Here is a 56,947-nt window from a genome sequence, read left to right on the forward strand (position 1 = left end):
TCTCAAACATCGGACGCTCACGTCGTGGTCTCGAACTTTTCGTTCGTTCCTGCGTCGTGGCAACCATTCAAACTTACTCTTTCGTGCTTCCCGCGTCAAGTCCGGCCTCGCAGCTCCCGTTGGGAACGTGCTTCGTCCTGACTGTCTGCGCCAAGCAACCCGACGAGGGTACTCGTTCGTGGCCACCTCGTCAACTCCGCGTGATCCGCATCCCCCGGGGGGGGTGAGTCCCGCTTCGCGCTCCGTGGCCGGGGCACGAGCGGAAACATTACACAGGCGTCCGGGTGGTGCCAAATCGGGCGTTCGAGCCCCTGAGTACGATCACGTCGACGGGGCGTTGCCTCCCCCGGGTGCGTGGTTCGAGGGTCATGCGCGTCCCCCTCGTCCGGCATCGCCGACCACTTCCCGGGAGGGACGGACCATGGCACGGATGGCACGGGACGCGGGCACCTGGCCCGACGAGCAGCAGGAGCCGGCGGGGGCTGGGCGATCCCGGGCGGTGCCGTGGGTAGCGACGGCGACGGGGGTCGTGCTCCTGATCCTGGCGCCCCGCTACGGCCCCCATCGCGACGAGCTCTACTTCGTCGTGGCGGGCCACCACCCGCAGTGGAGCTGCCCCGACCAGCCGCCGCTGACCCCGCTGCTGGCCACCGTGGGTGGTGGTGGTGGTCGGGCCGGGGGCGCCCTCCGTCGGGCACCTGCTCTCGACGTCCACGCTCGACCTGGCCGTGTGGGTGGGGGTGACCCGCCTCGCGGTCACGGCGTTGGACTCGGGGGACCGACGGTGGTGGCTGACCGCGGGCCTGCTGCTCGGGGTGGGGTCGTGGAACACGACGCTACCGGCCTTCCTCACCGTCGGCCTGGGCGTCGGCTCGCTGGGTCACCGCGGTTCCGGGGGCACCTCGCGAGTCCGTGGCTCTGGGCGGCCGCCCTGGTCGCCATCGCGCTGTGGGCCCGAACCCCCATTGGCAGGCCACCCACGGCTGGCCCCGGCTCGAGCGCGGTGCCGGCATCCGGGCCGAGGACGCCGGCCGGCTTCCAGCTCCTGCTGCTCGGGCCGATCGGCGGCTACCTGACGGCGCACGGCATCGGCGCCGGGCTGGCAACCGGACGGCCCTGGTCGGCCCCGTCGCGACGGCATACGTCGTGGTGCTCGCGGTGCTGCTCGCCACCGGCGGGAAGCATGACTGCACCCGCGGCCTGCTGGTGACCCTGGCCGCAGCAGGCGCAGCACGCTGGAGCCCGGCGCTCCCGACGCCGGCGCCCGGGCGGCCCCGGTCCTCACGGTTCGTCTGGATCGCGGCGATCGCCGGACTGGTGCCGTTGCCGTCCGCCCTGCCCGTGCTACCGGCACCCGTCTATGCCGCGACCCCGTGGGCCGCGATCAACGACGACCAGCTCAGCACCATCGGCTGGCCCACCGTGGTCGCCCAGGTGCAAGACGTCGTCGACCAGCAGCCGGCCGGTGTCGTCGTGCTGAGCCAGAACTACGGGGAGGCGGGTGCGTCGAGCTGGTTCACGGGGAAGCCCGCGTGGAGCGGGCACAACGGCTACGCCGACTGGAACCCCCACCCGAGAGCTCCGGCCCCGTCGTGCTCCTCGGCGACAGGGAGCCCGACCCCGACCTGTGGGACGGGTGCCGGCTCGCGGCCACCCTGGACCCCGGCGTGGACAACGAGGACTCCGGTGCGCGGGTGTGGGTCTGCGCCGGCCCGGTCGGCTCCTGGTCGCGAGTCTGGCCCAGGCAGCGGCACCTGTCCGCGTGAGGAGAGGGCTCGGAACCCGACGCGGGTGCCCTCGTCGTTCGCACGTCCATGACGTGGTGAGGCCGCGGACCTGGCGAGCCTGAGTGCCTGCCGGCGGGAGAGCCGCGGAGCGATGACCGCCCAGACATGCTTCTGGCCCGGGATTCGGATCGAATCCCGGGCCAGCTTGGTAGCGGGGGCAGGATTTGAACCTGCGACCTCCGGGTTATGAGCCCGGCGAGCTACCGAGCTGCTCCACCCCGCGTCGGTGACTTCAGGTTACGCGACGGTGGACGGGAGGTGCAAATCGGCGACCAGCCGCGCTTCCGTCACCCTTCCTGACCCGGTCAGGGACTCGTCGGGGTCGGCGTCGAGGTGGGCGTCGCCGACGGGGTGGCGGACGGCGACGCCGGCACCACGGTGGTCTGTCCCGGACGCTGGGCCTTGAGAGCCGCGTCCACCGCCGCCCGCACCCGCTTCTGTGCCTCGCCGTACGCCGTGAAGTCGCCCTTGGCCAGCGCCTCGTCGGCCGCCTTCATCGCCTCCTGCGCTGCGGTGAGCTGCTTGGCCACCTCCGCGTTGCCCTGGTTGCCTTGAGGGGTGCCTGGGCTCTGGCCCGGGGTCGGGGTGCTCGGAGCGGTCGGGGCCGCCGGGCCCGACGTGCCCTGGTCGCCGGCCGTGGCTCCCGAGTTGCCGCCGAAGAGTCCGTCGAGCGCGCCGTCCAGCGTGTCCGACCAGGCGAGCTTGTCGCCGAACGAGGCGACGATCGCCTTGGACTGGGGGTACGCGGACGTGCCGGACGAGGCCTGCACGTAGATCGGCTGGACGTAGAGCACTCCCCCGCCCACGGGCAGGGTCAGCAGGTTGCCCATCGAGACCTTGGACCCACCCTGCGAGTTGTTGTTGAGGAACTGGCTCAGCGTCAGCGCGAACCGAGGCGACGAGTCGTTGGAGGAGAAGATGTTGTTGGCGACCTGCCCCGGCCCCTGCACCTGGGTGTCCCGTGGCAGCTCGAGCAGCCTCAACGTGCCATAGCCATCCTTGCGCTGACCGTCCTTGCCCCCGGCATCGGCGTCGGCCGAGAGGAAGGCGGACAGCACCGAGCGCTTCTCCGGGGTGTAGGTGGTGGTCAGCGAGAAGGTCGGGGCCGCCTGGCCTGGCACGGCCAGCGAGAGGTAGTACGGAGGCTGGCTGGGCGCCCCGGTCGTCCGGTCGCTCGGGTCGGTCGGGACCTTCCAGAAGTCCTGCCCGCCGAAGAAGCTGTTGGCGTCGGTCACGTGGTACTTGCCGAGCATCGATCGCTGGACCTTGAACATGTCTTCGGGGTAGCGCAGGTGCTGCATCAGCTCCCCCTTGATCGCCGACATGGGCTCGACGGTCCCGGGGAAGGCCTTGGTCCAGGCCTTCAGCAGCGGGTCCTGGTCGTCCCACGCATAGAGGTGCACGGTGCCGTCGTAGGCGTCGACCGTGGCCTTGACCGAGTTGCGCATGTAGTTGACGCGCGCCGGCGCCAGGGCGGCAACGTTCGCGGACCGGGCCGTGAGGGCGTCGGAGGTCGCGTCCTCGATCTCGGTCAGCTGCGAGTAGGGGTAGTTGGCGCTCGTCGTGTAGCCGTCGACGATCCACTGGACCCGTCCGTCGACCACCGCGGGGTAGGGATCACCGTCCAGCGTCAGCCACGGGGCGACCCTGCCGATCCGCTCGCGCGGCTTGCGGATGTCGAGCAGGCGCGACTCCGGGTTGACGGCGCTGGACAGCAGGATGTTGGGCTCGCGATAGGCGATGGCATAGGCGAGGCGACGGGGGAAGGACCCGATCTGGACGCCACCCGCCCCCCGGTAGGTCGTGTTGCGCTGGCCGCCGGCGCTGCCGTCGGGGTGGTCGAGCTCCGCGTCGCCGCTGCCCTCCGGGGCACCGACGATGGAGTAGGTCGGGGACTCCTCCCCGAAGTAGATGCGGGGCTCGTAGGTGCCGAGCTTGCCGGTCGAGGGGATGTTCTGCTCGAAGAAGACCGGCTGACCGTCCGGTCCGCGCCGGTTGCCGTAGGCCGCGACGAGGCCGTAGCCGTGCGTGTAGACCGTGTGGTCGTTGACCCAGTTGCGCCACGAGCGGTCGAGGTCGTCGAGCCGCAGCTCGCGGGCGCCCACCACGGCGTCCACCAACTTGCCCTCGAGGCGGTAGCGGTCGACGTCGAGGCTGGCGGGGAAGGAGTAGAAGGCCTTGACCGCCTGGATGGCCTCGAAGGTCTGCCCCACGATCGCGGGGTCGACGATCCGGATGCCCGGGATGGTGTCGGCGTCGCCGCGCAGCTGACCGCTCGAGACCGTGGTCTCCGCCTTGTAGGGCGTCTTGACCACCTTGTCGAGCCCGAAGGCCGACCTGGTGGCCTCGATGTTGCGCTGGATGTAGGGCTGCTCCAGGGTGCGCTCGCTCGGCTTGACCTTGAGGCTCTGCACGAGCATGGGATAGATGGTCCCGATCACCAGCGCGCACACGGCGAGCAGGCTCACGCCCACCACCGGCAGCCGCCACGACCCGGTCCAGATCGAAGCCAGGAAGAAGAGCGCGCACAGGACGGCCGCGACCGCGAGGATCGAACGACCGGGGAGGACCGCGTGGGCGCCGGTGTAGGTGATGCCGGTGATGCGCCCGGAGTCGGCCACCGCCAGGTCGTAGCGCCCGAACCAGTAGCTGAGCCCCTGCACCAGCGCCACCGCCGCGAACAGGCAGGAGAGGTGGACGACCGCCGCCTTGGTGGAGCGCCCGCTCATGCCCGGTGGGCGCAGTCCGCCATACAGGTAGTGGGTCAGGGCGGCCACGATGGCGGCGAGGACCAGGCCCATGAGGGCGAAGTCAAGCAGGAAGCTCACCCATGGGAGGGTGAAGACGAAGAACCCGATGTCCATCCCGAACTCGGGGTCCTGCTTGCCGAAGGGGACCCGGTGCAGCCACAGCAGGAAGGTCTGCCACTGGCTGGCCAGCGCGGTGCCGCTGAAGACCCCGAGCACGCCCGGCACGACCCAGACGGCCAGCCGGCGCAGGGGGTCCAGCATCGCGCGGTAGCGGTCGAGGGCGACCTGCTCGTCCGTGACGGGGGCGTAGACGGGGCGCAGCCGGTGGCCGATGAGGATGCTCGAGCAGGCCAGGGCGCCGACGACCAGCGCGCCGGTCACGAACAGCCCGGCCTTGGTGAGCAGCTCGGTGGTGAAGACGCGGCTGAAGCGGACGCTGTCGAACCACAGCACCTGCGTCCACACGCTCGCCAGCGCACCCAGCGCCAGCGCGGCCACCGCGACGATCGTCAGCAGCGGGCCGAGCCACCCACGCCCGGCTCTCCCCCGGCCCGGTCGGCGACGGGCACGTGCCGCGCCACCTGCGCCTCCGGGATCGGCCGGACCCGACGCGGGGCGCCCCTCGTCACTCACTGCGTCGTCCTCCTGCACGTTCGGGCCGCCGGGCCGCGACTGCCGCCCGTGGTGCTCGCGGCCCAACCTACCCCGGCTCGCTGGACGTCGGCGGGAGACGTCACCCTGATGTGGCTCCGGACGCTCGCCGATGTCTCGCGGGCCCCGTCAAGGCCTCGGCAGGCGGCTATAGGCTGACCGGCTGTCTGGAGTCCCCGGCTAGGGGTTCCTGCCGCCCTCAGGCAGCATGGACCCGTGACCTCGACTCCTCAGCTCGTCCCCACGCCCCTCATCACGTGCGCCGTCGACACCGAGCAGCACGTGGCCCGCTCCGGCTGGGACCAGCCCACGCGGCTGTTCGCCCTCGTCCGCACCGCCGAGCTGCTGGCTGCCGAGCCCCAGCTCGGCGCCAGGCTCGAGGGCGAGGACCCCGCGGGCCTGACGGCCATCGAGCAGGAGGAGCTGCCCGACGCGTCAGGTCTGGAGGACCTGCTGGCCGGCATCGTGTGGCCCGCCGAGGTCGCGGGCACCGCCATCAGCGTCGAGCGGATCGTCGTGCCTCCGGAGGCCGAGGCGGACCTGCCCGAGGACCCGGAGGCCGCCCTCGAGCGCCTCGCGTCCCACCCGGCGCGCCAGGACGTGCGGCTGCTCGTGGCCGTGGACCGCTCCGGCCAGCAGGTGACGCTCCTGCGTCAGCGCGCCCACGACAGCGACGACGCCGTCGCGATGGGTCCGGACATCGCCCCGGGCCTCGTCGAGGCGTTGCGGGCCACCCTTAGCGAGGCCTGACGGTCGACCGGGTCTGACACGAGCGCATCGGGTCAGCCGCAACCCTGCAGGCCCGCGCCCTTGCCGGCCGCGATGGCCCGCACGTCCGCCAGCGCGTCGTCGAAGTCGTCGACGCGCACGACCCGCAGCCCGTCCGGCACGTGGCCGACGACCTCGCCGCAGTTGCCGGCCGGCGCGAGGAACCACTGGATCCCGGCCGCGCGGGCACCGGCGAGCTTCTGCTGGATCCCCCCGATCGGCCCGACCCGCCCGTCGGGCGACAGGGTGCCCGTGCCAGCGATGCGCTGGCCCGCCGTCAGCTCGCCGGGCGTCAGGCGGTCGTGGATGCCGAGGGCGAACATCATCCCGGCGGAGGGTCCACCCACGTCGCCGGCGTCGATGGTGACCTTGACGGGAAAGGTGTAGTCGACCTTGAGCCCGACCCCGATCACCTTGCGTCCCTGCTGCTCACGCACGGGCAGGGACACCTGACGGCGGGCTCCGTCGCGCACGACGGTGACCGGCACGGACTGACCGGCGGCGTAGGACTGGATCGCCGACCGCAGCCCCGCGCTGCCGGTCACCGGGGTGGACCCGACCTGCACGAAGCGGTCTCCGGGCTCGAGCCGCCCGATGGCCGGGGACCCGGTCGGGAGCACCCCCACCGAGACGGTCTCGGGCACCGTGAGCCCCAGCGCGCGCTCGGCCACGACCACCGCGTCCTCCTGGGAGTGGGTCATCTCGGCGGCGTTCTCGCGCTTGATCTCCTCGTTGGTCGCGCCCTGGGGGAACACCTGCTCCTCGGGCACGACCGAGCGAGCCTGCGAGACGGACGCGGCCAGCAGGTCGTATGCCGTGACCGTGGCACCCGGGCCACCCCGCACCGAGACGGTGGTGAAGCTGAGGACGCCCGACGCGGGGTGGTCCTGGGCCTTGGGCACCGAGATGAGCGGTCGGCCGTCGCGGGTCGCGCCCAGGGTGTTGGTGACGGGGCCGGGACCCATCACGACATACGGCAGCGGGATGAAGGCGAGGGCGACCAGCACCAGGCACAGGAGGCCCAGGACTGCGGCGAGGACGCGACGGCGCCGCCGGCGGGGAGCGGGGATCCCCGGGGCGGGGAAGGCCCCCGTCACGGCAGCCCCACCCACTCCTCGGTCCCGTCGGAGAAGGCCTGGTGCTTCCAGATCGGGACGGTCGACTTGAGCGTGTCGATGAGGTGCCGGCAGGCGTCGAAGGCCTCCCCCCGGTGCGAGGCGCTCACCGCGCAGACGACGGCCAGGTCGCCGATCTCGAGGTGGCCGACACGGTGCACCGCCGCGGCGGCGAGGACGCCCGGGAGCTGTTGGGTGCCGGCCACGACCTCGGCCAGGCGGTCGAGGGCGGTGGGGTGGCCCGAGTAGTCGAGGCTGGTGACGCCCTTGTCGCTGTCGTGGTCCCGGACGATGCCGATGAACGGCACGATCGCCCCGGCCCGCGGATCGCTCACCGCCGCCAGGACCTCGTCGACGGACAGCGGCGCGTCACGCACGGCGACGAGCCGGGCGCTGGGGACTGGCTGGCTCACGGGGGCCCTTCCGTCGAGGGGGACGTCTGCGGGAGAGGCTAGTCTCCATCACCGACAGGGTGGTGCACCTCGACGCCGTCGTCCCTGGACGCACGTGACGGAACGCCCCGCTCCCTCCTAGCGTTGAGGCTGCAGTACCACCCGATCCGTCGACCGGAGGAGCACGTCGTGACCGTCCCACCCACCAACGGACCCGGGTCCGGACCGCACGACCCCGACGATGCCGCCGCCCTGGCCCGCATGCTCGGCGAGATGATGGGTGACCCCTCGCTCGCGGACAACCCTCAGGTGCGCGACGCCCTCCGTCAGCTCGGCATGGAGCAGCTCGACCCCACCCAGCTGGCGATGGTGCGCCAGCAGGTCCAGGCGATGTTCTCCGGTCCGGCCCCCGAGGGTGCCGTCGACGGGGCGGTCGCGCTCGACCTCGCGCGCAAGCGCGTCGCCCAGGGCGGCGACGCCGTCGTGGGGGACGCCGACCGTCGCTCCCACGCCGACGCCATCCGCGTGGCCCAGCTGTGGCTCGACCAGGCCACGGCCTTCGAGGCGGCCAACGCGCCGGACGCCGTGTGGAGCCGGGCCGAGTGGGTCCAGGCGACGATGCCCACCTGGATCGAGCTGGTCACCCCGGTCGCGGACGGCGTCACGGCCGCGATGACGGGGGCGATGCGGGGGCAGCTCGAGGAGCTCGCCGAGCACGGCGGGCTGGAGCAGCTCTCGGGCATGCCGGGCATGCCACAGCTCCCCCAGGGGATGGACACCACGGCGATGATGGCGCAGATGGGCCCGATGATGCACCGCATGGGTGCGGCGATGTTCGCCGCCCAGACGGCCGAGGCGGTCGGTGGCCTCAGCGAGGACGTGGTGTCCGGCACCGAGGTGGGACTCCCCCTCGTGCCGGGTCACGCCGTGGCCCTGCTCCCCTCCGGGGTTCGCGCCCTCTCCGAGGGCCTCGAGGTCGACCCCGCCGAGGTGCGCCTCTACCTCGCGGCCCGCGAGGCGGCCCGGTCCCGGTTGTTCACCGCCGCCCCGTGGCTGACCGCGTCCCTGACCTCTGCCGTGCAGGCCTACGCCCGTGACATCTCGATCGACGTCGAGGGCATCTCCGCCCGCATGTCCACGGTCGACCCGAGCGACCCCGCCGCCCTGCAGGAGGCACTGGGCTCGACGCTGTTCACCCCGGAACCCTCAGACGCCCAGCGTCGCGCCCTGGCCTCGCTCGAGACGCTGCTCGCCCTCGTCGAGGGATGGGTCGACGTCGTCGCCGACCGAGCCACGCGACCGCACCTGCCGGAGGCGGCCGCCCTCGGCGAGACCGTGCGGCGACGCCGGGCGACCGGCGGCCCTGCGGAGAAGGCCTTCGCCCAGCTCGTGGGGCTCGAGCTGCGTCCCCGCCGGCTGCGCGACGCCGCCAACCTGTTCGCAGCCCTCGAGGACGCCGGCGGGCAGGAGCTGCGCGACAGCGTCTGGGCGCACCCCGACGTGGCGCCGACCGGCGACGACCTGGACGACGTCCTCGGCTACGTCCAGCGCGTGCGCTCCGGGCAGGGCGACGACCTGGACGCCGAGCTCGACCGACTGCTGTCGGAGGGGCGCGAGGACCGTCCCGGAGGCGGCCCCACCGACGGCCCGGCGTGACGGACCCCGCGCGACCGGGCAACCTCGCGAGCCTCCGGGCGGACGCCATACGACTGCTGGCAGAGCTGGCTCCGGTCGACGCGAGGGAGGAGTCGCTGCGCGAGGACTTCCTGGTGCACCTCGACCGTCACCCCGACGCGTGGTGGAAGCACGGGCCAGCCGCCCACCTCACGGCGAGCGTCCTGGTGCTGTCCGAGGACCGGCGCCAGGTGCTGCTCACGCACCATCGCAAGGCCCGCACGTGGTTCCAGCTCGGTGGTCATGCCGAGCCCGGCGACGCGGACGTGGCGGCGGCCGCCCAGCGCGAGGGCCGCGAGGAGTCGGGCATCCCGGACCTGCAGGTGACGCCGGTCCTGGTCGACCTGGACCGGCACGCGCTGGGTGAGGGGTTCACGGTGTGCCGCGAGCACCTGGACCTGAGGTTCGTCGCCGTCGTCCGCGAGGTCGAGCCCGTCGTCAGCGCGGAGTCCCTCGACGTCGCCTGGTGGCCCGTGGACGCGCTGCCGCACCCGCACGGCGAGGAGCTGCCCCGTCTGATCGAGCGGGCCGGCCTCCGCGCGCCCTGAGACGGGTCATCCGTCGACGCAGTCCCCCGTGTCCCCCGGATCCCCGGGCGGGGTGTCATCGCGTGCGCCGTGCGCAACTCCCTCGAGGAAGCCCTTGGCGCGCTCCAGCTTGGGATAGCTCCGCAGCAGGCGCCAGAACTCCGGCCCGTGCCCGGGCTGCAGCAGGTGCGCCAGCTCGTGCAGGACGACGTAGTCCTGGACCCACCGGGGCAGCGCGGCCACCCGGTCGGAGATCCGGATGGTGCCGTCCGCGGGGGTGCACGACCCCCACCGCCGGTGCTGGTTGGACACCCAGGAGATGCTCGCGGGCCTGGCCAGGCCACCGAGGTAGGACTGGGACAGCTCCCACGCCCGCTCGGCCAGCCGGCCGTCGCTCGGGCGCACCCGGTGCTCGCGCGCCTCGATGCGGCCGACCATCTGGTCGATCCACTCCTGCTCCTGGCTGCGGGAGTGCCCGGCGGGGATGAGCACGACGATGCGATCGCCCTCGCGGTAGGCGCTGACGGTGCGGCGTCGACGGGTGCTCCGGCGCACCTCGACCTCACTCATGGCGGCACCCTAGCGGCGCTCGGGCGTGGCCCGGGGCAAGCGCGCCGTGCTCAGCGGCCGGTGAAGGTGGGCGGTCGCCGCTCGGTCGCCGCCCGGACGCCCTCCTGCAGGTCCGCCGTCGCCATCGTGGTGGCCTGTGCGAGGGCCTCCCACTCCAGCGCCGCGGCCGGACCGTCGTGGCCGCCGTCCCGCAGCGCGGCCAGGGTCAGCCTCGTGGCCACCGGCGCCGCGGCGGCGACGCGGTCGGCGGCGTCCAGGGCCAGCCGGAGCACCTCGTCCGCCGGGGCGGCCGCGGACGCCAGTCCCAGGCCCACCGCCTCGTGGCCCAGGACCACCCGCCCCGTCAGGAGCATGTCGGCCGCGAGCGCCGGCCCCGCGACCGATGGCAGCGACCACGTGGTCGCCATACCGGGGTGCAGGCCGAGCCCGGTGAAGGGCACGGCGAGCCTGGCCTCCTCGGCGACGTAGCGCACGTCGCAGGCCAGGGCGAGAGCCAGTCCGGCGCCGATCGCGTGGCCGTTGACGGCCGCCACGACCGGCACCTCCAGCCTCGTCATCGACAGCCAACGACGGTAGAAGGTGCGCATCCTGGCCCGGAGGTCGCTGACCGACGCGTCCGGCTCGGCCATCAGCCAGGACAGGTTGCCCCCCGAGGTGAACGCCGTGCCCGCACCCGTCACCACGACACACGCCAGCTGCGTGTCGTCCCCGAGCAACGAGGCGAGACGCGCCCACGAGGTCGTCATCTCCTCGCTCATGGCGTTGCGCTGCTCCGGCAGGTCCAGGGTGACCACGGCCGTATGACGCTCGCCCTGCACCCGGCGGGTCACCGCCAGGTGCTCGAAATCCTGCTCCCACCAAAGGCTTTCACGATCCATGGCCATCCTCGTCGACGTCGCTGCGCTGGCGCCGGGCCGTCCCGGCCGCACGCGTGGCTCGAGCCTAGCCACGGATCGCGACCGGCGGCGCGGGCGGCAGGGGCAGCCTGGGCGCCCTGAGCACGACTGCGTGCTCGCGAGGTGACGCGGCGTAATCCCCGGAACCAGCTCTCGTGTGCTCTATGGTGACCGAAGTCCGATTGCCGCACCCGCGGCACGAACGACAAGGAGAGACGACATGGCCGACACCTACAAGGGTGAGTTCTACTGCGTCAAGTGCAAGGCCAAGCGTGAGGCCGAGGGCAACATCGTGGAGACCAACGGTCGCCGCATGGCCAAGGGCAAGTGCCCCGAGTGCGGCACCAACCTCAACCGCATCCTCGGCAAGGCCTGAGCACCACCTGCCGTCCGAGAGGCGGTGTCGGCACCTGTGCCGGCACCGCCTCTCGGCATCTCCGAGCGGGACAGTCCCGCTCATGGTTATCCACAGAAGTACTTTTGCTGTCGTTTGCCTGAGTTTGCGTGTGGCACGCTCGATCCATCACGCATCCCGTAGGAGACGACCCATGACCCGTTGCGAACGCCCCACCCTCCGCCCCGGCCTCCGCCTGCTCGACCGTGGCGGTGACGAGCTCCAGCTCGGGGCGCACCACCCCACCGCGATGGTGCTGGCCGGTCTCAGCGCCGCCGATCGTGAGGTCGTCATGGCGCTCGACGGCACCCGCTCCCGGGCAGACCTGCAGCTCGTCTACGTCCGCCACGGGGAGGACGACAGCCGCCTCGGCGACCTGCTGGACCTGCTGACCGCCCACGGCCTGCTCGACCCCCGGTCACCCGGCGGCGGCCGCCCCCGGGACGTGCTGCGACTGCCGGCACCGGGAGTGGACTCGTCCTCGGACGCGTCGGACCTGGCTCGCGTCCCGGTGCTCGTCGCCGGGATCGGCGACCTCGCGGAGCAGGTCGCGAGCGCCCTGCGACGACAGCACCCTCGCCTCCACGTGCAGGACGAGCTCGCCCCGACCCACCTGCCGTCTCCCTCTGCCGGCACCGCCGCCAGGGACTCGCGCCGGCCGCCCGCCCTGGCGGTGCTGGTGGCGGACGGTGCGATCGACCCCGTCGTCGCTCGGCAGTGGGCACCGTGGGCGATGGTCCTGCCGGTCGTCGTGGCGGACGGCTCGGTGACCGTCGGGCCGCTGTGGGGCGGGCTCGCCGACCCCTGCCCCCTGTGCCTGGACCGCTACCGCACCGACCGGGATCCCGCCTGGCCACGCCTGCTGGCCCAGCTCACGACGCGGCGTCTGGACGGCCTCCCCCGGCCCGCGCGCACCGACCCCACCACCACGGCGCTGGCCGTGGGCGCGGCGGCCGCCCATGCTCGGGACGCGGTCACCAGGCGTCGCCTCCCGGTGGGGTTCACCACCGAGGTCCACGACGCAGACCCCGTCCCGCGCCAGCGCACCTGGTCGGTCCACCCGCGATGCCTCACCCACCTACCCGCCCAGGTCTCCCTCGCGGGGTGACAATCAAGGGGTGAACGACATCCCTCGACGGTCTGCCCACCGCACGGCCCGCCTGGCCGCCCTCCCGCTGACCTACGCCGGCCGCACCGCGGTGGGACTCGGCCGCCGTCTCGGCGGGGCGCCGGCCGAGGCCGTCGCGGCCCAGGTCGCCGCCCGCACCGCTGACCAGCTCTTCTCGGTCCTCGGCCAGCTCAAGGGCGGGGCGATGAAGGTCGGGCAGGCGATGTCCATCTTCGAGGCGGCGCTGCCCGAGGAGGTCGCGGCGCACTACCGAGGCGCCCTGACGGCGCTCCAGGACGCCGCCCCCTCGATGCCTGCGGAGACCGTCCACCGCGTCCTGGCGAGCGAGCTGGGCGACGACTGGCGGTCCCGCTTCCACGAGCTCGACGACGTCCCCGTGGCGTCCGCCTCCATCGGGCAGGTGCACCGCGGCCGGTGGGCCGACGGCCGCACGGTGGCGGTCAAGGTGCAGTACCCCGGGGCGGGCGACGCCCTGCTGTCGGACCTGCGTCAGCTCGCCCGCGTCGCGCGCGTGACCGGCGCGCTGCGGACCGGCATCGACATGAAGGCCGTGACCGACGAGCTGCAGGCCCGGATGAGCGAGGAGCTGGACTACACGCTGGAGGCGGCCGCGCAGCGCCAGTTCGCGGATGCCTTCGCCGGGAGCGAGTTCTTCGCCATACCAAGGGTGCTCGAGGCGACGCCTCGGGTCGTCGTGATGGACTGGCTGGAGGGGACACCCCTGTCCGCCGTGATCCGCGAGGGGTCTGCCGAGCAGCGGGACCAGGCCGCCACGCTCTACCTGGACTTCCTGCTGGCCGGGCCGGACCACGTGGGCCTGCTCCACGCCGACCCGCACCCGGGGAACTTCCGCATCACCGAGGACGGCCGTCTCGGGGTCCTCGACTTCGGGGCCGTCAACCGCCTTCCCGGTGGGATGCCCAGCGCCGTCGGACGTCTCCTCGGTCTCGCGCTGAGTGGCGACGACACCGGCCCCGCCGTGCTGGACGGGCTTCGCGAGGAGGGGTGGGTCCACCCCGGTGCCGACCTCGCCCCGGACCTGCTGCTGGAGTTCCTCGACCCCTTCCTCGAGCCGGCACGCCACGAGCGCTACACGTTCAGCCGCGCGTGGCTCCGGGGATGCTTCGCCCACGTCAGCGAGCCCCGCTGGCAGTCGGTCATCGCCGTCCTCGACCTACCTCCGGACTACCTCCTCATCCATCGTGTGTGGGCCGGAGGCATCGGCGTGCTGTGCCAGATCGGTGGCGAGGTGGAGGCGCGAGCCATCCTGACCCACTGGCTGGACGACCTGACCCTGCACCCGCCGTCGGAGTAGCCCCGCGCCTCCGGCTCGGTCTCTCTCCCCTGGCCGGGAGGGACTACGCGCGACCTACCACCACGCGGAGTCGAGCTTGCCCTCGATCGAGCGGGCGTGCTGCCGGCTGCACCGCTCGCAGGCCCACACCGTCCGACCCCGCTCGGTGCCGAACGTCCACCGCACCCTGGCCTCGGCCAGGTCCGCTCCCGCCACCTGCCACCCGCAGCTGCCGCACGTCATCGTGCCGTCGTCATCCCTGCCGCCGTCGTCCACCCCGAGATCGTATGCCGCCTCCGCCCCTCCCTCACGGGCCTGGGGCGCCAGGACAGCCCCCACGCACGACGAGGCGGGCAGGACCGTGACGATCCTGCCCGCCTCGCGGGAACCGACGACCATAGGGTCATCGCTGCTGACGGCGGCGAACCGACGTCCGTATCTCTGAGGCGCCGCGTGGTCGCGGCGCCCTCGGCAGACGCTCGACGCGCACGCGCGCCAGCTCCTGGCTGAAGTGCTGGAACATGATGGATCTCCTTGGTGATCAAGCTGTGTCGGTGTCTTCGTCAGCGCCTACGCGGCGACGTCGTCCTTGCGGGGCCGCCCGCGCGGCCTCTTGCGGGGCACGACCACCCCTGCGACGAACAGCTGTCCGCCCCAGACGCCCCACGGCTCCCGGCGCTCCAGGGCGCCGGCCAGGCAGTCGTCCCTCGCCGGGCAGGTGCCGCAGAGGGACTTGGCGAACTCGACACCGTCGGGGGTGTCGGCGAACCACATCTCGGGCTCGTTCTCCTGGCAGGGGATGGTCTCGGCGGCCGCGATCGCGGCGACCTGGTTGTCGATGAGCTCCGTGAGTGTCATCGCTGCCTCCTCAAGGTGATGCCCCGGGGTGGTGGGGCGGCGGGTGCCCGGTGGGGGCGGGTGGTGGGTCCGGTGGTGCGGTCGAGGGCCATGGGGTCCTCCTCGGCGTGGTCGGTCGGTGCCCGGACACGCACGAAGGCCGCGGATCCCGGATGTCGGGTTCCGCGGCCTTGGAGAAGACCTGGGTCTAGGGACTAGACCGGTGGCCTCCCGAGGAACGGGACGACATCCGACGGGGCGAACGAGGTGGACGGGTCGATGACGTGGGCGGAGCCGGGACGCACTCCGTCCATGACGCGGGCGGTGCCGCCGGCGTAGGACAGACCGGTCCCCTGACCCTTGCCACGGGCACCCGCGGGCGCACCGAGGGTGCCGCGATCACGGGTGGTCGAGCGCAGGGGCGTGACAGCATCGACGCAGTAACGCGTCACGATCGTCATCGTCGTGTTCTCCATGCGGCCCACCCTCCTCACTGCGCTCATCGGCACCTCGGTGCCGGGACGTGCGTCACGAGCAGCGCTCGTGACAGGACACCTTGGACTGTAGCCTCCGCCCGCGAGAGGGGGCAATGCCTTTATCGACCTGATCCGCCAGGCGGGACCCGATCAGCCTTCTTTGCCCGCGGATTCCTTTGCAGCGGAAAGGATCTCGTCGACGTCGGCGCCACCGAGAATGGCCAGCACGGACTCGCCGTAGAGCCCCAGCTTGCGGGCCCCCACCCCGGAGACGGTGGCCAGGGCAGCGACGTCGGACGGCACCTGCTCGGCGATGGCCGTCAGGGTCGCGTCGGTGAACACGACATAGGCGGGCACGCCGGCAGCGGCCGCGGTGGCCTTGCGCCAGGTGCGGAGCGCCTCGAAGGTGGCCTCGTCGTAGGTGGGCGGGCAGTCCCCACAACGCCCGGTCTTGCGCTCGGCGGCCGAGCTCAGCTCCGCCCCGCACGTGCGGCAGAACGCCGGCTTGGCGATCGACGGCTTGCGCTGGCGGCCGGTGGCGCCGGCGGCCTTGCGGGGCGCGGACCTGGCGCCCTCTCCCAGGACCGACGCGGCATCGTCGAGGAACCGGCTGGGGCGACGGGAGGCCCGTCCGCCCACGTTGCGGGACGCCGCCCAGGACAGGGCGAGCTCGCGACGGGCACGGGTCAGGCCGACGTAGAGCAGACGGCGCTCCTCCTCGATGGCCTCCCACCCCTCGGCCATCGAGATCGGCAGGAGGCCGTCGCTGCAGCCCACGAGGTGCACGACGTCCCACTCCAGGCCCTTGGCGCTGTGGAAGGACGCGAGCGTGACGCCCTGCACCGTGGGGGCGTGCTGGGCCGCGGCACGCTCCGTGAGGTCGGCGACGAGCTCCGGCAGACGTGCGTCCGGCTGCGAGGCCACGAGGTCGTCGGCGAGGGCCACCAGCGCCTGGAGGGACTCCCAGCGCTCGCGGGTGGCGCCGCCCGAGGCCGGTGGTTGCTCCGACCAGCCGACACCACCGAGGACGTCCCTGGTCAGTCGCCCGAGCGGCACCGTGCCGTCGTCGGCGCGCGCCTGCCCCCGCAGCAGCAGCAGCGCGTCGCGGACCTCGCGCCGTGAGAAGAACCGCTCCCCTCCGCGGACGAGGTAGGGGACGTCGGCGTCCGCGAGCGCGGACTCCAGCGCCTCGCTCTGGGAGTTGGTGCGGAACAGGATGGCGATCTCGGCGGGTGGGGTGCCCGCGTCGATGCGACGCCTGATCTCGGCCGCGACACCGCGCGCCTCGGCCTGGTCGTCGTCGTAGGCCGTCAGCCGGGGCTGGGGACCGTCCTCGCCCTGCGCCTGGAGCTGCACGAGCGCTCGGCCCGCGCCCGTGCGGCTCGCCTGGCCCTGGGCGCGCAGCATCACGTTGGTGAGCCCGACCACCTGGGGCGTGGACCGGTAGTTGCGGACGAGCTTGACGACGGCCGCGTCCGGGTAGCGCGCCGAGAAGCCCAGCAGGTGCGCGGGCGAGGCGCCGGTGAAGGAGTAGATGGTCTGGGCCGCGTCGCCGACCACGCACACGTCCTGGCGGTCGCCGACCCACAGGTCGAGCAGCCGCTGCTGCAGGGCGTTGACGTCCTGGTACTCGTCCACGACGAAGTGGCGGTACTGCCCGCGCACCTCGCGGGCCACGGCCGGGTGCTCGTCGAGGATGCCGGCCATGATCAGCAGGACGTCCTCGAAGTCGATGACCCCGCGCTCGCCCTTGACCTCCTCGTAGGCCTGCAGCAGGCGTGCCATCGCCGTCGCGTCCAGCCCTGCGGGGTCCCGGCGGGCGTGCCGTGCCGCGGCGGGATAGGTCTCGGGCGTCAGCAGGCTGACCTTGGCCCACTCCACCTCGGCCGCGAGGTCCCGGATGGCAGGGCGGTCGAGCTGCAGGTGCAGCCTGGCCCCCGCCTCCGCGACGGCCCCCGCCTTGTGCGGCATCACCTCGGGCGCCGCACCGCCGATCGCCCGGGGCCAGAAGTAGTGGAGCTGGCGCAGCGCCGCGGCGTGGAAGGTGCGGGCCTGGACCCCTCCGGCCCCGAGGTCGCGCAGCCGGGTGCGCATCTCGCCGGCCGCGCGGGCGGTGAAGGTGACGGCGAGCACGCGCTGGGGGACGTAGACGCCGGACCGCACGCCGTAGGCGATGCGGTGCGTGATCGCGCGGGTCTTGCCGGTGCCCGCACCTGCCAGCACGCACATGGGCCCGAGGGGTCGCTCGGCGACCGCCCGCTGCTCAGGATCGAGGGCGGTCAGTATGTCGTCAGGGGTCGCAGCCATCGCCCGAAGTCTCCCAGATGCCACCGACATACCTCGACGCGGCGCCGGCCCACCCGCCGTGGCTCACCAGGGGACGGGAGGACCATCCTGGAGCGCGGCGATGGGCTCGCCCAGCCAGCGCTCGACGAGGTGGTAGGCCACCGAGATCGGGGTGCCGCCGGACAGCACGGCGCCGGCCCGGATGTCGGCCCGCAGCTCGTCGCGGGAGTACCACCGGGCCTCGGCGATCTCGTCGTCGGCGAACCGCAGCTGGCCGTCGCGGGCGCGGGCGGTGAACGCCAGCATCAAGGATGCCGGGAAGGGCCAGGGCTGGTTCCCGGCATACTCGACCGCCTCGACCTCCAGCCCGACCTCCTCCTTGACCTCGCGGGCCACCGCCACCTCGAGGGACTCCCCCGGCTCGACGAACCCGGCGAGCACGGACAGGCGCCCCTCCGGCCAGGATGCGTTGCGCGCCAGCAGCAGACGGTCCTGCCGGTCGACCACGGCCATGATCACGGCGGGCGAGGTGACGGGATAGGACTCGTGGCCCTCCGGGCAGCGCCGCACCCAGCCGGAGCTGTTGACGGCCGTGGGGAGGCCGCACCGGGAGCAGAAGCGGTGCGCGCGGTGCCAGTTCGAGATACCGGCCAGCGTCGACGCCAGGGCGACGTCGAGCGGATCGAGCGTGAGGCCGAGCGAGCGCAGCCCCAGCCAGCGAGAGGGCTCGTCGGCGGCGCCGTCCCGCGCGGGGTCGCCGGGCCCGGACGCGTCTGGCATCGGGTCCCGGGCCACGCCCAGGTACTGACCGCCACCCTCGTCGGCCCCCAGGTAGACCACCAGGTCCTCGGCGGTCACCCGGACCTCGACCGGGCGGTGGAGCACGAGGGCGGACCCGTCGGCGCGAGCCTGGAGCAGGTCCCCACGGGACACCACGACCTGGGTGCCCTCGTCGTCGAGCAGCCGTGGCACGAGTCCCGCGTCGCCGCGCAACCAGCCTGAACGGTCCAGCGCGGAGCGGGACAGGGCCAGTTCGGGCAGGATTCGCGGCGCTCCGGTCACGCCTGACAGCCTAGACGCCGGGGCTCGCCTACCGTGGGGCGCGTGACCGTCGCCATCCGCTCCCCGTTGCACCTCGCCGCCCTGGCCAGCGCCGCCGTCAAGGGCCTGGACCCGGTGTCGGTGGAGCCCGTGCACGGGGAGGACGACCGGTGCGACGTCGCCCGCGTCCACGACTCGCAGCAGCGCACCTGGACGATCCGCGTGCCGCGGTCCGCGGCCGACGCCGCCCAGATGGAGTCGGCCGCGATGCTGCTCCCCCACCTCGACAAGCGGCTGGCGTTCGAGGTCCCCCAGGAGGCCGGCAGCGTCGCCCTGCGCGACTCGGGTCGGGCGATGGTCTACGCGCAGGTGCGGGGGCGCAACCTCGACTTCTCGAGACTCCCCGCCGGGCCCGGCCTGGCGGCCGCCCTCGGTCGCGCGCTGGGCGAGATCCACAACCTGGACCCCCGTCTCTACGACGAGGCCGGCGTCCCGGTCTACGACGCCGAGACCTATCGCACGCGTCACCTGGCCGAGCTCGACCGGGCGGCGAGCACCGGGCACGTCCCGGCGAGGCTGCTGAGCAGGTGGGAGCGCGCCCTGGAGAACGTCGCTCACTGGCGCTTCGCCCCAGCGACCATCCACGGTCGGATGTCCGGCGAGCTCCTCCTGGCCGACTTCGAGGACGACGGGGACGCCGCGAGCGGCCGCATCGTGGCGATCACCGGCTGGGACCAGGCTCGGGTGGCCGATCCGGCCGACGACTTCGCCGTGCTGTGGTCCCAGGCGACCCCAGAAGCGTTCGACACCGTGCTGGAGGCGTACGCCGGCACCCGGCACGAGCGCCCGGACCGCGCGCTGGAGATGCGCGCCAGGCTGGCGGGCGAGCTGCGACTGGTGCGCGAGCTCGTCCACGCCGAGGCCGCGCAGGACGACCTGGCCCGCAGGGAGGCGCAGTCGGCGCTCCAGCGGCTGGACGACGAGGTGGCCGGGGACGACCTGGTCGCGCACGTGCCGGCCGTGACCCTGCCCGGACCCATCGGTGCCCCCGAGACGATGGACGCCGACCTCGACGACACCCCCCACCTGTCTGACGACCGTCATGACGCCGTCACCGGCCGGGCGCCGGCCGGCCGGCCCGAGCACCGACCCGCGGCTCGTCCGGCACCGTCGTTGGACGAGGAGGGCGCACCTACCCAGCCGGTGGTGCTGCGGGACGTCCGCACCGACCTGGCAGACGGAGCCGACGAGACGGTGCGAACGGGCTCTGGCGACGCACCCACCGAGGTCACGCGGATGGTCCCGGTCGCCGAGCCGGGCGAGTCGCGGCCGGGCCGCCGAACCGAGGGCGACACCTCTGCGGACGACGGTGCCACAGGGATCCGGGGTCTGCACCAGCGGCGGGACCAGCTCGAGAACCACGACGACGCGCCGGCCGCCTCGGGCGAGGGGGACCGCGACGGGGCAGCCGACGCTGTGCCGGTGGTGAAGGCGACGCCGGACGACACCGTCCAGGAGGACGAGTACGTCGTGGACACCACCCGACACACGACCACCCACCTGCGGCCCGGCGATCACTCCCGCTGACGGGCTGGGCGGTCAGCGGGGCGACTGACCAGCCGTGAGGTCGGCCACGAGCGTCGCCAGGGCCTGCTCGTCGGGGAGGTCCGGTCGCACGGTCTGGCCGGTGGCGGCGTAGTAGAAGGCGCCGTCGACGAGCGCGGGGTCGACCTGCTGCAACCGGGCGTAGGCGACCCGGTAGACAGCCAGCTGGAGCCGGCGCACCTCGGCTCGTCGACCGGTCGGCGGCGCGCCCGTCTTCCAATCCACCACCGTGAACCCCCCGTCCGGTCGGGGGAAGACGGCGTCGATGCGCCCGCGCAGCCTCGCGCCCGCCACGGTGGACTCCACCGCCAGCTCGATGGCCACCGGGGAGAGCGCCGCCCACTCGCTCTCGAGGAAGTGTGCCTTCATCAGGTCGAGGTCCCCCTCGTCGGCAGCGGACTCGTCCGCGCTGCCGGGGAGCTCGTCCAGGTCGATGATGGCCGCCTGGGCGTAGTGCTGCTCGACCCAGGCGTGGAAGGCCGTGCCCCGCCGGGCCGCTGTGGCCGGGGCAGCCGGCATCGGGCGACGCAGCCCCACGGCGAACTCGTCAGGGTCGTCGGCGAGGGCCACGAGCGACGACGTCGACAGGTGGGGCGGTAGAGACACCAGCACCTCGGAGCGCTGCTGGGCCGCATCTCGCTCAGCGACGAGGACGGCGATCTCACGGTCCAGGTGCCGCCACTCGTCCGCAGGCGTGACCGCCGCCGCAGGCGTGGGCTCCACCTCGGGCGTGGGCGCCACCTCGGACGTGGGCGCCGTGGATCCGCAAGCCGCCTGGACCGCGTCGGCGGCCCGGGTGAGAGCTGGGTCAGGGGCGTCGCGCAACGGCCACGGCAGGGTGAGCTGATCCGCCAGCCGCGGGTTGGCGAGGTCGTCGTCGCGGGAGTCCGGCATCTCGGCCCAGGCTGTCGTGCGGGCGATCCCCGCCTCGCGAACCTCGTCCAGCAGGCGGGACGTGACCCGCGGGCTGCGCTGAGTGGCCCAGACGGGGGCGGTCAGCAGCAGCTCGTGGCGGGCCCGGGTGACGGCGACGTAGGCCAGTCGTCGCTCCTCGACGACGGCGTGCTGCCCGCACGCCAGCACGAAGGTTTCGATCCGGCTCGCCAGCTCCTGACGGTCCGGGCAGGTCGCCCAGTCGAGGTGCGGCAGGCCGGACCGGTCGCCCCGCAGGCCGAAGGGGAGGCTGTCGAGCCCGCTCAACCAGGCCTTGTCCTTGGGCGGCGGCACCCGCCACCCACCGTCGTCCCGGGCGGCGACCCGGGCGTCGTGGGCCGGGAAGGTGCCCTCCTCGAGCCCGGGGACGACCACGAGGTCCCACTCCAGCCCTTTGGAGGCGTGGACCGTCAGCAGCTGCACGGCTCCCGGGGTGGGCGCGGTCTGACCGGCGGCGAGGCCTCTCTCGCGAGCCTCGGCGACGTCCAGCCAGGTCAGCAGACCGCCCAGCGTGGGCCGCTCGGACGACGAGGCGTAGGCGGCAACGACGTCGGCGAAGGCCTCGAGGTGGACCCGGGCATCGGCGACCGAACGCCCCGGTCGCGCCATGAGCTCGAGGTCCAGCCCCAGCACCCGCTCGGCCTCGCCGACGACCTCGGGCACGGTGGCGCTCAGGACCTCGCGCACCCGCCGGACCCTGCGCCGCAGGTCGACGAGCCGCGATCGGCCGGTGTCGCCCAGGGCGCGGCCGTGGGCGTCGTGCCATCCCGTCGGGGGTAGCCGGTCCAGCGCCTCGACGAGGCCCACCTGCTCCGGCTCCCCCACCTCGCCCCCTCGACCTAGCGACCGTGTCCAGGCGTGCAGGCCTGCGAGGTCGGCCGGGCCGAGGCGCACCAGCGGCCCCGTGAGGAGACGCATCAGGTGGTCACCGCGGGAGGGGTCGTCCACGACGTGCAGGAAGGACACGAGGTCGACGACCTCGGGCATGCTGAGGAGCCCGCCCAGGCCAACGACCTCGACGGGCAGGCCGGCGGCGGTGAGGGTCTCCGCGAGCAGGGTGAACTGGCTCCGCTTGCGGCACAGCACGGCGGCCGTCGGGCGCGGGTCGCCGTTCAGGCCGACGGTCGTGCCGGTCTCGCTGGGATCAGGCTGCGCCGCCAGCCGCTCGCTCAGCCAGTCGGCGATGTGCGCGGCCTCGGCCTCCAGGGTGTCGAGGCGGGCCGCCTCCACCTGACCGGGGCCGGCCCCGGGGCGCGGCTCGAGGACCGCCACCTCCACCGGGCAGGCGGCGGTGAGGGGCGCGGCGATGACGTTGGCCGCAGCGAGGATGGCGCCGTCGTTGCGCCAGGAGGTGGACAGCGGCAACGTGCGGGCGGGCCCAGCGGGTCCGGGGAACTGCTGGGGGAAGGACGTCAACGTGGTGGAGCTGGCGCCCCGCCAGCCGTAGATCGACTGGTGCGGGTCCCCCACCGCCATGACCGGAACCGTCTCGTCCGCCTCGGCGTAGAGCCGGCGCAGCAGCACCAGCTGCGCCTCGCTGGTGTCCTGGAACTCGTCGAGGAGGACGGCACGGAATCGCTGCCGCTCCCCCCGACCGACGTCGGGGAAGGCGCTCGCGATGCGGGCTGCCACGGACATCTGGTCGGCGAAGTCCAGGCTCTCCCGCGCCCGCTTGACGCGCTGGTAGTCCAGGATCAGCGGGACCAGGGCCTGCCGCTGACGCAGGACCCCGATGGCCTCCAGCACCGGCTTGAGCGGCGTCTTGCGTCCCTCTCCGTCGGGGAGAGCGTCCCAGGCCGCCAGGAGTCTGCGCAGGTGGTCGCCAAGGTCCTCGGGGGTGCCGAGGTGCTCCGCGAGCTGGCCGGAGAGCGACAGGACCGCCTCGACGACCGTGGACACGGCCGGGACCGCCCGGCCGGCGGCGCTGCTGACGGTGTCCAACGGCCCCGGATAGGCCTCGACGACCTCCTGCGCGAGCTGCCAGCAGGACGCCTCGGACAGCAGCCGGGCCCCGGGCTCGTTGCCGAGCCGTAGGCCGTGCTCGGACACGAGCCGGCCGGCGTACGCGTGGTAGGTGGAGACCGTGGGCGTGAGGTCGAGGCCGTCGTCGGGTGAGCCGTCACGCCACAGCCCGGCGGCCTCCAGCTGCCGCAGCCGGCGTCCGATGCGCTCGGCCAGCTCACCGGCAGCCTTGCGGGTGAAGGTGAGGCCGAGCACCTCCTGCGGCTGGACCAGACCGTTGGCGACGAGCCACACGACCCTGGCCGACATGGTCTCGGTCTTGCCCGAGCCTGCCCCGGCCACGACCAGCAGCGGCTCCCGAGGAGCCTCGATGACGGCCTGCTGCTCGGCCGTCGGCGGAGGCTGGCCCAGGGCCTGGGCGATGTCGAGAGCACCGATCAGCGTCACAGGGTCCTCCCCTCGGGCTGCGCCGGGCAGGACCTGCGGACCGGGCAGTAGGAGCAGTGGTCACCCGGCGTGGCGGGGAAGCTGTCGCCGGCCATCCCCTCGGCGGTCGACTCGACGAGCTCGCGCGCCCACCCCGGGTCGTCGGCCTCGACGGCCGGCGCCTGCGGTTGGACGCGGGGGGCACGTCGGTCGCCGCCGAGCTGCAGCAGGGCCGCACCCGCGGACCCGGTGCCCGAGGGGAAGGCACCGGCCTCGACGGCGGCCTGGTAGGCCGCCAGCTGCGCGTGGTCGGCGAGCTCGGCCTGCGTGGGGGCGCTCTTGCCCGTCTTGATGTCGACGACCCGGAGGCGACCGTCCGGGGCACGCTCGAGGCGGTCGACGCGGCCCGTCAGCAGGGCGCGCCCGATCTCGACGCGGGCCTCCTGCTCGACCGCGACGAGCTCCCACCCCTCGTCCCGGATGGTGCGGGCGTAGTCGGCCAGCTTGTCGACCATGCGACCCGCCCGGTCGTGGTCGTGCCGGCCCCGCCAGCTGTCGGGCAGCCCGAGCTCGGGCCAGCGCCGGTCGAGCTCGCGCCGCAGGGTGGTGGCGTCGGTCAGGTCGACGTCGGGGTCGGCGGCGATCTCGTGCACCAGGGTGCCGAGGTCGGCGGCTCCCCGATCGCCCCCCTCGCCCCCATGGCTCCGGAGCACCCACATGAGCCGGCACCTCCCGAAGCTCTCGATGCGGGACGGCGACACCGGCACCGGCAGGTCGTCGGGATAGAGCGGCCGCGCATCCGTCTCACGGCGCAGGGCCCACCAGCTGCCGGGATCGGCGCCAGGAACCCCGGCATCGGCCAGCGCCCCGAGCCGGGCTGCTGCCTGCTCCCGGTGTGCCGCGTCGTCGGAGAGGACGCGGCGGCGCAGCTCGGCCACCACGCCGGTGAGGGTCATCGGTCGGGGCACCTCGAGCACGCTGCGCCCGTCGCCCTCGGGAGGGTCGATGACGTCGAGGTAGGACGAGGGCTGCTCGTCCTCGGAGGACACCGCCGTGACCACCAGGCGACGACGGGCCCGGCTCACGGCGGTCAGCAGCAGTCGAGCCTCGTCGGAGCGGACCGCCGCGAGCGCCTCGCGCGGTCCGTGACCGCGCCCTGCCAGCAGGTCGACCAGGTGCTCGGACCCGAGCAGGGACCCGCGCAGCCGCAGGTCCGGCCAGACTCCCTCCTGCACCCCGGCGACGACCACCAGGTCCCACTCGCCCCCGGCCGCACCCTGAGGGGTGAGCACCTGGACGACGTCGGTCGTGGGGGCCTGGGCGACGAGCGAGTCCGCCGCGACCTCCTGACCGAGGACCTGCTCGAGGAAGGCCTCCGGGCCGGCACCGGGCAGTCGCTCGGCGAAGGCACCGGCTGCCCCGAACAACGCGACGACGGCGTCAAGGTGCCGGTCGAAGCGCACGGACATCGGCCCGGACGACAGGGCGGCCCCCCTCCAGTCGTCGGCGACGCCCAGCGCGGACCACAGCTGCCACAGGATGGACTCGGCGGTTGTCTCGGCCGACCACCGACCCTCAGGGGTGAGCCGGGCCGCCCCGGCAGCCCTCGCGATCGCGCGACCGAGGCGCCGGACCGGTTGGGTGTCCACGGTGGGGAGCGCGTCGTCGTCGAGCGCGGACGGGTCGGACGGGTCGGACGGGCGCAGGAGCGCGGCCACGAGGAGCTGGTCGGGGGCCCGGTGGCCGCCCGCGGCCTGCTCGCGCCGCCGCAGGGCACGGCGCAGCCGCCGCACGGCGACCGGGTCGCTGCCGCCGAGCGGTGAGAGGAGCAGGTCGACGGCGACGTCGGGCTCCAGGGGACGCTCCTGGCCCCGCGCGACGCGGACGACGACCTCGAGCAGGGTGAGCAGGGCCCGGGCTGCGGGCTCCTCCCGGACCGGCAGGTCGGTCATCGCGGTGGGGACCGGCACGCCGGCGGCCGCCAGGGATTGACGGAGCGCGGCGAGCCGGGACCGGCCTCGACACACCACGGCCATCTGGGACCACGGCACCCCGTCGACGAGGTGGGCCCGGCGGAGCACGCCGCTCACGTGCGCGGCCTCCTGCGCGGCGCTGCGGAGCAGCACCGTCTCGACGGTGCCCTCCGACCCCGCCTGCGCCGCCCCGGGGTCGGTCTGATGGGTCGTGGCTGCTGCGTGGTCCTCGACCTCACGGTCCGCCACGCCCGCGTCGTGCCCCGCGCCCGGCCCGACGACGGGGTGCCCGGCCTCGCCGACCGGCGCCTCCGTCCCCGCCTGCCTGTGAGCAGTGACTCCGACAGCGCCGACCTGACGCGAGACGCGGGCGGTGACGGCGGCGAGCACGCGCCCCTGGCGGTGGGAGCACCCGAGGACGTGCGTCTCGCCCAGGCTGAGCAGGTCGTCACCCCCGAACCACCGCTCCCAGTCGGAGGCGAAGACCCGGGGGTCTGCCCCGCGGAAGGTCTGGACCGCGGTGTCCGGGTCGCCCACGAGCACCAGCGGCGTGGAGGGCGCGCGCACGACCGAGAGCAACCGCGCCGCCGACCAGGTCAGCTCCTGGGCGTCGTCGACGACGATCAGCCCGATGCGGCTCCGCACGCGGTCCAGCGCCTCCGCCGACTCCTCGAGCCGGTCGGCAGCGGCGGACAGCACCCAGGCCGGGTCATAAGCGCCGGGGCGGGAGAAGGCGGTGACCTGGTCGTACTCCTCCAGCACCGCCGCGGCGGCGCGCCACTCGGGGCGCCCGTGCCAGTCGGCGAGGACGACGAGATCCTCCGGGACCAGCCCCCGCTCGACGGCCCGCATCAGCAGGTCACGCAGCTCGGCGCGAAAGCCCCTGGTGCCCAACGCCTCTCGCACGGACTCCGGCCACTCCGGGCCCCGCACCACGCCGAGGGCGTGGCCGTCGAGGAGCTCCTTGAGGATGGCGTCCTGCTCGGCCCCGGACAGCAGCCGCGGAGACGGGTCCCCCACCAGCGCCGCCTCGGAGCGCAGGACGCCGAACCCCAGCGACTGGTGCGTGCGCGCCAGCGGCGTCGTGGTGGTGCCGCCCAGGCGGCTGGTGATGCGGTCCCGCAGCCCGGCAGCCGCGACGCGCGAGGAGGTGAGCAGCAGGGCCCGGTCGGCCTCGACGAGGCCGCGCCGCACGCGGTCGACGACCAGCTCGACGGCCAGCGTGGACTTGCCGGAACCCGGTGCGCCGACCACCTGGAGGAGCGAGGCGGTCGAGGCGAGCACGGCCCGCTGGCGCTCGTCGAGGACGGGCGCCTCGGCGAGGAGCGGGGTCGGCGTGCGCCGGAGCTGGACCATGCCTCGATCACACCAGACACCACTGACACACCCCCGCGCGACAGCCCGGGGGGACGGGACGGATCGGCATGTCGGTGCTGGGGCGGGGGGCGGAGCCCGGGCGATCAGGCCCCAGACGTGGGCTCGTCCCCGGGGATCCACGCACCCTCGGCGTCCCACCGGGCCAGGGGCAGGTCGATGCGCGTGCCGGTGACCAGACCGCCGACGAGCGGCATCGACTCGGCTCGCCACTGCTCGCGAGCCCGGGCCGTGAGCTGCTCGGGGAGGGAACCGTCGGCCCGGACGACGCGCCACCAGGGAGAGCCCCCGGCATACCGGCTCATCACCGACCCGACCTGCCGGGGCCCGCCACGTCCGAGGAGCTGCGCGACGTCGCCGTAGGCGAGGGCGCGTCCGGGCGGGATCTGGTCGACCACCTCGAGCACGTCCTCGGCGTAGTCCCCGATCACCGCGTCCGCGGCCACGCCGTCAGTAGGTGGGGAGCGACGGGTCGACGTCGCGGACCCACGCCAGCACCCCGCCCTCGAGGTGACGGGCGTTGGTGTGGCCGCCGGCGATCAGGGCCTGCAGCGCGGTCGCGGACCGGCCGCCGACCTTGCAGTGGATGACGACCTCCTCGCCCTCCTCGAACCGCGCTGCCGCCCGGCCGGAGACGAACTCCTCGAGCGGGACGGGCTCCGCGCCGGGGATGGAGACGATCGACCGCTCGTCCTCGCCCCGGACGTCGACCAGGCGGAAGCTGTCGGGGCGCTCGCGCAGCATCTGCGCGAGCTCGGGGGCGGTCACGGTCGGGAGCATGGCGTGCACGTCGTCCTCCTGGGTGGCGGGCAGTCCGCAGAACTGCTCGTAGTCGATGAGCTCGGTGATGGTCGGGTGGTCGCCGCAGAGCGGGCAGTCGGGGTTGCGCTCGACCTGCAGCGTGTCCCACCGCTGGGACAGGGCGTCGTGCAGCAGGAGCCGGCCGACGACCGGGTCGCCCATCCCCACGACGAGCTTGATCGCCTCGGCCGCCTGCACGGCTGCGACGGCGGCGCACAGGACACCGAGCACACCGCCCTCGGCGCACGAGGGGACGGAGCCGGGCGGCGGCGGGGTGGGGAAGACGCACCGGTAGCAGGGTCCCTCCCCCGCCCACCAGACGCTCACCTGGCCCTGGAAGCGGAAGATCGAGCCCCAGACGTGCGGTATGCCGACCAGGGCGCAGGCGTCGTCGACGAGGTAGCGGGTGGCGAAGTTGTCGGCGCCGTCCACCACGAGGTCGTAGCCGCGAAGGAGCTCAAGGGCGTTGCTCGAGTCGAGGCGAAGCTCGTGCTCGATCACCTGGACGTGCGGGTTGACCTCGCGCACGCTCTCGGCCGCCGACCGGACCTTGGACCGGCCGATGTCGGACTGGCCGTGGATGATCTGGCGCTGGAGGTTGGACTCCTCGACGACGTCGGCGTCCACCACCCCCAGGGTGCCGACGCCCGCGGCCGCGAGGTAGAGGAGGGCCGGGGACCCCAGCCCCCCGGCTCCCACGACCAGGACGCGGGCGTTGGCGAGGCGCCGCTGCCCCTCGCGGCCCACCTCCGGCAGCAGCAGGTGGCGCGAGTAGCGCTCGACCTGCGAGGTGGACAGCTCGGGCCCGACGTCGACGAGCGGTGGTCGTGCCATGCGGCGACGATACCCCGCACCGGGTGCGAGGCGGCAGGCGTGGAGCCGTCCGAGTAGCATGGCCGGACCCGTGGCCAGGCGCCTCGGGCCCCGGCTGAAAGGACCCCGATGACCACCGCACCGGACCACGTCTCCACCGAAGCCGCCCGCCCCGGGCGCCTGCCACGGTCGGAGCGCCGGGCCCAGCTGCTGGAGGCCGCCCAGGACATCTTCGTCGAGTCGGGCTACCACTCCGCCGCCATGGACGCGATCGCCGAGCGGGCCGGCGTCTCCAAGCCCGTTCTCTACCAGCACTTCCCCAGCAAGAAGGACCTCTACCTCGCCCTGCTGGACCAGCACTGCACCGCGATCGTCGACCTGGTCCGCGAGGCGCTGGGGTCGACGGACGACAACCGGGCCCGCGTCGCCGCCACCATCGCGGCCTACTTCGAGTTCTTCGACCGGGACGGCGCGCCGTTCCGGCTCGTGTTCCAGTCCGACCTGACGGGCGAGCCGGCGGTCCGCGAGCGCCTGGACCGGGTCGAGACCGAGTGCGCCGAGGCGATCGCCGACGTGATCAGCGGGGACGCCGCGCTGTCCCGCGAGCACGCGCTGATCCTGGGGATGGCGCTGGCCGGCGCCGCGCAGAACTCCGCCCGCCACTGGGTCACCAGCAGCTCCGAGACGGGCGTGACCCGGACCGAGGCCAGCCGACTGGTGGACACGCTCTCGTGGCGGGGGATCGGCGGCTTCCCCAAGGCGGACGCCCCCGGCGAGGCCGCCACCGCCTGACCGGGAACACCCCGACCCGCCCGGCGGTTGGTCACGGACGAGAGCGTCCGGCCCGCCCGCCGGCACCGACCACAACGAAAGGACCCTCCGTGGAGGTCAAGATCGGCGTCCAGAACGTCGCCCGCGAGATCACCTTCGAGTCCGCACAGTCCCCCGAGCAGGTGTCCGAGGCCGTCGCCACGGCCGTCCGCGACGGCTCCCTGCTGACGCTCCAGGACGACCACGGACGGACCGTGGTCGTGCCGGGCGACCGTCTCGGCTACGTCGAGATCGGCGAGGCCGCGAAGTCCCGGGTGGGCTTCGGCTCGCTCTGAGGCAGAGCGGCGTCAGACCGCAGGACGGCGGGGATGTGGTGCAGACCACATCCCCGCCGTCTTGCGGTTGTCATTGTTTCGTGATGCTGGAGTGATTGAACAATGCATGGAGGGGTATCCCATCAGTGACACCGTGTAAGCAGCCCCCCGAGACCGCGGGGTAGCTCACGAGGCGAGGCACCCCTCGCGTCACGCACCTACCAAGGAGAGTCACATGCTGGGCACCATCATCACCGCCATCATCATCGGCGCCATCATCGGCGGTCTGGCCCGTCTGGTCATGCCGGGCAACCAGAACATCTCGATCCTCATGACCATCGTCCTGGGCATCCTGGGGTCGGCCATCGGCTCCTGGCTCGTCTCCCAGTTCGGCTACAATAACGCGTCCGGCGGCATCGCCTGGATCGCCGTCCTGGCCGGCGTCGTCGTCGCGGCCATCCTGATCGCCATCTACCTGAGCATGACCGGTCGCAAGGGTCGCGTCTGACCCGCACCGAGACCGTATGCCGGAGGGCGGCACCCCCACGAGGGGTGCCGCCCTCCGCGCGTGCCGTCACCGGACGGCATACGACCTCCGTCAGCTCGAGAGGCCGAGCCGACCCATGCGCTCGGTGTGGGCCTCGGCGAGGCGCGTGAACATCCGGGACAGCTCGGCCAGGTCACCGTCCGGCACGAGCATCGCCACCAGCTCGGGGTGCGCGGCGGCCAGCTGCTGCGCCTGGGACATCGCCTCCCCCATGAGCCTGCGCCCCCACAGGGACAACCGGCCCGCCACCGCGGGGTCGGCGTCCACCACCTTGCGGAGCTCCTGCTCGACGAACTCCGCCTTGCCCTCCGACTGCAGGACCCGCTGCATCAGCGGGCGCTCCGCCTCGCCGACGAAGTCGCTCGCCTCGCGGTAGAGATCCATCGCCAGCCCGTCGCCCACGTAGGCGTTGACGAGCCGCTCCGCCCAGGACCCGGGCGCCGTCCGCCGGTGGAAGGCGTCGATGGCCCCCACGAACGGCGCCATCGCGGCCTGCGGATCCGCGCCCAGCGCCCGCAGCCGCTCCTCGAGCGCCTCGTAGTGCCGGAACTCGCGGGCGGCCAGCCGTCCCAGCTCGGCCCGGGCGGCCGACGTGGGGGCCAGCTCGCTGTCGCCGGCGAGCCTGGCGAACCCCGTCAGCTCGCCGTAGGCGAGGGCTGCGAGGAGCTCGACGACACCGGTGTCGGACGCTGCGGGGCTCATGTGCACCCAGAGTAGTCGTCCCGCCGGTAGACTGGGTCGGACCAAGGTGCCCGGTCGGCACGAATCCAGGTGGACCACGTGGTCCCCTCCGCAGCGAGCACGCTGCCCGAAGACCTCCGATCGGCTCCGCTCATCCCGTGAGCCTCGTAAGAGGTCGCCGGCCGCCTCGCGGCTGCAGCCCCCGGCGGCTCACCACGCCCGACAGGACACCCGCATGACCAACCCCGCCCTCGACACCCCCGTCGACGAGCAGACCCGCGCCGAGGCGGCCCAGGTCGCCCCCGAGCTGACCTTCGCCGACTTCGACGTCCACCCGGACATCGTCGCGTCGCTGGCCTCGCTCGGGATCGAGCACCCCTTCCCCATCCAGGCCATGACCCTCCCGGTCGCCCTGGGCGGTCACGACATCATCGGCCAGGCCAAGACCGGCACCGGCAAGACCCTCGGCTTCGGCATCCCTATGCTCAACCGCGTGGTCTCCCCCTCCGACGAGGGCTTCGCCGAGCTGCGCCACGCGGGCAAGCCGCAGGCCCTGGCCGTGGCCCCCACCCGTGAGCTCGCGGTGCAGGTCGCCGGCGACCTCGAGCGGGCCGGACGGCAGCGCGGCGTGCGCATCGCGACGATCTACGGCGGGCGCGCGTTCGAGCCCCAGATCGAGCAGCTGCAGCGCGGCGTCGAGATCGTGGTCGGCACCCCCGGTCGCCTGCTCGACCTCGCCAAGCAGGGACACCTCGACCTCTCGCACGCCAGCATCGTGGTCCTGGACGAGGCCGACGAGATGCTCGACCTGGGCTTCCTGCCCGACGTCGAGAAGATCCTGGCCCTCACGGCCCCCAGCCGGCAGATGATGCTGTTCTCGGCCACCATGCCCGGTGCGGTCGTGGCGCTGGCCCGCCGCTACATGAGCCAGCCGACGCACATCCGCGCCATGGGCGACGAGACGGAGAACAAGCACACCGTCAAGGCGATCGAGCAGTTCGTCTACCGCGCGCACGCGCTCGACAAGGTCGAGATGCTCGCCCGGATGATGCAGGCCAAGGACCGCGGCCTGACCATCATCTTCAGCCGCACCAAGCGCACCGCCGCCAAGGTGGCCGACGAGCTCAGCGACCGCGGCTTCGCGGCCGGGGCCATCCACGGCGACCTGGGGCAGGGCGCACGCGAGCAGGCGCTCCGCGCGTTCCGCAACGGCAAGATCGACATCCTCGTCGCCACCGACGTCGCCGCCCGCGGCATCGACGTCGAGAACGTCACGCACGTCGTGAACTACCAGTGCCCCGAGGACGAGAAGACCTACGTGCACCGCATCGGCCGCACCGGCCGCGCCGGGCACACCGGCATCGCCGTGACCTTCGTCGACTGGGACGACGCACCCCGCTGGGGCATGATCAACAAGGCCCTCGACCTCGGCATCCCCGAGGCCGTCGAGACCTACTCGTCCTCCCCCCACCTCTACAGCGACCTCGACATCCCCGAGGGCACCAAGGGCCGGTTGCCCCGCACGGCCCGCGTCCGCGAGGGCCTGGACGCCGAACGTCTCGAGGACCTCGGCGAGACCGGCCAGCGCGCCGGCAAGGGTCGCCAGGGTGGCGGCCACGGCGGACGTGACGGCGGACGCGGTGGGCGCGGCAGCCGCGAGGACGGTCGCGGCAGCCGCGAGGACGGTCGCGGCAGCGGCGAGGACGGTCGTGGCGGACGTGAGGACGGTCGCGGTGGTCGTGGTGACCGCACTGACCGCGACGCCTCGCACGGCGGCACCGAGCGTGATCGTCCGTCCTCGGATGGGGGTGAGGGCGGGTCCGCCCGTCCGCGCCGCAACCGGAGCCGTCGCCGCACCCGCGGTGGCCGTCCCGTCGAGGGGCAGTCTCCCGCGCAGGGCGGTCAGGACTCCTGACGCCGGACGCCGCGAGGCGCCATACAACACCAACTGTCCAGGTCACGGGCCCTTCGACGACATCGGCGGAGGGCCCGTCGCCGGTTCGTCCGATTTGCCAGGCAGCGGTCAGACCCGCCACAGTGGTGCTTCCTGTGGACGACCAATGACGGGCCGGGATCCTCGGGGGGTCTGCCGGCCCCTGAGGAGGAACCACCGATGTCCGATCAACCGCCACACTCCGTGACCACCGAACCGCCTGAGCCTTCGCGCTCGGAGGGGCCTGGTCAGCAGCCGCTCCCGGAGGGCGACGGCCGCGACCACGCCCTGCTCGCCGGTCTCGCGACCGCGGTGCCCGAGTCCACCGCCCGCCGGCCCGGCGTCGACAAGATCACCTTCGGCATCACGGCCGTCCTGGCGATCGCCTTCGTGGTGTGGGGATTCCTCGGCACCTCGTCGCTCTCCACGGCCTCGTCCGGGGCGCTCGGCTGGGTGATGACCAACGCCGGCTGGGGCTTCGTCCTCATGGCCTCGATGTTTGTGGTGTTCGTCCTGTGGCTGGCCGCGAGCCGCTACGGCGACGTCCCGCTCGGTGGTGACCACGAGGAGCCCGAGTTCTCCACGCGGTCCTGGATCGCCATGATGTTCAGCGCCGGGATGGGCATCGGCCTGATGTTCTACGGCACGGCCGAGCCGCTCACCCACTACATCTCGCCTCCCCCGCGCAGCGGCGGCGAGGCGCAGTCGCCCGAGGCGCTCCAGACGGCGATGGCGACCACGCTGTTCCACTGGACGCTGCACCCGTGGGCGATCTACGCCGTCGTCGGCGTGGCCATCGCCTACTCGACCTTCCGCAAGGGTCGCAGCCAGCTCATCTCGTCGGTCTTCGCGCCGCTGATCGGGCGCCGCCGCGCCACCGGTCCGCTGGGGCGCGTCATCGACATCCTCGCGATCTTCGCCACGCTCTTCGGCTCCGCCGCCTCGCTGGGCCTCGGCGCGCTGCAGATCGGCGCCGGCATCGAGTTCAACGGCTGGGTCGACAGCGCGGGCGCCAACCTCCTGGTCATCATCATCGTGGTGCTGACCATCTGCTTCATCCTCTCGGCCGTGAGCGGCATCTCCCGCGGCGTCGAGATGCTGTCCAACGTCAACATGGTCCTGGCGCTCGTGCTCGCGGTCTTCGTGTTCCTCGTCGGCCCGACGCTGTTCATCCTCGACCTGCTGCCCACCGCGCTCGGGACCTATGTCGACCAGCTGGCCCGCATGGCCTCGCGGTCCGACGCCAGCGGGCTCGAGCCGATGAAGGCCTGGCTCTCCACGTGGACCGTCTTCTACTGGGCCTGGTGGATCTCGTGGACCCCCTTCGTCGGGATGTTCATCGCGCGCATCAGCCGCGGCCGCACCATCCGCCAGTTCGTCACCGGCGTGCTGCTCGTCCCGAGCCTCGTCTCGCTCGTGTGGTTCGCGATCTTCGGTGGCGCCGCCATCGACGCGCAGCGGAGCTTCGGCGACATGGCGTCCAAGGTCAAGGGCGAGCTGCTGGTGGACGCCGACGCGTCGCTGTTCCAGCTGCTCAACCACTACCCGCTCGCCGGGGTCACGACCGTGCTCGTCATGGTGCTCGTCGCGATCTTCTTCGTGTCCGGCGCCGACGCGGCCTCGATCGTCATGGGGACGCTGTCGGAGCACGGCACGATCGAGCCGAGCCGCAAGACGGTGATCTTCTGGGGCGCCGCGACGGGCGCCGTCGCCGCGGTCATGCTGCTCGCCGGGAGCCTGAACGGCGACATGAAGGAGGCCCTCAGCGGGCTGCAGAGCCTGGTGATCGTCTCGGCGCTGCCGTTCGGGATCGTGATGGGCGGCCTGTGCGTCGCGCTGGTCAAGGACCTGCAGAGCGACCCGGTCGTGCGCCGTGCCGCCCTGGCCGACCGCCTGATGCGCGAGGCCGTCGTGCGCGGCGTCTCCGAGCACGGCCACGACGACCTGCAGCTGATGGTCCAGGAGAACGGGGCGACCCGTGACGAGACCCCGCAGCCGCGTCGCTTCGACCGGTTGATCGGGCGCTACCGTAACGGCTGATCGGGTCCGCCCGAGAGGCACCGTGGAGGGGAGTCGACCGTGTCGGCTCCCCTTCGCGCTGCCCCCGCCCGCTACGTCCCTCCGACGTCGTCCGGCTCCAGCGCCGCCCAGGGCGCCCGCTCCGCCACGTGGGCGCTCCCCTCGGGGCAGTGGGCGCGGAAGTCGCACCACCCGCACAGGGCGGACACCTGCGGCGGGAACTGGTCGGACTCCACCCCTCGCTCGCGGTGGTCGGCGTCCGCCCGCCTCAGGTCCACCGCGATGGACTCGACCTCGGCGACCTTGCGGTCCAACGACTCTGGCGTATGCCGGTGGCGCGCCACCGTGCCCGTGGGCACGTGATGCAGCTCGACGTCCACGCAGGGACGCTTGAACATCCCGGCGACCGCCACGGCATACATCGCCATCGGCAGGGAGGTCCGCAGCTCGTCCACCGTCGAGGGCCGGCGCGAGGTCTTGTAGTCCACCACCACGAGCGCCCGTCCGCCGTCGGACGTCGGCCGGTCGTCGAGCCGGTCGATCCGCCCGGTCAGCGCCACCGTGCCGGTGCGCACCGAGACGGTGCGCTCGATCCCGACCGGGCGGTTGCCCGGGGCGATCCCCCGCAGGTAGTCCGTGACCTCCTGCTGCGCCGTCCGCAGCCAGCGGCGGGACATGGCGGCGTCCCGGAACCCCACGTCGACCCAGCTCGCGGCGACCAGCGCGTGCGCCCGGTCCACCGACCACTGCTCCACCGGCACGTCCCACCAGTCCCGCAGCGCGTTGTGCACCGCGATCCCGAGGCTGGTGTGCGCCCGCTGCGGGGCGGCCTTCGGCTTGGGTCGGTCGAGGTACTGCAGGCGGTAGCGCCGCGGGCAGTCGAGGTAGGCGAGCAGGCGGGACGGGCTCGCGGCATACAGCCGCTGTGGCATCCCGGCGAAGGTGCCCTGCCCGGCCGGCTGGTCCGTGGACTGCTGGGTCATGCCGTCGACCCTAGGCACGCGCGAGCCGAGGAGACCATCCACCGCGCCGCCTGTGGACGACGACGCCCGGAACGCGACAGGCTGTGGACGACGAGGCTCAGGGACGCAGCACGGGCACGCCGCTCGCCCGGTCCTCGATCTGCTCCAGCACCCCGGGCGCCGTCGTGTGCTCGCCGATGCGGTTGAGCTTGCCGTCGCCGTGGTAGTCGCTGGACCCGGTCTGGAGCAGCCGCAGGGACCGGGCCAGCGCGGCGCCGTGCGCACGTTGCCGGGGGTCGTGGTCGCGGTGGTCGATCTCCAGCCCCGCGAGGCCCGCCTCGGCCATCGCCTCGATCACCGAGTCGTCGACGACCCGCCCCCGCTTGGCGGCGAAGGGGTGCGCCATCACCGGCACTCCCCCGGCGGCCAGCACCAGCCGCACCGCCTCGACCGGGTCCGGGGCGTAGTGCGAGACGTAGTAGGGCGACCCGTCGTGCAGGTAGTCGCGGAAGACCGCGTTGCGGTCGGGCAGGGCTCCGAGGGACACCAGCGCGTCCGCGATGTGCGGCCGCCCGATCGTCGCGCCCTCCCGCACCTGCGCTAGGACGACGTCATAGGTCAGCTCGGGGAACCGCTCCTGCAGCCGCTCCACGATGCGTTGTGCGCGGCTCTCGCGCGACAGCCGGGCCCGCTCGATCTCGGCCACCAGGTCCGGGTCGGCGGGGTCGTGCAGGTAGGCCAGCAGGTGGATGCTGATGCCCTGGTGAGCGCAGGACATCTCCATGCCGCGCACCAGCGCCACCCCCGTCTCGTCCACGACGCCGGCCGCCTCGTCCCACCCGCTCGTCGTGTCGTGGTCGGTGAGCGCCACGACGTCCAGGCGTGCGTCGCGCGCCGCACGGACCACGTCCGCAGGGTCTTGCGTGCCGTCGCTGGCCAGCGAGTGCGTGTGCAGGTCGATGCGCATCCCGCCAATCTAGGCGCTGGCGATGCGCGGTCGCGTCAGCGGCGGGGCATCAGGACCGTGTAGTCCAGGTCGAGCACGACGTGCGGCAGGTACTTCCCGTCCTCGCCGCGCAGCGGGACGTCGGCGCACGGGTGGTCCTTGGTGGCCACCGTGCGGATCCGCAGTGCCCCCACGTCGTGCCGGCCCGGCAGCTCGATCCGCTCCAGCACCTCCGACCAGGCGTAGACCGTGTGTCCCGCGAACGTCGGGTTGGCGTGGCTGCCACCGTTGATCGCCGCCACGGAGAGGGCGTTGCCGAGCCCGTTGAAGGTCAGCGCTCGGGCGAGCGAGATCACGTGCCCGCCGTAGATCAGCCGCCGCCCGATCGCCGAGGACGCCTGGGCGTGCTGGTCGAAGTGCACCTTGGCGGTGTTCTGGTAGAGGCGGGTGGCCAGCATGTGGTCCGACTCCTCGATGGTGACGCCGTCGACGTGGTCGATGCGCTCGCCGACCTCGTAGTCGTCCCAGAGGAACTCGCTGCCCGCGAGCGCCGTGTCGTAGCCGCCGACGACCCGCCACGGGGCGATGAGCTCGGACGCCGGCACCGCGCCGGGGAGCTCGGGGATGGTCGTCTCCCCCAGCCGGTCGGCAGGGACGGTCTCGCGGCGGCGGACCATCACCCAGCGGACGTAGTCCAGGACGACCTCGCTGTCCTGGTTGCGGCCCTCGGTGCGGACGTAGACGTTGCCGGAGGCGCCGTTGGAGTTGGGCTTGAGGCCGATGACCGTCGAGGTGGCCGTGAGGGTGTCGCCGACGTGGACCGGGCGGTGGAAGCGGCCTCCGGCATACCCCAGGTTGGCGACCGCGTTGAGCGAGATGTCGGGCACGGACTTGCCGAACACGACGTGGAAGGCCAGCAGCTCGTCGACCGGCATGCGCTCCAGCCCGAGGCCGCGGGCGAAGGTCTCCCCCGAGGTCAGCGCGAACCGCGAGCCGTAGAGCCCGGCGTACAGCGCGACGTCGCCCTCGGTGATGGTGCGCGGCGTCGCGTGGACGAGCTCCTGCCCGAGCCGGAAGTCCTCGAAGTAGTTGCCGGCCGTCGTCTTGGACATCGTGGGTCACCTCGTCGTGGGCGGTCTGGGTCCGCCGCCCATGCTGCCGCAGCTGGTCCCCCCGGGGCACCCGGGTGAGGCGTGCCCTTGCTCACTCCGGCCGTATACCGTCCCCCTGCACGACGGGGAGCGTGCCCGTGGTCGCCGCCTCGAGCCGCTGCGTCGCGCCCTCGGCCTCGGGGCTGCCGGCGGCCACCGCCTTGTCCGCCCGGGACCCGTCGCCGCGCGGCGAGGCGTGGCGCAGGTTGCTTCGGCCGGGTCGCGCGAGGTAGGTGCCGAGGGACGCCCCGGCCGCGAGCGCCAGCCCGACGCCCGCGGCGTTGAGCAGCGTCATCGTGCCCTCGCCGAAGGAGGTGCGCGACCCCGCGTGGACCATGATCTCCAGCAGGCCGCGATAGACCATCGACCCGGGCATGAGGGGCACCAGGGCGGCGGTCGTGAGGGCCAGCGACGGGACCGCCAGGCGCCGGCCGAGGTGCACCGACACCATGGCCGCCACGAACGCTCCGACGGCGCTGGACGAGATGCTCCCGAGGCCGATCAGCGTGCCGGCGAGGTAGCCGACCCAGCCCAGCACGCCCATCCCGGCGCACAGCACCACGGTTCGCGGCCCGGCATACGTCGAGATGGCGAAGAAGGCCGAGATGAGCAGCGACCCGCCCAGCTGCTGGGCGAGGCTCCCGAGGGGCGGCGCGGCGCCGCTGAGGACGACGGGGATCCCGACGCGCTGGGCGAGCTGGAGGGTCATGAGGATGCCCACGACGATGCCGAGGGTGAGGATGACGACTTCGAAGGATCGGGCCCCGGCGGTGACGTAGTAGCCGTCGATGGCGTCCTGGGCGGCACCGACGACGGACAGACCCGAGAGCATCATCACGATGCCTCCGGCGACGATCAGCTCCGGGCGCACCCCCTCGAGCCACGTGATCCCCTGGTAGGCCCCTGCCATCAGGGCGGTGGCGGCGACGGTGGGGATGGCGGCGGCGAACACCTGCATGAAGAACGGCGGCACCTGCTTGCGGGCCAGCCAGCCGATGAGCAGGTCGATCGCTGCGGACGCCAGGAACGCGACGATCGTGATCAGGAACGACGCGTTGAGCAGCACGCACACGGCCGCGGCGACACCGGCGTTGCCGAAGGTCACGACCCACCGGCGATAGGGGTGCGGGGCCCGCACGATCGCGGCGAAGACCTCGAAGGCCTCGTCGACGTCCTGCTCCTCCTCGATCCGGTGGACCAGGGCCTGCAGCCGCTGGAGGCGGGTGTAGTCGATGCTGCGCGCCCGCACCACCCGCAGCGTCGTCAGCGGCTCCCGGTCGTGACCGCGGTAGTGCGAGACGGAGATGGACGTGTAGGTGACGTCGACGTGGACGGCCTTGAGCCCGAAGGCCTTGGTGATGCGCAGGGCGTTGAGGGTGACGTCGTTGGCCGAGGCGCCGTGCGACAGCATCATCTCGGCCACGCGCATGGCCAGGTCGAGGGCCTTGCGCGTGAGGATCGGGTCCACCTCGTCGGGGTGCAGCTGCAGCACGCTAGTGCCGTCGCTGGGGCGAAAGACCCGGACGGCCTGCTGGGCGGTGCGGCGCAGCCCCCGGGGCGCGGAGGGGCGCCGTGGCAGGGGCGAGGACGGGTAGTGCGGCTTCGTCACGCTCCGTACTGTCCCCGTCGCCGCACCTGCGACGCAAGCCGCCTCCCCGTGCGTGGCACGATGGTCGCCATGACGAGCGAAGAGCAGCCGAAGGCCGAGCACCGGAGCCGACCCACCAGCGCCGAGTTCCGTGACTTCGTCGCGACGGGGTGGGCGCCACGAGCGACCGAGCCGACGCCGCGCTCGGAGGTCGCGGACGTGACGGTGCCCCGCCGCGAGGCCGTGTCAGCCGAGTTCGCGGGCGAGCGGCTCGTCATACCGGCGGGTGGTCTGAAGGTCCGCAGCAACGACTGCGACTACGTCTTCCGGCCGCACACCGCCTTCTCCTGGCTCAGCGGCCTCGGCGCCGACCGCGAGCCGGACGCGGTCCTCGTGCTCGACCCCCTGCAGCAGGGCGGTCACGAGACCACGCTGTTCTTCCGCCCGCTGGCCCCGCGCGACAGCGAGGAGTTCTTCGCCGACAGCCGGTATGGCGAGTTCTGGGTCGGCGCCAGGCCCACGATCGCCGACGTCGAGTCGGAGCTCGGCGTGCGAGCCCGGCACATCGACGAGCTCAAGGACGTGCTGGCCAAGGACGCGGGCCAGGTGCAGCTGCGGGTCGTGCGGGACGCCGACGCCGCCGTGGCGGCGCTGGTGGACGAGGTCCGCCAGCAGGCGGGCGTCACCGAGTCCCAGACCGAGGTGGACGAGGCGCTGTCCCGCTCGCTGTCCACCCGGCGCATGGTCAAGGACGCGTGGGAGGTCGACGAGATGCGCAAGGCCGTCGCCGCCACGCAACACGGCTTCGAGGGGATCATCGCCGACCTGCCCGAGGCGGTCCGCCGCGGCCGGGGCGAGCGCTGGGTCGAGGGCGTCTTCGGCCTCTACGCCCGGCACGAGGGCAACGGCGTGGGCTACGACTCGATCTGCGCGTCCGGCGACCACGCCAACACGCTCCACTGGATCAAGAACACCGGCGACATCCGCGACGGCGACCTGATCCTCGTGGACGCGGGCGTCGAGGTCGACTCGCTCTTCACCGCCGACGTGACCCGCACCCTGCCGGTCAACGGCACGTTCAGCGAGCCGCAGCGGCGCGTCTACGACGCCGTGCTCGCCGCGCAGGAGGCCGGCCTGGCCGCCGTCAAGCCCGGCAACCGGTTCAAGGACGTCCACGCGGCCGCGATCCGGGTCATCGCCGAGCACCTGCACGCGTGGGGGCTGCTGCCCGACGGCGTCACCGTGGACCAGACCCTGGACCCCGAGCACGGGCAGTACCACCGTCGCTGGATGGTGCACGGCACGTCCCACCACCTCGGCATGGACGTCCACGACTGCCAGCTCGCGCTGCGCGAGGACTACATGGATGCAGAGCTCGTGCCCGGCATGATCCTCACCGTCGAGCCTGGGCTGTACTTCAAGGCCGACGACGAGCTCGTCCCGGACGAGCTGCGGGGCATCGGCGTGCGCATCGAGGACGACGTGCTGGTCACGCCGGACGGCCACGAGAACCTCTCGGCGGCCATGCCGCGCACGTCCGCGGACGTGGAGCGCTGGATCGCCGAGGTGCAGGAGCGCGGTCGCCCCTGAGGGATCTGGCTCTGACAGGTCAGGCCACCAGGGTCAGCGGCGCGGGTCGTCCTCGCCGGCGCGCGTCGCGCCGCTGCCCGTGCTGTCGCTGCCGGTCGGCGGGGCCAGGTCGTACGGCTGCTGTCCGGTCGGCGGCGCCGGCGGCGCGTCCTGGCGGGGCACGGGGCCCTGTGCCCCGAGCAGGCCTGCGCCGCGGAGCATCTCGCGGGCCTGGGCCTGGACCTGGTGCTCCACGAGCACCTCGTACTTGGTGGCCACGACCTGCGAGACCGAGGTGAAGTCCCGCTTGCCGCGGGTGAAGGCGTAGCCGAGCAGCGCCCACACGAGTCCGAACAGCGCACCGAACAGGACCGTCGTGATGATCGTCCGCATCCCCTGGCCGTCGAAGATCGAGAAGATCAGACCCACGAACAGACCCATCCACATGCCCGACGCGAGGCCGCCGAGGGCGACCTTCTGCTGGGTGAGCCGGCCGGTCACGCGCTCGACCTGACGCAGGTCGGTGCCGACGATCATGACGTTCTGGACCGGGAAGGCGTTGTCGGCCAGGTGGTCGACGGCCTTCTGCGCCTGGGTGTACTGGTCGAAGACCGCGACGGACGACGGCCACTCGAGCGTGAGCCGCTCGGCCATGGTCGCTGCGCTGGGGTTGTTGATGGGGCTCGGGGACATGGGCTCCATTATGCCGTTCGCGCCCGGACCCACCCTGGATGTCCGCCGCACGATCGCCGAACGCAACCAGCCAGGGATGCAGGGACGCAGGGACGCAGGGACGAGCTCGCCTGCTCGCTCAGCGTCGGGCGTAGTCCTTGACGAGCCGCCGGCCGATGATCATCTTCTGGATCTCGGCCGTGCCCTCACCGATCAGCAGCATGGGCGCCTCGCGGTAGAGCCGCTCGATCTCGTACTCCTTGGAGTAGCCGTAGCCGCCGTGGATGCGGAAGGACTGCTCGACCACGTCGGCGCAGTACTCGGCGGCCAGGTACTTCGCCATACCCGCCTCGAGGTCGTTGCGCTGGCCCTTGTCCTTGAGGCGGGCCGCCTTGACCATCATCTGGTGGGCGGCCTCGCACTTGGTGGCCATGTCGGCCAGGCGGAAGAGGATGGCCTGGTGGTCGACGATCTTCTTGCCGAAGGTCTCGCGCTGCTGGGCGTAGTCGATGCCGAGCTCGAAGGCCCGCTGGGCCACCCCGCACGCCCGGGCGGCGACGTTGACGCGCCCGACCTCGACGCCGTCCATCATCTGGTAGAAGCCCTGCCCGGGCTCGCCGCCGAGGATCTGCGCGGTCGTGGTCTGGTAGCCGTCGAGGACGAGCTCGGTGGTGTCGACCCCCTTGTAGCCCATCTTGTCGATCTTGCCGGGGACGGTGACGCCGGGCGCGACCTCGCCGAAGCCGGGCTCCTTCTCGACCAGGAAGGTCGTCATGTTCTTGTAGACCGACTCGGCGCCGGTGTCGGTCTTGACCAGGACCGCGACGAGGGTCGAGGAGCCGCCGTTGGTCAGCCACATCTTCTGCGCGTTGATCGTCCACGCGTCACCCTCGCCGGGGACGGCCTTGCTCTTGATCGCGGAGACGTCGGAGCCGCAGCCGGGCTCGCTCATCGAGAAGGCGCCGCGGACCTCGCCGGTCGCCATGCGGGGCAGGTAGCGCTCCTTCTGCTCCTCGGTGCCGTGCTGCAGGAGCATGTAGGCCACGATGAAGTGGGTGTTGATGATGCCGCTGACGCTCATCCAGCCGCGGGCGATCTCCTCGACGCACAGGGCGTAGGTCAGCAGCGACTCCCCCAGACCGCCGTACTCCTCGGGGATCATCAGCCCGAAGATCCCCATCTCCTTCATGCCCTCGACGATGTCCGTCGGGTACTCGTCCTTGTGCTCCAGGTCGGTCGCGACGGGGATGATCTGCTCGTCGACGAACTGGCGCACGAGCTTGAGCAGCTCGCCCTGCTCCTCGGTCAGTCCGTCGGTCGTCTGGATGCGTCCCATGGGGATCTCCCGGCTTCGGTGGTGGGTGGCCTCGGTCTACCAGGGAGTATGACGAAAGGCCGTGGTCGCCGACAGGCGCACGGGCCGTGAGCCTCACCACGCCTACCTCAGGTAGATCCGCTCACCAGGCGCGGCGCAGCACCCCGATGGCCTCGGCGAGGTCCAGGCCGTGCCGCTGGGCGGTGCGGGCGAGGAGCGTGGCGGCGGCCTGGGTCTCGTCGGCGGTGCCGTCGCGCACGTGCTCGAGCACGACCGTGCCGTTGCGGCCGCGCGTGGCCACGTGCCCCTCGGCCTCGAGCTGCTTGTAGGCCTTGGCGACGGTGTTGACCGCGAGGCCGAGGTCCCCGGCCAGCTGCCGGACGGTCGGCAGCCGGGCGCCGGTCGGGAGGGTGCCGTCGGCGACGGCGCCGGTCACCTGCGTGACGATCTGCTCGTATGCCGGAGCCGGGCTGCTCTCGTCGATGGTGAGGATCACGCGAGCACGTCCTTGCCTCGATCCGCCGTGGACCGGATGGCGAGGCACATCCCCCCGGTCCAGCACGTCCAGATCGCGAGCCACACCATGGCCTCTCCCATCACGACGTTCCCCTTATTTTGTAGCATGACGTTATGCGACAAATCTAAGACGCTCCCGGTGGCGGGCGCAACCCCACCCCCTGGCCGGTCGGAGGGAGGAAAAGGGGTTGCAGGCGGGGTGCGGCGGCCGCGACAGTGGGTGGGCCTGCCGCCATACGGCCCGGGCCCCGACGATCTCCAGGAGGTGGCGACATGACGGTCCTCGTGCGCCTGCACCGCCCAGACCCCACCTCCCACCTGGAGATCTCTCATGAACTTCCCTGCGCAGCAGGATCTTTCGTTCGACTCATCGCCTGACGGCCCGCCCGAGGGCGAGCGCTGGTCCACCTGGGACGTCGCGCAGCAGGGCCCGGAGCCCCGCCCCGACTGGGTGGTGACCGCCCTCGGCGCCGTCGACCAGGACCTCGGCGTCCTCAAGACCGGCAAGGAGGCCGACGTCCACCTCGTGCGTCGGTGGGTCCCCGGCGACGACGGCTCCGAGGTCGTCCTCGCAGCCAAGCGGTACCGCTCCAACCAGCACCGCCTGTTCCACCGCGACAGCGGCTACCTGGAGGGCCGCCGGGTCCGCAAGAGCCGCGAGATGCGCGCCATGGCGCACCGCACGACCTTCGGCAAGGAGGTCATCTCGGGCCTGTGGGCCGCGGCCGAGTTCGACGCCCTCGGCCGGCTCTGGGAGCTCGGCCTGCCGGTCCCCTATCCCGTCCAGATCACCGGGGACGAGATGCTCATGGAGTTCATCGGTATGACGGAGGGCCCGACTCCGGTGGCCGCGCCCCGTCTGGCCCAGACCCGGCCGGACCCGGCGCTCCTCGACGAGCTGTGGCACCAGCTGCGGTGCACCCTGCTCGTCCTCGCCCGGGAGGGGTGGACGCACGGCGACCTGTCGCCCTACAACGTCCTGCTCCACGAGGACCGGCTCGTGCTGATCGACTGGCCCCAGATCGTGGACGTCATCGGCAACCCGCACGGCTTCGAGATCCTCGAGCGGGACGCGACCAACATGTGCGACTGGTTCGTGCGACGCGGGCTCGAGGTCGACGCCGGTGAGCTGGTGGGCGAGCTCGTCGCCGAGGCGACCGCGCGCTACTGACGCCGGCTGCACTCCTGACCCGGCTGACCCAGCTGACCCCTGCTGCCCGCAGACAGGTGAGGAGGCCGCCGGCACCCCCACGCCGACGGCCTCCTCGGACCGGTCCGAAGGGTGTTGGATCGACCGGTCGTGCGTGCCGGTTCGAGCCCCCGCAAGACCCGGCACATCTCGTACGACGCCGCACCCCGCCATCAGGTTGGGGCCACCCTCGCGACGTCTGCGCGGTGAGTGTCTCCGCGGGGTCTCCGCGGTCAGTAGACGACCACCGTCCCCCGCAGCCCGATCAGCCGCTGACCGCGCAGCTCGTCCATGTTGGCGTTGTGGATGCGGACGCACCCGTGGCTGCTCGGGTAGGCCCCGATGTCGAAGCGGCTGCCGTGCACCGCGATGCCGCCGTTGAAGTACATCGGGCGGTACATGCTGCCGAGCCGGCCGTGCTGCCAGCCGGACCCGTCGCCGTACTGAGTCCAGAAGCGGAAGCTGCCCGACGGCGTGACGGCGCGCGCCCAGCGCCCGCGGTCGCGGTAGCGCTTGTTGTTGCCGGTGCTGACGTTGTAGATCCGCGAGACCCGGCCGCCGTCCACGACGTACAACGTCTGGCGGGCCTTGTCGATCTCGATCACGTGACCCGAGCGGCTGCGGGCGACGGGACGGGTGCCCTTGCTCGCGGCGGCCTGGGTGCGGGCGTCGGCGACGCCGGTGCGTGGCAGGCCGGCGACCTTCTGCAGCGCCATGACGGCCTGGCGGGTCCGGGCGGCATACACGCCGTCGACCCGGCCGAGGCTGTAGCCGAGCGCGTTGAGCCTGCTCTGCAGGGCCGTGACGGCCGGACCGCGCGAACCGACGCGCAGGGTGCGGGCGGCGGCCCGGGGAGCCAGGGCGGCCTGCGCCGCGCTGACAGGTGCCGCGCTGACGGGTGCGGAGCCGGCCGGTGCCGAGCTGGCGAGCGTCGAGCTGGCGAGCGTCGAGCTGACGGGTGACGCGCTGATGCGTGCCGCTGCGACGGGCGCGGACTGGGCCGTGGTCCCCCCGACCACGGCACCGCCCGTGAGCATCGCTGACGCGGCGAGGAGCGTGACACCGCGACGGATGGTGGAGCTGCTCATGATGGTCCCCCCTCTGGGACGTGCTTCCTTGACACCCTCAGGACGTCGTGGCGGGGCACAAGGTTGCACGCCGATAAGGTGACCCCCGTGAGCTCTCTGCGTCGCGTCTTCGTGGCCCGCCTCGCCGGCATCGCGGTGTTCGACCCGCTCGGCGACCAGGTGGGGCGCGTCCGCGACGTCGTCGTCAGCTTCAGCGCGACCCGGCGCAAGCCACGCGTGCTCGGCCTCGTGGTCGAGGTGCCCGGCCGTCGCCGGGTCTTCGTGCCGATCACGCGCGTCACCAGCATCGACGCAGGCCAGGTCATCACCACGGGCCTGGTCAACATGCGCCGCTTCGAGCAGCGCCCGACCGAGTCGCTCGTGCTCGCCGAGCTGCTGGACCGCGCGGTGACGGTGACCCAGCCCGCCGAGGAGCCGTTCGAGGCCACCGTGGAGGACCTGGCGATCGAGCAGGACCGGCCGCGCGAGTGGTCCGTGACCAAGGTCTTCGTCCGTCGCGGCCACGTCAGCGGCAGCCTGTCGCTGCGTCGCCTGACGGGCCGTCGCGGCGAGACGCTGATCGTCGACGTGCTCGACACGACGGGCCTCGCGACCCGCCACCAGGGCCAGAGCGCCGCGCGCCTCCTGGAGGCCTACGACGACCTCAAGGCCGCCGACCTCGCCGAGGTCATCCACGAGCTGGCGCCCGGCCGACGCGTCGAGGTGGCCAGCGCCCTGGACGACGAGAAGCTCGCCGACGTCATCGAGGAGCTCCCGGCCGACGACCAGATCGAGATCCTCACGCACCTCGAGACCGAGCGCGCCGCCGACGTCCTGGAGTTCATGCAGCCCGACGACGCGGCAGACCTGCTGTCCGAGCTGCCGGAGGCCACCCAGGAGCACTACCTGCAGCACATGGAGCCCGACGAGGCCGCCCCGCTGCGCCGCCTGATGGCCTACGACGACAACACCGCCGGTGGTCTCATGACGCCGGAGGCGATCATCCTCGGCCCGGACGCGACCATCGCCGAGGCGCTGGCCTGGGCCCGCCGCGAGGAGCTCTCCCCCGCGCTCGCGTCCCTCGTCTGCGTCTGCCGCCCGCCGCTCGAGACCCCCACAGGGCGCTACCTCGGGACCGTGCACATCCAGCGGCTCCTGCGCGAGCCCCCGCACAGCCCGCTGGGGGCGATCCTGGACAAGGAGCTGGAGCCGCTGCAGCCGACGGACAGCCTGGGCACCGTCACGCGGATGCTCGCCAACTACAACCTCACCGGGGCCCCCGTGGTCGACGAGGACGGTCACCTCCTCGGGGTCGTGACCGTCGACGACGTGCTCGACCACATCCTCCCCGAGGACTGGCGCGAGGAGAGGCACGAGGTGACCCATGACTGAGCGCACCCGCACCCAGGACCGCAACCGGCTGGACCAGCCGCAGGAGGCGCGGGTCCGGTTCCGGCGACCCGCGATCTTCGCCGAGGGCGCCTTCGGCTCGGCCAGCGAGGGCTTCGCCCGCTTCATGGGGACGCCGACCTTCCTGATCTGGATGACGATCTTCGTGGTCGTCTGGCTGGCGTGGAACACCTTCATGCCCGAGGCCGCGCAGTTCGACCCGCGGTCGCTCAACTACACGCTCCTCACCCTGATCCTGTCGCTCCAGGCGTCGTATGCCGCCCCCCTGCTCCTGCTCGCCCAGAACCGCCAGGACGACCGGGACCGCGTCGCTCTCGAGCAGGACCGCGCCCGCGACGAGCGCAACCTGGCCGACACCGAGTTCCTGACCCGCGAGGTGGCCGCCCTGCGGATCGCGTTGCGGGACATGGCGACCCGCGACTACCTGCGCTCCGAGCTGCGAGACCTGCTGGAGGAGCTGGAGGAGCGCGGGATGGTCCCCGAGGCCGCCGACGACAGCGACCCGGAGGCACCTCGCGCCAAGAAGGCCAAGAAGAAGAAGGCCGCGCCCGCGCCCCCCGCCGATCCCGGCGCGTAAGGAGATGCCGGGCGGGCGGCATACGATGGGGGGCATGTCTGCCCCGTCCCTGGACCTGATCCACGCCGCCCTGGCCACGGTCGACGACCCCGAGATCCGCAAGCCCATCACCGAGCTGGGGATGGTCGAGTCGGTCGACGTCGACGACGCCGGACGGGTCGCCGTCCGGGTGCTGCTGACGGTCGCGGGCTGTCCCATGAAGGACCCGATCCGCAAGGGCGTCACCGAGGCCGTCGCGCGCGTCGAGGGGGTCAACGGGGTCTCCGTCGACCTCGGCGTGATGAGCGACGAGCAGCGCGGCTCCCTGCGCGACCAGCTGCGCGGCGGCCAGGCCGAGCGCGAGATCCCGTTCGCCAAGCCGGGATCCACGACCCGGGTGTATGCCGTCGCCTCCGGCAAGGGTGGTGTCGGCAAGAGCTCGGTCACCGTCAACCTCGCCGCCGCCCTGGCCCGTCAGGGGCTCAAGGTGGGCGTGGTGGACGCCGACATCTACGGCTTCTCGGTGCCGCGCATGATGGGTGTCGAGCAGCAGCCGACCCAGGTCGACGACATGATCCTGCCCCCGGTCGCGCACGACGTGAAGGTCATCTCCGTCGGCATGTTCGTCGCCGGCAACCAGCCCGTCGTCTGGCGCGGACCGATGCTGCACCGCGCGCTGCAGCAGTTCCTCGCCGACGTGTTCTGGGGCGACCTGGACGTCCTCCTGCTCGACCTGCCGCCCGGCACCGGCGACATCGCCATCTCCGTCGCGCAGCTCATCCCCGGCGCCGAGATCCTCGTGGTCACCACCCCGCAGCAGGCGGCGGCCGAGGTCGCCGAGCGCGCCGGGTCCATCGCCGTGCAGACGCACCAGCGCATCGTCGGCGTCGTCGAGAACATGTCCTGGCTGGAGCAGCCGGACGGCTCCCGGCTCGAGCTGTTCGGCTCCGGCGGCGGTCAGGCCGTGGCGGACTCGCTGTCCCGCATCGTCGGGGCCCCGGTGCCGCTGCTCGGCCAGATCCCGCTCGACACCCGGCTGCGCGAGGGCGGCGACGAGGGCACCCCGGTCGTCCTGTCCTCCCCCGAGAGCGCGGCGGGCACGGCCCTCAACGGCATCGCTCGTGGGCTGGGCACGCGGTCGCGTGGCCTGGCCGGCCGCAAGCTGGGCCTCACCCCCACCAGCCGCTGACGCCGGCGGGTCCACGGCGCGACTGAGCGCTGCGCTGCCGCAGCGCTGCGCCGCAACGTCTCGCGCTGGCGCACCCGTCTCACCCTGCAGCACGAGACACACTCGGCACGGTGAGCCCGCTGCCAGCGCTGCCCCGCAACGTCTCGCGCTGGCGCATCCGTCTCACCCTGCAGCATGAGACACGCTCGCCAGGGTGAGCCGCGGTCATTGCCGCGCCGCGACGTCTCGCGCTGCCGCATCCGTCTCACCCTGCAGCACGAGACACACTCGCCACGGTGAGCCACCGCCAGCGCTGCTCGGCCGCGGCGGCGCGGTGCGCGCTGCGGTCAGGTGGCCTCGGCGTCGAAGGGCGTGTAGGTCTGGTCGTAGCGCTGCCCGGGACGGATCGGCTCCGGCTCCGCCTGGGCACTCGCCATGGTCGCGCCACCGGCCGCCGCTGCTCCCGCTGTCGCGACCGTCGAGCCCGAGGGGCCGTCGTCCAGCAGCGCCTCACGCACGATCCGGCGCGGGTCGTACTGCCGTGGGTCGTACTGGCGCCAGTCGATGTCGTCGAAGTCCGGGCCCATCTGGTCGCGCAGGGAGGTCTTGGCGCCCTCGGCGTAGGCCTTGGCCTGGCGGACGAGCTGGCCGAGCTTGGCGGCATACTCCGGCAGCCGCTCGGGGCCCAGCACGACGACGGCGATCACGATCAGGAGCAAGAACTCGGTGCCGTTGACGTCCCACATGAGGGTGAGACTACTGCGTCGGCGTGCACGGCCGGGCCGGCCGGAGCAGACGGTCCACCCCGCGGGGGTGAACTCCAGGCGTCCGGTCGGTGAGCACGGGGTCAGGCCCCGACGATGCCCAGCCGGCGGGGTCGCAGCGTGGCCGGACGGGACACCGGGGCGGCCGGCTGCGGGCGCAGCGCGGGGTCGCGGTGGGCGAGGGCGCTGCGCAGCTGGGCGCGGCCGCGGTGGATACGCGACCGCACGGTGCCGAGCTTGATGCCCAGCGCGTCCGCGATCTCGTCATAGGTCAGGCCCTCGATGTCGCACAGCACGACCGCGGCGCGGAACTCCGGCTTGAGCGCGTCCAGGGCGCGCTGCACGTCGTCGTCGAAGGTCCCGTCGGCGTACGCCTGCTCCGGCCCGATCTCCCGGCTCGGCAGGCGCGCGGCCCCCTCGTCGGACAGGGCGTCGAAGCGGATGCGCTGCTTGCGCCGCATCCGGTCGAGGAAGACGTTGGTGGTGATGCGGTGCAGCCAGCCCTCGAAGGTGCCCGGCTGGTAGCGGTCCAGCGAACGGAAGACGCGCACGAACACGTCGTGCGTGAGGTCCTCGGCGTCGTGCTGGTTGCCGGTGAGGCGGTAGGCCAGGCGGTAGACCCGGGCCGAGTGCTCGCGCACGACCTCGTCCCACGACGGGGGCACCCAGGCCTCCGCGGTGGCGACGGCACCCTCGGGGAGGGTGGTCGAGCCGACCGGAGCGCTGGGAACGACGTGGGACGGTTCGTGGGCGACGGGGATGGTCATCTGCTGCCTCTCGGGAGGAGCGTCGGCGTTCGGTGGCACAAGATCTGCCCCTCCATGGTCGACCACGGTGCTGGGCGGTGTCTGGGAGATTGCTTGGAGCCCCGTGAGCACGGCCGCAGCCCCTCGGTAGACTTCTCGGCATGAGCACACAGAAGCCCGCCAGCTGGGCCTACGCCGAGGAGTTCGTCACGGAGGACCCGGTGGCGGAGCGGGCCCGCGAGCGCGGTCAGCAGCTCGGCTGCACCCCCGTGCTGCCCGGCGCGGCGGCTGCACTGCGCCTCCTCGCCGCCAGCGTGCGGGCGCGCGCGGTCGTCGAGATCGGGACCGGTGCCGGCGTGTCCGGCCTGTGGCTCCTGCAGGGTATGGCGCCCGACGGCATCCTCACGACCATCGATGTCGAGCCCGCCAACCAGCGCGTGGCGCGCGAGGCCTTCGCCGAGGCCCGCATCCCGCACCAGCGCACGCGGATCATCGCCGGGCGCGCGCTGGACGTGCTCCCCCGCCTCGCGGACGGCGCCTACGACATGGTCGTGGTGGACGGCGACAAGAGCGAGTACCCCGCCTATGTCGACCAGGCGATGCGGCTGCTGCGCAGCGGAGGGGTGCTGGCGATGGACAACATGCTGTGGCACGACCGGGTCGCCGACCCGGCGTCGCGCGACGAGCGCACCGCGCTCCTGCGCGACCTCGGCAAGGAGCTGCGCGAGCGGGACGACCTGGTGCCGGCGATGCTGGCAGCCGGCGACGGCCTCTTCGCCGCCGTCAAGCGCTGACGAGCTGATGAGCTGACGAGCTGACGAGCTGACGAGCTGACTGTCCAGCCCGCGCCAGCCCTCACCAACGCTGACGTCGGACAGCCGGAAGGCGCCCACCCCGAGCAGGGGTTGGGCGCCTTCCGTCATACGAGCAGTGCTCGTCGGTCTCTCAGCCGGTCAGCCGGTCACCGTCTTGATGGCCTCGCCGAGTGCTGCGATCTCGTCGGGAGTCATCTCCACCACGAGGCGTCCGCCACCCTCCAAGGGCATGCGCAGGACGATGCCGCGCCCCTCCTTGGTCACCTCGAGGGGACCGTCTCCGGTCCTGGGCTTCATCGCCGCCATGCGCTTCCTCTTCCCTTATCAGTGCGACCCCACCCCACGTACGAGGAACCGGGGTCACAGACCTGGACTCATTATCGCAAGTCTTGGCCCGTGGTTCCTAATCTCATCCACAGGTGCCGGACGTCACTTCTTGTCGCTCTGGCGCCTGGACGGCCGGTCGCTAGATTGGGCCGCAGCCCTGCACCGCCGCAGACCCACCTCCGAGGAGAGCTCGTGACCGACACGACCGCGCCCCAGCCCGCCCAGCCTGCACGGACCGCCCACACGTCCGAGGCTCCCGTGCTCGTGACCGTCGAGGACGGCGTGGGCGTGGTGACCTTCAACCGCCCCGACGCGATGAACTCCCTCGACCTCCCCACCAAGGAGGCCTTCCTCGCGGCTCTGCGGCAGGTCGCCGACGACCCCGAGGTGCGCTGCGTCGTGCTCACGGGGTCCGGCCGGGCCTTCTGCGTCGGCCAGGACCTCAAGTCGCACGTCGAGCTGCTCCAGCGCCAGGACCCGTCGCTGTGGGACACCGTCGAGCAGCACTACAACCCGGCGGTGACGCTGATCGCCACCATGCCCAAGCCGGTGATCGCCGCGGTCAACGGCGTCGCCGCGGGGGCGGGCGCCTCGTTCACCTTCGCCGCGGACTACCGCTTCCTGGCGGAGGGTGGCGTCTACAACTTCGCGTTCACCGGGATCGCGCTCTCCTGCGACACCGGGGCGTCCTGGACCCTGCCACGCCTGGTCGGCACGGCGCGGGCCAAGGAGCTCCTGATGTTTCCGCGGACCATCAAGGCGGCCGAGGCCAAGGATCTGGGCCTGGTCAACGAGGTGGTCGAGGGCGACGTGATGGTCCCCGCGATGGACCTGGCCCGTCGTATGGCGAAGGGCCCGACCCTGGCGTACGCCGCCGTCAGGGAGGCCGTGCACCACTCGGCCCAGCACTCCTTCGCCGAGTCGCTCGCTCACGAGGGGGAGCTGATGAACCGCACCGGCGGCAGCGCCGACCACGCCGCGGCGGTCGACGCCTTCCTCGCCAAGCAGAAGCCGATCTTCGAGGGCCGCTGACCGCGCCTGGCGCCATTAGTCACCAATGACGTCTCCGGGCACCTTGTGAAGGTTCAAATACGTCATTGGCGACCAATAGCGGGCGAGGAACGGCGTCAGAGCGCGCGGCGGGAGCAGGTCACGGGGGCCAGGAGGCGGGCAGGTGGAGCACCAGGACCTCCTGGGTCCACCACACCTGCAGCGCGACGCCCAGGCCCACGAGGGCGGCTGCCCGCACCACGGTGCCCGCCGTCATCCGGCGCGTGGCCCCCACCCCGATGAGGGCAGCGGGGAACAGCAGCAGCAGGTAGCGGTAGAGGCTCGTCCCCGGGTCCTGCACGGCGAAGAGGTAGAGCGGGTAGGCCAGCATCCAGCTGCGCATCACCCAGCCGAGCGGCCGGGCCCACGGACCCAGCGCCAGCAGCAGCAGGACCACGGTGTAGGCCACGAGGACGACGAGGGCCTTGTCCTCGAAGAAGTATTCGGCGTTGGTCCACCACGGCACGAACGGCGTGATCTCGTGCCCGGCGCGCCAGGAGGCCATGGTGTCGGTGTAGCCGTCCGGCTGCCCGGTGGCCCACCACACGATCGCGGGCCAGACGAAGCCCGCCACCCCGCACCCGGCCAGGGTCGCGAGCATCCCGGCCCACTCCCCCCGCCCGATCGGGCGCTCCGCGCGGCGCCGCCACCGCAGGACCACGGCGACCAGCGCGACCAGGCCGAGGGGGACGGCGATGGGGCGCGACAGGCCGATGAGCAGGGCCACGGCGACCGCGCCCCACCAGCGCTGCTGCTCGAGCATCAGGAGGAACGCGACGAGCAGCAGCATGGCGAGCGACTCGGTGTAGGCGATCTGCAGCACCGGGCTCGCGACGTAGGTGGCCCACGCCGCCACCGCGAGGACGGCCACGCCGTCGGAGACGTGCCGCCGCAGCAGCACCACGAGGAGCATCGCGGCTGCGGCGCCGAGGACGGTGGCGACGATCGCCCCGGCATACCGGAACTCGAGACCGGTGACGGCCATGAGGCCCCGGGCCAGGCCGGGGAAGAGGGGGTAGAACGCCCACTCGTTCTGCTGCGTGACCCCAGCCGCGTCGACGGGGATCGGCACGGGATAGCCGGTCTCCGCGATCCGGCGGTACCACGTGCCGTCCCACATGAGGGTCATGCCCCAGTAGTCGACGGGGTCGCCGGTCCAGCCGATCGGCACCTGGTGGCGGGCGGCTCGGGCGATGAGGATGCCGGACACGAGGCGCGTCGCGGCATAGGTCAGCAGCGTCACCAGCAGCAACCGGGGCGTCCGCCATCGCCCGACCCCGCCCAGGGGCCCGGCGACGTGGGTCCGGGTGCCGACCGTGGCGCCCGCCGTCACGACGACCGGTCGGGCTCGCGGGCAGGACGGGTGGCGTCGGGATCACGCCGGGTCCACAGGCTCGCGCCGGCGGGGGCGCGCACGATCTCGGACACGTCGAGCGGCCCGGTCGTCACGTCGGGGTGGGTGGCGGGGTCCAGGCCCCTCAACCCGACGGATCCGCTGCGGACGCCGTCGCCACCCTCGCCCCGCAGCCGCTCGATCTCGTGGTCGCGCTGCCGCAGCTCGTCGACGAGGCGGTCCATCACCTCGTCGACCTGGTCCATGCGATAGCCGCGCAGCACCTGGTCGAAGCGCAGGTCCCGCACCGTGTCGGTGACCACGGGCCCGTCGGGCAAGCCGGCATACGGCGAGCTCGACGTCGGGTCGGCGAGCGCCTGGTCGGACAGCGACCCCGGGCGCGCCCCGACGGCCCACACGAGGGCCGCGGTCAGCAGGCCCACCACGAGCACGGTCAGGACGATCATCAGCAACGGCACGCCCCCGATCGTGCCACGGGCACCGGGGGGAAGCCATCCCCGCGCCCGGGGCAGCGCGGCCGCGAGGAGGTCACTCGGGGCGGCGGGCCGCCTGGTCCTCCCCCGAGCCGCGGACAATCCGGACGGCCTCCTCGACGGTGTCCACCACGTGCAGGAGCTCGAGGTCGGAGACGCTCACGGTGCCCGCCGGGAGCATCGAGCCGCGGGCCCAGTCGAGCAGCCCGGCCCAGTAGTCGCAGCCGAGCAGCACGATCGGGAAGGACGTCACCTTGCGCGTCTGGACGAGGGTCACCGCCTCGAACAGCTCGTCCAGCGTGCCGAACCCGCCGGGGAGGACGACGAAGCCCTGGGCGTACTTGACGAACATGGTCTTGCGGGCGAAGAAGTAGCGGAAGTTGACGCCGAGGTCGACGTACTCGTTGAGGCCCTGCTCGAACGGCAGCTCGATGCCCAGCCCGACCGACGCGCCGCCGGCCTCGAGCGCCCCGCGGTTGGCGGCCTCCATCAGCCCGGGGCCGCCGCCCGTGATGACGGCGAAGCCCGCCTGCACCAGCGCCTGCCCGAGCTGCACGCCGAGCTCGTAGGTCGGGTGCTCGCGCGGCACCCGCGCCGACCCGAACACGCTGACGGCGTCACCCAGCTCGGCCAGCGCGCCGAACCCCTCGACGAACTCCGCCTGGATCCGCATCACGCGCCACGGGTCCGAGTGCACCCACTCGGCGTCGCCGCTGTTGTCGAGCAGCCGCTGGTCGGTCGTGGAGCCCGGGACGCGCTTGCCGCGCAGCGTCACCGGGCCCTTGTGGTAGTCCCCTCGAGCGTCCTTCATGCGGCCAACCTACCCGCGCGATCAGGTCAGCCAGGCGAGCAGCCGGTCGTAGGCCTGCTCGATCTGGTCGATCGCGCAGCGTTCCTCGTCCTGGTGCGCGACGAGCGGGTCGCCGGGTCCGAAGTTGACGGCGGGCACCCCCACGGCGCTGAACCGGGCCACGTCGGTCCAGCCCTGCTTGCCCTGCACCGGCAGCCCCAGCGCGGCCACGAAGGCCTGGGCCGCCGCTCGGTCCAGCCCGGGGCGCGCCCCGTCGGCGGCGTCGGTCATCACGACGTGGTAGCCCGCGAAGAGCTCGCGCATGCGCCGCTCGGCCTCGATCGCGTCGATGTGCGGCGCGAACCGGTAGTTGATCGTGACGACGCACTCGTCCGGCACGACGTTGCCGGCGCGCCCGCCTCGGATGCCGACCGCCGACAGGCCCTCGCGGAACGCCAGCCCGTCCACGACCACGGTCTGCGCGTCGAACTCCCGCAGCCGGTCGATGATCGTGCCCGCCTCGTGGATCGCGTTGTGCCCCATCCACGGTCGTCCGCTGTGGGCGGCCTTGCCTCGGGCCGTCACCTCGATCCGGATGGTGCCCTTGCAGCCCCCCTCGACCGTGCCGTCGGTGGGCTCCAGCAGCACCGCGAAGTCCGCCTCGAGGACGCTGGGGTCGTTGCGGACCAGGCGCGCGAGACCGTTGTGCTCGGCCTCGACCTCCTCGCAGTCGTAGAACACGTAGGTGATGTCCCGGCTCGGCTCCACGACGGTGGCCGCCAGCGCCAGCATGACGGCGACCCCGCCCTTCATGTCGGTGGTGCCGCGCCCGACCAGCTCGGTGGCGGTGCGGGTGATGGGCAGCGAGGCCGCCGGGCCCTGACCCGCGAGCGGGACGGTGTCCAGGTGCCCCGCCAGGACCACCCGCTCGGGGCGGCCGAGGTCGGTGCGGGCGACGATCGTGTGCCCGTCGCGGCGCACGCTCAGGTGGGCGAGCGGCCGCAGCGCCGCCTCGACGGCGTCCGCCAGCACCTCCTCCTCGTGGCTCACCGAGGCGATGTTGCAGACGGCCTCGGTGAGGTCCACCGCCGATGCCGACAGGTCGAGGTGCGCTGGGGTCGTCATACGGACAATGTATGCCGAGCGCCGTGCCCCGATCCCGCGCTCTCACAGGTGCTCCCGAGCGTCGCTCCACCGCGCGCCCAGCACCGACCGATAGCCTGGAAGGCATGACTTCTCGCACGGCCTGGGGCCATGGACTCGCGACCATCACGACCTCCGGGACGGTGCTCGACACGTGGTACCCCTCCCCCGTGCTCGGGGACCATGACGGCTCCGACCTGCCCGCGGCGCTCGTGGACCTCGCGGGCGAGGACGAGGCGCGGGGCGTCACCCTCGAGGCCGTCCTGACCGAGATCGACCTGGACGCGTCACCCGCCGACGCGCGCGACGCCTACCTGCGCCTGCACCTGCTCTCGCACCGGCTCGTCCGCCCCAACTCGATCAACCTGGACGGCCTGTTCGGCGCGCTCGCCAACGTCGTGTGGACCAACCACGGCCCGTGCTCGCCCGAGGGCTTCGAGAACGTCCGGCTCGCGCTGCGCGCTCGCGGTCCGGTGCAGGTGCACGGCGTGGACAAGTTCCCCCGTATGACGGACTACGTCCTGCCCACCGGCGTGCGCGTCGCCGACGCGGACCGGGTGCGGCTCGGCGCCCACCTCGCGTCCGGGACCACCGTGATGCACGAGGGCTTCGTCAACTTCAACGCCGGCACGCTCGG

General features: G+C 72.8%; 50 protein-coding genes and 1 tRNA gene (1 of these 51 cut by a window edge). 20 read left to right on the plus strand and 31 right to left on the minus strand.

Features of this window, described 5'->3' with window-relative positions:
• Positions 1-1,933: 1,933 nt before the first annotated feature.
• Both B4K29_RS02920 and B4K29_RS02925 read right to left on the minus strand, forming a co-directional pair.
• Positions 1,934-2,010: transfer RNA gene (locus B4K29_RS02920), tRNA-Met, on the minus strand.
• An 82-nt stretch (positions 2,011-2,092) separates the two neighbouring features.
• The gene (locus tag B4K29_RS02925; RefSeq protein ID WP_286958152.1) at positions 2,093-5,188 is read right to left on the minus strand and encodes a UPF0182 family protein; all 3,096 of its coding nucleotides are present in this window, start codon (positions 5,186-5,188) and stop codon (positions 2,093-2,095) included.
• A 216-nt stretch (positions 5,189-5,404) separates the two neighbouring features.
• Between B4K29_RS02925 and B4K29_RS02930 the strand changes: the two genes are divergently transcribed.
• Positions 5,405-5,938 carry a PPA1309 family protein gene (locus B4K29_RS02930; RefSeq protein ID WP_029210395.1) on the plus strand — a complete coding sequence of 178 codons (534 nt, stop codon included), beginning with the start codon at positions 5,405-5,407 and terminating at the stop codon, positions 5,936-5,938.
• Positions 5,939-5,970: 32 nt separating this feature from the next.
• Here B4K29_RS02930 and B4K29_RS02935 read toward each other — a convergent pair whose 3' ends face one another.
• Both B4K29_RS02935 and B4K29_RS02940 read right to left on the minus strand, forming a co-directional pair.
• A complete protein-coding gene (locus tag B4K29_RS02935) occupies positions 5,971-7,053 on the minus strand; it encodes a YlbL family protein (protein WP_019287518.1) in 1,083 nt (360 codons plus the stop codon).
• A complete protein-coding gene (locus B4K29_RS02940) occupies positions 7,050-7,484 on the minus strand; it encodes a molybdenum cofactor biosynthesis protein MoaE (protein WP_029210393.1) in 435 nt (144 codons plus the stop codon). The genes B4K29_RS02935 and B4K29_RS02940 overlap by 4 nt, the downstream gene beginning before the upstream one ends.
• Positions 7,485-7,652: 168 nt before the next feature.
• Here B4K29_RS02940 and B4K29_RS02945 point away from each other — a divergent pair, with 168 nt between their 5' ends.
• Positions 7,653-9,119 (plus strand): zinc-dependent metalloprotease, encoded by a 1,467-nt coding sequence (locus B4K29_RS02945; RefSeq protein WP_029210392.1) that lies wholly within the window; start codon positions 7,653-7,655, stop codon positions 9,117-9,119.
• Positions 9,116-9,685, plus strand: coding sequence for an NUDIX hydrolase (locus B4K29_RS02950; RefSeq protein WP_029210391.1), 570 nt, complete (start codon positions 9,116-9,118; stop codon positions 9,683-9,685). The genes B4K29_RS02945 and B4K29_RS02950 overlap by 4 nt, the downstream gene beginning before the upstream one ends.
• Positions 9,686-9,691: 6 nt before the next feature.
• On the opposite strand, the gene B4K29_RS02955 is transcribed toward B4K29_RS02950, so the two are convergent.
• Both B4K29_RS02955 and B4K29_RS02960 read right to left on the minus strand, forming a co-directional pair.
• Positions 9,692-10,234, minus strand: a complete 543-nt coding sequence (locus B4K29_RS02955; protein WP_286966351.1) for a M48 family metallopeptidase — start codon at positions 10,232-10,234, stop codon at positions 9,692-9,694.
• A gap of 50 nt (positions 10,235-10,284) precedes the next feature.
• Positions 10,285-11,112 carry an enoyl-CoA hydratase/isomerase family protein gene (locus tag B4K29_RS02960; RefSeq protein WP_084412411.1) on the minus strand — a complete coding sequence of 276 codons (828 nt, stop codon included), beginning with the start codon at positions 11,110-11,112 and terminating at the stop codon, positions 10,285-10,287.
• A gap of 238 nt (positions 11,113-11,350) precedes the next feature.
• Here B4K29_RS02960 and B4K29_RS02965 point away from each other — a divergent pair, with 238 nt between their 5' ends.
• The 3 genes from B4K29_RS02965 (at position 11,351) to B4K29_RS02975 (ending at position 13,968) form a co-directional block, all read left to right on the plus strand.
• The gene (locus B4K29_RS02965) at positions 11,351-11,506 is read left to right on the plus strand and encodes a DUF5679 domain-containing protein (protein ID WP_019287526.1); all 156 of its coding nucleotides are present in this window, start codon (positions 11,351-11,353) and stop codon (positions 11,504-11,506) included.
• A 172-nt stretch (positions 11,507-11,678) separates the two neighbouring features.
• On the plus strand, positions 11,679-12,632 hold the full coding sequence (locus B4K29_RS02970) for a hypothetical protein (protein WP_029210389.1): 954 nt from the start codon (positions 11,679-11,681) through the stop codon (positions 12,630-12,632).
• A gap of 10 nt (positions 12,633-12,642) precedes the next feature.
• Positions 12,643-13,968, plus strand: a complete 1,326-nt coding sequence (locus B4K29_RS02975) for an ABC1 kinase family protein (protein ID WP_286958153.1) — start codon at positions 12,643-12,645, stop codon at positions 13,966-13,968.
• Between the two features lie 54 nt (positions 13,969-14,022).
• On the opposite strand, the gene B4K29_RS02980 is transcribed toward B4K29_RS02975, so the two are convergent.
• From B4K29_RS02980 to nudC, 5 genes are all read right to left on the minus strand, one after another.
• A complete protein-coding gene (locus B4K29_RS02980) occupies positions 14,023-14,346 on the minus strand; it encodes a hypothetical protein (protein ID WP_286960283.1) in 324 nt (107 codons plus the stop codon).
• 171 nt (positions 14,347-14,517) lie between these two features.
• A complete protein-coding gene (locus B4K29_RS02985) occupies positions 14,518-14,805 on the minus strand; it encodes a WhiB family transcriptional regulator (RefSeq protein ID WP_019287530.1) in 288 nt (95 codons plus the stop codon).
• Positions 14,806-14,999: 194 nt separating this feature from the next.
• Complete coding sequence (locus B4K29_RS02990) at positions 15,000-15,260, minus strand: hypothetical protein (RefSeq protein ID WP_239263131.1); 261 nt, start codon at positions 15,258-15,260, stop codon at positions 15,000-15,002.
• Positions 15,261-15,410: 150 nt separating this feature from the next.
• On the minus strand, positions 15,411-17,567 hold the full coding sequence (locus B4K29_RS02995) for an ATP-dependent DNA helicase UvrD2 (protein WP_286966353.1): 2,157 nt from the start codon (positions 17,565-17,567) through the stop codon (positions 15,411-15,413).
• Positions 17,568-17,630: 63 nt separating this feature from the next.
• Complete coding sequence (gene nudC, locus B4K29_RS03000) at positions 17,631-18,608, minus strand: NAD(+) diphosphatase (protein ID WP_019286147.1); 978 nt, start codon at positions 18,606-18,608, stop codon at positions 17,631-17,633.
• Positions 18,609-18,650: 42 nt separating this feature from the next.
• Between nudC and B4K29_RS03005 the strand changes: the two genes are divergently transcribed.
• Positions 18,651-20,174 (plus strand): phosphotransferase, encoded by a 1,524-nt coding sequence (locus B4K29_RS03005; RefSeq protein WP_286966355.1) that lies wholly within the window; start codon positions 18,651-18,653, stop codon positions 20,172-20,174.
• A 12-nt stretch (positions 20,175-20,186) separates the two neighbouring features.
• Here B4K29_RS03005 and B4K29_RS03010 read toward each other — a convergent pair whose 3' ends face one another.
• From B4K29_RS03010 to moeB, 4 genes are all read right to left on the minus strand, one after another.
• Positions 20,187-23,534: an ATP-dependent DNA helicase gene (locus B4K29_RS03010; RefSeq protein WP_286955769.1), complete on the minus strand. Its 3,348-nt coding sequence runs from the start codon at positions 23,532-23,534 to the stop codon at positions 20,187-20,189.
• On the minus strand, positions 23,531-26,842 hold the full coding sequence (locus B4K29_RS03015) for an ATP-dependent helicase (protein ID WP_286955768.1): 3,312 nt from the start codon (positions 26,840-26,842) through the stop codon (positions 23,531-23,533). Before B4K29_RS03015 ends, B4K29_RS03010 begins: the two co-directional genes overlap by 4 nt.
• Before the next feature lie 104 nt (positions 26,843-26,946).
• On the minus strand, positions 26,947-27,306 hold the full coding sequence (locus B4K29_RS03020; protein WP_029210381.1) for an MGMT family protein: 360 nt from the start codon (positions 27,304-27,306) through the stop codon (positions 26,947-26,949).
• A 4-nt stretch (positions 27,307-27,310) separates the two neighbouring features.
• Positions 27,311-28,495, minus strand: coding sequence for a molybdopterin-synthase adenylyltransferase MoeB (moeB, locus tag B4K29_RS03025; protein ID WP_286955767.1), 1,185 nt, complete (start codon positions 28,493-28,495; stop codon positions 27,311-27,313).
• 108 nt (positions 28,496-28,603) lie between these two features.
• Here moeB and B4K29_RS03030 point away from each other — a divergent pair, with 108 nt between their 5' ends.
• The 3 genes from B4K29_RS03030 to B4K29_RS03040 all read left to right on the plus strand — a co-directional run bounded on the left by B4K29_RS03030 (position 28,604) and on the right by B4K29_RS03040 (position 30,067).
• Positions 28,604-29,266, plus strand: coding sequence for a TetR/AcrR family transcriptional regulator (locus B4K29_RS03030; protein ID WP_019286152.1), 663 nt, complete (start codon positions 28,604-28,606; stop codon positions 29,264-29,266).
• An 89-nt stretch (positions 29,267-29,355) separates the two neighbouring features.
• Positions 29,356-29,580, plus strand: a complete 225-nt coding sequence (locus B4K29_RS03035) for a DUF3107 domain-containing protein (protein ID WP_029210379.1) — start codon at positions 29,356-29,358, stop codon at positions 29,578-29,580.
• A 214-nt stretch (positions 29,581-29,794) separates the two neighbouring features.
• Positions 29,795-30,067 (plus strand): GlsB/YeaQ/YmgE family stress response membrane protein, encoded by a 273-nt coding sequence (locus B4K29_RS03040; protein ID WP_286966356.1) that lies wholly within the window; start codon positions 29,795-29,797, stop codon positions 30,065-30,067.
• 90 nt (positions 30,068-30,157) lie between these two features.
• Here the strand turns inward: B4K29_RS03040 and B4K29_RS03045 are convergent, their stop codons facing one another.
• Positions 30,158-30,808: a ferritin-like fold-containing protein gene (locus B4K29_RS03045; RefSeq protein WP_029210378.1), complete on the minus strand. Its 651-nt coding sequence runs from the start codon at positions 30,806-30,808 to the stop codon at positions 30,158-30,160.
• 214 nt (positions 30,809-31,022) lie between these two features.
• Here B4K29_RS03045 and B4K29_RS03050 point away from each other — a divergent pair, with 214 nt between their 5' ends.
• Entirely contained in the window at positions 31,023-32,702 is a 1,680-nt protein-coding gene (locus B4K29_RS03050; protein WP_286955765.1) for a DEAD/DEAH box helicase, read from the plus strand.
• A 198-nt stretch (positions 32,703-32,900) separates the two neighbouring features.
• Positions 32,901-34,760, plus strand: coding sequence for a BCCT family transporter (locus B4K29_RS03055; RefSeq protein WP_286960281.1), 1,860 nt, complete (start codon positions 32,901-32,903; stop codon positions 34,758-34,760).
• 71 nt (positions 34,761-34,831) lie between these two features.
• On the opposite strand, the gene B4K29_RS03060 is transcribed toward B4K29_RS03055, so the two are convergent.
• From B4K29_RS03060 to B4K29_RS03075, 4 genes are all read right to left on the minus strand, one after another.
• A complete protein-coding gene (locus tag B4K29_RS03060; RefSeq protein ID WP_286955764.1) occupies positions 34,832-35,722 on the minus strand; it encodes a RecB family exonuclease in 891 nt (296 codons plus the stop codon).
• Positions 35,723-35,819: 97 nt separating this feature from the next.
• The gene (locus tag B4K29_RS03065; RefSeq protein ID WP_029210374.1) at positions 35,820-36,668 is read right to left on the minus strand and encodes a PHP domain-containing protein; all 849 of its coding nucleotides are present in this window, start codon (positions 36,666-36,668) and stop codon (positions 35,820-35,822) included.
• Positions 36,669-36,703: 35 nt separating this feature from the next.
• Positions 36,704-37,759: a MaoC family dehydratase gene (locus tag B4K29_RS03070; protein ID WP_286966357.1), complete on the minus strand. Its 1,056-nt coding sequence runs from the start codon at positions 37,757-37,759 to the stop codon at positions 36,704-36,706.
• 91 nt (positions 37,760-37,850) lie between these two features.
• Positions 37,851-39,407 carry a threonine/serine ThrE exporter family protein gene (locus B4K29_RS03075; protein WP_286960278.1) on the minus strand — a complete coding sequence of 519 codons (1,557 nt, stop codon included), beginning with the start codon at positions 39,405-39,407 and terminating at the stop codon, positions 37,851-37,853.
• 69 nt (positions 39,408-39,476) lie between these two features.
• On the opposite strand from B4K29_RS03075, the gene B4K29_RS03080 reads away from it, so the two are divergent.
• Positions 39,477-40,976 (plus strand): aminopeptidase P family protein, encoded by a 1,500-nt coding sequence (locus B4K29_RS03080; protein WP_029210371.1) that lies wholly within the window; start codon positions 39,477-39,479, stop codon positions 40,974-40,976.
• A gap of 33 nt (positions 40,977-41,009) precedes the next feature.
• On the opposite strand, the gene B4K29_RS03085 is transcribed toward B4K29_RS03080, so the two are convergent.
• The 3 genes from B4K29_RS03085 to B4K29_RS03095 form a co-directional block, all read right to left on the minus strand.
• Positions 41,010-41,648, minus strand: a complete 639-nt coding sequence (locus B4K29_RS03085; RefSeq protein ID WP_029210370.1) for a general stress protein — start codon at positions 41,646-41,648, stop codon at positions 41,010-41,012.
• A gap of 118 nt (positions 41,649-41,766) precedes the next feature.
• On the minus strand, positions 41,767-42,963 hold the full coding sequence (locus B4K29_RS03090; protein ID WP_029210369.1) for an acyl-CoA dehydrogenase family protein: 1,197 nt from the start codon (positions 42,961-42,963) through the stop codon (positions 41,767-41,769).
• 121 nt (positions 42,964-43,084) lie between these two features.
• Positions 43,085-43,438, minus strand: a complete 354-nt coding sequence (locus B4K29_RS03095) for a GntR family transcriptional regulator (protein ID WP_019286168.1) — start codon at positions 43,436-43,438, stop codon at positions 43,085-43,087.
• A gap of 351 nt (positions 43,439-43,789) precedes the next feature.
• Between B4K29_RS03095 and B4K29_RS03100 the strand changes: the two genes are divergently transcribed.
• Positions 43,790-44,629, plus strand: a complete 840-nt coding sequence (locus B4K29_RS03100; protein ID WP_239263180.1) for a serine protein kinase RIO — start codon at positions 43,790-43,792, stop codon at positions 44,627-44,629.
• Positions 44,630-44,880: 251 nt separating this feature from the next.
• Here the strand turns inward: B4K29_RS03100 and B4K29_RS03105 are convergent, their stop codons facing one another.
• Positions 44,881-45,735, minus strand: coding sequence for a L,D-transpeptidase family protein (locus B4K29_RS03105; protein WP_286957309.1), 855 nt, complete (start codon positions 45,733-45,735; stop codon positions 44,881-44,883).
• Positions 45,736-45,822: 87 nt separating this feature from the next.
• Here B4K29_RS03105 and B4K29_RS03110 point away from each other — a divergent pair, with 87 nt between their 5' ends.
• Genes B4K29_RS03110 through B4K29_RS03120 form a run of 3 tightly spaced genes read left to right on the plus strand, consistent with a single transcriptional unit; the run spans position 45,823 to position 48,869 of the window.
• Complete coding sequence (locus B4K29_RS03110; protein WP_019286172.1) at positions 45,823-47,106, plus strand: magnesium transporter MgtE N-terminal domain-containing protein; 1,284 nt, start codon at positions 45,823-45,825, stop codon at positions 47,104-47,106.
• On the plus strand, positions 47,099-47,701 hold the full coding sequence (locus B4K29_RS03115; RefSeq protein WP_019286173.1) for a DUF1003 domain-containing protein: 603 nt from the start codon (positions 47,099-47,101) through the stop codon (positions 47,699-47,701). The genes B4K29_RS03110 and B4K29_RS03115 overlap by 8 nt, the downstream gene beginning before the upstream one ends.
• Positions 47,702-47,735: 34 nt before the next feature.
• Positions 47,736-48,869: an Mrp/NBP35 family ATP-binding protein gene (locus B4K29_RS03120; protein WP_029210364.1), complete on the plus strand. Its 1,134-nt coding sequence runs from the start codon at positions 47,736-47,738 to the stop codon at positions 48,867-48,869.
• 326 nt (positions 48,870-49,195) lie between these two features.
• On the opposite strand, the gene B4K29_RS03125 is transcribed toward B4K29_RS03120, so the two are convergent.
• Complete coding sequence (locus tag B4K29_RS03125) at positions 49,196-49,594, minus strand: twin-arginine translocase TatA/TatE family subunit (protein WP_286957286.1); 399 nt, start codon at positions 49,592-49,594, stop codon at positions 49,196-49,198.
• A gap of 101 nt (positions 49,595-49,695) precedes the next feature.
• Positions 49,696-50,379, minus strand: a complete 684-nt coding sequence (sigE, locus tag B4K29_RS03130; RefSeq protein WP_286966359.1) for an RNA polymerase sigma factor SigE — start codon at positions 50,377-50,379, stop codon at positions 49,696-49,698.
• 140 nt (positions 50,380-50,519) lie between these two features.
• On the opposite strand from sigE, the gene B4K29_RS03135 reads away from it, so the two are divergent.
• Positions 50,520-51,152, plus strand: coding sequence for an O-methyltransferase (locus B4K29_RS03135; protein ID WP_019286177.1), 633 nt, complete (start codon positions 50,520-50,522; stop codon positions 51,150-51,152).
• Between the two features lie 159 nt (positions 51,153-51,311).
• On the opposite strand, the gene B4K29_RS03140 is transcribed toward B4K29_RS03135, so the two are convergent.
• On the minus strand, positions 51,312-51,479 hold the full coding sequence (locus tag B4K29_RS03140) for a DUF3117 domain-containing protein (protein ID WP_019286178.1): 168 nt from the start codon (positions 51,477-51,479) through the stop codon (positions 51,312-51,314).
• Between the two features lie 213 nt (positions 51,480-51,692).
• Between B4K29_RS03140 and B4K29_RS03145 the strand changes: the two genes are divergently transcribed.
• Entirely contained in the window at positions 51,693-52,532 is an 840-nt protein-coding gene (locus tag B4K29_RS03145) for an enoyl-CoA hydratase/isomerase family protein (RefSeq protein ID WP_286957265.1), read from the plus strand.
• A 118-nt stretch (positions 52,533-52,650) separates the two neighbouring features.
• Here B4K29_RS03145 and B4K29_RS03150 read toward each other — a convergent pair whose 3' ends face one another.
• The 4 genes from B4K29_RS03150 to dapE all read right to left on the minus strand — a co-directional run bounded on the left by B4K29_RS03150 (position 52,651) and on the right by dapE (position 56,292).
• Positions 52,651-53,883: a hypothetical protein gene (locus tag B4K29_RS03150; protein WP_286957262.1), complete on the minus strand. Its 1,233-nt coding sequence runs from the start codon at positions 53,881-53,883 to the stop codon at positions 52,651-52,653.
• The gene (locus B4K29_RS03155) at positions 53,880-54,362 is read right to left on the minus strand and encodes a DivIVA domain-containing protein (protein WP_286957255.1); all 483 of its coding nucleotides are present in this window, start codon (positions 54,360-54,362) and stop codon (positions 53,880-53,882) included. The genes B4K29_RS03150 and B4K29_RS03155 overlap by 4 nt, the downstream gene beginning before the upstream one ends.
• 70 nt (positions 54,363-54,432) lie before the next feature.
• Entirely contained in the window at positions 54,433-55,188 is a 756-nt protein-coding gene (locus B4K29_RS03160; RefSeq protein ID WP_286957253.1) for a TIGR00730 family Rossman fold protein, read from the minus strand.
• Between the two features lie 21 nt (positions 55,189-55,209).
• Positions 55,210-56,292, minus strand: a complete 1,083-nt coding sequence (dapE, locus tag B4K29_RS03165) for a succinyl-diaminopimelate desuccinylase (RefSeq protein ID WP_286957250.1) — start codon at positions 56,290-56,292, stop codon at positions 55,210-55,212.
• A 104-nt stretch (positions 56,293-56,396) separates the two neighbouring features.
• Between dapE and dapD the strand changes: the two genes are divergently transcribed.
• Positions 56,397-56,947: the 5' portion of a 2,3,4,5-tetrahydropyridine-2,6-dicarboxylate N-succinyltransferase gene (dapD, locus tag B4K29_RS03170; RefSeq protein ID WP_286957248.1), read on the plus strand. It continues 376 nt past the right edge of the window; only the first 551 of its 927 coding nucleotides appear in the window; it begins with the start codon at positions 56,397-56,399; its stop codon lies off the right edge, out of view.

This window comes from Arsenicicoccus sp. UBA6765, assembly GCF_002453335.1.
GTDB classification, from domain to species: Bacteria; Actinomycetota; Actinomycetes; order Actinomycetales; family Dermatophilaceae; genus Arsenicicoccus; species Arsenicicoccus bolidensis.

Excerpts from the sequence above, each read along its gene's own strand:
- B4K29_RS03070 (WP_286966357.1), bottom strand. The coding sequence starts at position 37,759 with ATGTCCAAGACGACGGCCGGCAACTACTTCGAGGACTTCCGGCTCGGG.
- B4K29_RS02955 (WP_286966351.1), bottom strand. The coding sequence starts at position 10,234 with ATGAGTGAGGTCGAGGTGCGCCGGAGCACCCGTCGACGCCGCACCGTC.
- dapE (WP_286957250.1), bottom strand. The coding sequence starts at position 56,292 with ATGACGACCCCAGCGCACCTCGACCTGTCGGCATCGGCGGTGGACCTC.
- B4K29_RS03105 (WP_286957309.1), bottom strand. The coding sequence starts at position 45,735 with ATGAGCAGCTCCACCATCCGTCGCGGTGTCACGCTCCTCGCCGCGTCA.
- B4K29_RS03050 (WP_286955765.1), top strand. The coding sequence starts at position 31,023 with ATGACCAACCCCGCCCTCGACACCCCCGTCGACGAGCAGACCCGCGCC.
- B4K29_RS02995 (WP_286966353.1), bottom strand. The coding sequence starts at position 17,567 with ATGGCTGCGACCCCTGACGACATACTGACCGCCCTCGATCCTGAGCAG.
- B4K29_RS03085 (WP_029210370.1), bottom strand. The coding sequence starts at position 41,648 with ATGTCCCCGAGCCCCATCAACAACCCCAGCGCAGCGACCATGGCCGAG.
- B4K29_RS03125 (WP_286957286.1), bottom strand. The coding sequence starts at position 49,594 with ATGTGGGACGTCAACGGCACCGAGTTCTTGCTCCTGATCGTGATCGCC.
- sigE (WP_286966359.1), bottom strand. The coding sequence starts at position 50,379 with ATGACCATCCCCGTCGCCCACGAACCGTCCCACGTCGTTCCCAGCGCT.
- B4K29_RS03140 (WP_019286178.1), bottom strand. The coding sequence starts at position 51,479 with ATGGCGGCGATGAAGCCCAGGACCGGAGACGGTCCCCTCGAGGTGACC.
- B4K29_RS03065 (WP_029210374.1), bottom strand. The coding sequence starts at position 36,668 with ATGCGCATCGACCTGCACACGCACTCGCTGGCCAGCGACGGCACGCAA.
- B4K29_RS02965 (WP_019287526.1), top strand. The coding sequence starts at position 11,351 with ATGGCCGACACCTACAAGGGTGAGTTCTACTGCGTCAAGTGCAAGGCC.
- B4K29_RS03040 (WP_286966356.1), top strand. The coding sequence starts at position 29,795 with ATGCTGGGCACCATCATCACCGCCATCATCATCGGCGCCATCATCGGC.
- B4K29_RS02980 (WP_286960283.1), bottom strand. The coding sequence starts at position 14,346 with ATGGTCGTCGGTTCCCGCGAGGCGGGCAGGATCGTCACGGTCCTGCCC.
- moeB (WP_286955767.1), bottom strand. The coding sequence starts at position 28,495 with ATGGCACGACCACCGCTCGTCGACGTCGGGCCCGAGCTGTCCACCTCG.
- B4K29_RS03115 (WP_019286173.1), top strand. The coding sequence starts at position 47,099 with ATGACTGAGCGCACCCGCACCCAGGACCGCAACCGGCTGGACCAGCCG.
- B4K29_RS03080 (WP_029210371.1), top strand. The coding sequence starts at position 39,477 with ATGACGAGCGAAGAGCAGCCGAAGGCCGAGCACCGGAGCCGACCCACC.
- B4K29_RS02970 (WP_029210389.1), top strand. The coding sequence starts at position 11,679 with ATGACCCGTTGCGAACGCCCCACCCTCCGCCCCGGCCTCCGCCTGCTC.
- B4K29_RS03055 (WP_286960281.1), top strand. The coding sequence starts at position 32,901 with ATGTCCGATCAACCGCCACACTCCGTGACCACCGAACCGCCTGAGCCT.
- B4K29_RS02960 (WP_084412411.1), bottom strand. The coding sequence starts at position 11,112 with ATGGATCGTGAAAGCCTTTGGTGGGAGCAGGATTTCGAGCACCTGGCG.
- B4K29_RS03060 (WP_286955764.1), bottom strand. The coding sequence starts at position 35,722 with ATGACCCAGCAGTCCACGGACCAGCCGGCCGGGCAGGGCACCTTCGCC.
- B4K29_RS03090 (WP_029210369.1), bottom strand. The coding sequence starts at position 42,963 with ATGGGACGCATCCAGACGACCGACGGACTGACCGAGGAGCAGGGCGAG.
- B4K29_RS03120 (WP_029210364.1), top strand. The coding sequence starts at position 47,736 with ATGTCTGCCCCGTCCCTGGACCTGATCCACGCCGCCCTGGCCACGGTC.
- B4K29_RS03045 (WP_029210378.1), bottom strand. The coding sequence starts at position 30,808 with ATGAGCCCCGCAGCGTCCGACACCGGTGTCGTCGAGCTCCTCGCAGCC.
- B4K29_RS03160 (WP_286957253.1), bottom strand. The coding sequence starts at position 55,188 with ATGAAGGACGCTCGAGGGGACTACCACAAGGGCCCGGTGACGCTGCGC.
- B4K29_RS03030 (WP_019286152.1), top strand. The coding sequence starts at position 28,604 with ATGACCACCGCACCGGACCACGTCTCCACCGAAGCCGCCCGCCCCGGG.
- B4K29_RS03015 (WP_286955768.1), bottom strand. The coding sequence starts at position 26,842 with ATGGTCCAGCTCCGGCGCACGCCGACCCCGCTCCTCGCCGAGGCGCCC.
- B4K29_RS02990 (WP_239263131.1), bottom strand. The coding sequence starts at position 15,260 with ATGGAGAACACGACGATGACGATCGTGACGCGTTACTGCGTCGATGCT.
- B4K29_RS02985 (WP_019287530.1), bottom strand. The coding sequence starts at position 14,805 with ATGACACTCACGGAGCTCATCGACAACCAGGTCGCCGCGATCGCGGCC.
- B4K29_RS03100 (WP_239263180.1), top strand. The coding sequence starts at position 43,790 with ATGAACTTCCCTGCGCAGCAGGATCTTTCGTTCGACTCATCGCCTGAC.
- B4K29_RS03135 (WP_019286177.1), top strand. The coding sequence starts at position 50,520 with ATGAGCACACAGAAGCCCGCCAGCTGGGCCTACGCCGAGGAGTTCGTC.